Origin of the sequence: Actinocrinis sp. (genome assembly GCF_035653575.1) — a bacterium.
Taxonomy (GTDB): domain Bacteria; phylum Actinomycetota; class Actinomycetes; order Streptomycetales; family Catenulisporaceae; genus Actinocrinis.
On the sequence record NZ_DASRBQ010000186.1, the window covers coordinates 1 to 57671 of the forward strand.

The 57671-nt window shown below is 69.9% G+C and carries 47 protein-coding genes (1 of these 47 running past the window's edge); 20 read left to right on the top strand and 27 right to left on the bottom strand.

Annotated features, from left to right (window positions below):
• From VFA06_RS25260 to VFA06_RS25280, 5 genes are all read right to left on the bottom strand, one after another.
• On the bottom strand, positions 1-2143 hold a 2143-nt coding region (locus VFA06_RS25260), incomplete at its 3' end, for an FtsX-like permease family protein (protein ID WP_324843215.1).
• Positions 2140-2820, bottom strand: coding sequence for an ABC transporter ATP-binding protein (locus tag VFA06_RS25265; RefSeq protein ID WP_349260356.1), 681 nt, complete (start codon positions 2818-2820; stop codon positions 2140-2142). The genes VFA06_RS25265 and VFA06_RS25260, both read right to left, overlap by 4 nt.
• 80 nt (positions 2821-2900) lie before the next feature.
• Positions 2901-3443: a PadR family transcriptional regulator gene (locus VFA06_RS25270; protein WP_324843217.1), complete on the bottom strand. Its 543-nt coding sequence runs from the start codon at positions 3441-3443 to the stop codon at positions 2901-2903.
• 67 nt (positions 3444-3510) lie between these two features.
• A complete protein-coding gene (locus tag VFA06_RS25275) occupies positions 3511-4239 on the bottom strand; it encodes a VC0807 family protein (protein ID WP_324843218.1) in 729 nt (242 codons plus the stop codon).
• A complete protein-coding gene (locus VFA06_RS25280; protein ID WP_324843219.1) occupies positions 4236-4892 on the bottom strand; it encodes a TetR/AcrR family transcriptional regulator in 657 nt (218 codons plus the stop codon). Before VFA06_RS25280 ends, VFA06_RS25275 begins: the two co-directional genes overlap by 4 nt.
• 174 nt (positions 4893-5066) lie before the next feature.
• Between VFA06_RS25280 and VFA06_RS25285 the strand changes: the two genes are divergently transcribed.
• The gene (locus tag VFA06_RS25285; protein WP_324843220.1) at positions 5067-6740 is read left to right on the top strand and encodes a sigma-70 family RNA polymerase sigma factor; all 1674 of its coding nucleotides are present in this window, start codon (positions 5067-5069) and stop codon (positions 6738-6740) included.
• Positions 6741-6824: 84 nt separating this feature from the next.
• Here the strand turns inward: VFA06_RS25285 and VFA06_RS25290 are convergent, their stop codons facing one another.
• Positions 6825-8513, bottom strand: a complete 1689-nt coding sequence (locus VFA06_RS25290) for a beta-1,3-glucanase family protein (RefSeq protein ID WP_324843221.1) — start codon at positions 8511-8513, stop codon at positions 6825-6827.
• 310 nt (positions 8514-8823) lie between these two features.
• Between VFA06_RS25290 and VFA06_RS25295 the strand changes: the two genes are divergently transcribed.
• The 3 genes from VFA06_RS25295 to VFA06_RS25305 all read left to right on the top strand — a co-directional run bounded on the left by VFA06_RS25295 (position 8824) and on the right by VFA06_RS25305 (position 11227).
• Positions 8824-9717 carry an oxidoreductase gene (locus tag VFA06_RS25295; protein WP_324843222.1) on the top strand — a complete coding sequence of 298 codons (894 nt, stop codon included), beginning with the start codon at positions 8824-8826 and terminating at the stop codon, positions 9715-9717.
• Between the two features lie 100 nt (positions 9718-9817).
• Positions 9818-10282, top strand: a complete 465-nt coding sequence (locus VFA06_RS25300; protein ID WP_324843223.1) for a MarR family winged helix-turn-helix transcriptional regulator — start codon at positions 9818-9820, stop codon at positions 10280-10282.
• Positions 10283-10309: 27 nt separating this feature from the next.
• Entirely contained in the window at positions 10310-11227 is a 918-nt protein-coding gene (locus VFA06_RS25305) for an NADP-dependent oxidoreductase (protein ID WP_324843224.1), read from the top strand.
• Positions 11228-11264: 37 nt separating this feature from the next.
• On the opposite strand, the gene VFA06_RS25310 is transcribed toward VFA06_RS25305, so the two are convergent.
• Entirely contained in the window at positions 11265-11945 is a 681-nt protein-coding gene (locus tag VFA06_RS25310) for a TetR/AcrR family transcriptional regulator (RefSeq protein ID WP_324843225.1), read from the bottom strand.
• Between the two features lie 122 nt (positions 11946-12067).
• Here VFA06_RS25310 and VFA06_RS25315 point away from each other — a divergent pair, with 122 nt between their 5' ends.
• Together VFA06_RS25315 and VFA06_RS25320 are read left to right on the top strand one after the other, a co-directional pair.
• Positions 12068-12550, top strand: a complete 483-nt coding sequence (locus VFA06_RS25315; RefSeq protein WP_324843226.1) for a cupin domain-containing protein — start codon at positions 12068-12070, stop codon at positions 12548-12550.
• Positions 12551-12560: 10 nt separating this feature from the next.
• Positions 12561-13352 carry an alpha/beta hydrolase gene (locus VFA06_RS25320; RefSeq protein WP_324843227.1) on the top strand — a complete coding sequence of 264 codons (792 nt, stop codon included), beginning with the start codon at positions 12561-12563 and terminating at the stop codon, positions 13350-13352.
• Between the two features lie 171 nt (positions 13353-13523).
• Here the strand turns inward: VFA06_RS25320 and VFA06_RS25325 are convergent, their stop codons facing one another.
• Positions 13524-14444, bottom strand: a complete 921-nt coding sequence (locus VFA06_RS25325) for a LysR family transcriptional regulator (protein ID WP_349260354.1) — start codon at positions 14442-14444, stop codon at positions 13524-13526.
• Between the two features lie 86 nt (positions 14445-14530).
• On the opposite strand from VFA06_RS25325, the gene VFA06_RS25330 reads away from it, so the two are divergent.
• Positions 14531-15358, top strand: a complete 828-nt coding sequence (locus VFA06_RS25330) for an oxidoreductase (protein WP_324843229.1) — start codon at positions 14531-14533, stop codon at positions 15356-15358.
• Between the two features lie 136 nt (positions 15359-15494).
• Here VFA06_RS25330 and VFA06_RS25335 read toward each other — a convergent pair whose 3' ends face one another.
• The gene (locus tag VFA06_RS25335; protein ID WP_324843230.1) at positions 15495-17951 is read right to left on the bottom strand and encodes a carbohydrate-binding protein; all 2457 of its coding nucleotides are present in this window, start codon (positions 17949-17951) and stop codon (positions 15495-15497) included.
• A 611-nt stretch (positions 17952-18562) separates the two neighbouring features.
• Between VFA06_RS25335 and VFA06_RS25340 the strand changes: the two genes are divergently transcribed.
• The 3 genes from VFA06_RS25340 (at position 18563) to VFA06_RS25350 (ending at position 21095) form a co-directional block, all read left to right on the top strand.
• Positions 18563-19381 carry a polysaccharide lyase family 7 protein gene (locus VFA06_RS25340; protein WP_324843231.1) on the top strand — a complete coding sequence of 273 codons (819 nt, stop codon included), beginning with the start codon at positions 18563-18565 and terminating at the stop codon, positions 19379-19381.
• 160 nt (positions 19382-19541) lie between these two features.
• On the top strand, positions 19542-20363 hold the full coding sequence (locus VFA06_RS25345) for an SAM-dependent methyltransferase (RefSeq protein WP_324843232.1): 822 nt from the start codon (positions 19542-19544) through the stop codon (positions 20361-20363).
• 75 nt (positions 20364-20438) lie between these two features.
• Positions 20439-21095: a hypothetical protein gene (locus VFA06_RS25350; RefSeq protein WP_324843233.1), complete on the top strand. Its 657-nt coding sequence runs from the start codon at positions 20439-20441 to the stop codon at positions 21093-21095.
• 44 nt (positions 21096-21139) lie between these two features.
• Here the strand turns inward: VFA06_RS25350 and VFA06_RS25355 are convergent, their stop codons facing one another.
• From VFA06_RS25355 to VFA06_RS25375, 5 genes are all read right to left on the bottom strand, one after another.
• On the bottom strand, positions 21140-23158 hold the full coding sequence (locus VFA06_RS25355) for a hypothetical protein (RefSeq protein WP_324843234.1): 2019 nt from the start codon (positions 23156-23158) through the stop codon (positions 21140-21142).
• Positions 23159-23347: 189 nt separating this feature from the next.
• Positions 23348-24823, bottom strand: coding sequence for an aminotransferase class V-fold PLP-dependent enzyme (locus VFA06_RS25360; RefSeq protein WP_324843235.1), 1476 nt, complete (start codon positions 24821-24823; stop codon positions 23348-23350).
• Between the two features lie 104 nt (positions 24824-24927).
• On the bottom strand, positions 24928-26691 hold the full coding sequence (locus VFA06_RS25365) for an ABC transporter ATP-binding protein (protein ID WP_324843236.1): 1764 nt from the start codon (positions 26689-26691) through the stop codon (positions 24928-24930).
• Positions 26692-26900: 209 nt separating this feature from the next.
• The gene (locus VFA06_RS25370) at positions 26901-27389 is read right to left on the bottom strand and encodes an NUDIX domain-containing protein (RefSeq protein ID WP_324843237.1); all 489 of its coding nucleotides are present in this window, start codon (positions 27387-27389) and stop codon (positions 26901-26903) included.
• Positions 27390-27394: 5 nt separating this feature from the next.
• Positions 27395-27814, bottom strand: coding sequence for a PPOX class F420-dependent oxidoreductase (locus tag VFA06_RS25375; protein WP_324843238.1), 420 nt, complete (start codon positions 27812-27814; stop codon positions 27395-27397).
• A 348-nt stretch (positions 27815-28162) separates the two neighbouring features.
• Between VFA06_RS25375 and VFA06_RS25380 the strand changes: the two genes are divergently transcribed.
• Positions 28163-28375, top strand: coding sequence for a hypothetical protein (locus VFA06_RS25380; protein ID WP_324843239.1), 213 nt, complete (start codon positions 28163-28165; stop codon positions 28373-28375).
• 118 nt (positions 28376-28493) lie between these two features.
• Here VFA06_RS25380 and VFA06_RS25385 read toward each other — a convergent pair whose 3' ends face one another.
• The 3 genes from VFA06_RS25385 to VFA06_RS25395 form a co-directional block, all read right to left on the bottom strand.
• A complete protein-coding gene (locus tag VFA06_RS25385) occupies positions 28494-29624 on the bottom strand; it encodes a hypothetical protein (RefSeq protein WP_324843240.1) in 1131 nt (376 codons plus the stop codon).
• 106 nt (positions 29625-29730) lie between these two features.
• Positions 29731-30162 (bottom strand): hypothetical protein, encoded by a 432-nt coding sequence (locus VFA06_RS25390; protein ID WP_324843241.1) that lies wholly within the window; start codon positions 30160-30162, stop codon positions 29731-29733.
• Positions 30163-30237: 75 nt separating this feature from the next.
• Entirely contained in the window at positions 30238-32388 is a 2151-nt protein-coding gene (locus tag VFA06_RS25395) for a (Fe-S)-binding protein (protein WP_324843242.1), read from the bottom strand.
• Positions 32389-32692: 304 nt separating this feature from the next.
• Here VFA06_RS25395 and VFA06_RS25400 point away from each other — a divergent pair, with 304 nt between their 5' ends.
• Positions 32693-33028, top strand: coding sequence for an Lsr2 family protein (locus tag VFA06_RS25400; protein WP_324843243.1), 336 nt, complete (start codon positions 32693-32695; stop codon positions 33026-33028).
• A gap of 105 nt (positions 33029-33133) precedes the next feature.
• On the opposite strand, the gene VFA06_RS25405 is transcribed toward VFA06_RS25400, so the two are convergent.
• Both VFA06_RS25405 and VFA06_RS25410 read right to left on the bottom strand, forming a co-directional pair.
• Positions 33134-34888: an ATP-binding SpoIIE family protein phosphatase gene (locus VFA06_RS25405; protein WP_324843244.1), complete on the bottom strand. Its 1755-nt coding sequence runs from the start codon at positions 34886-34888 to the stop codon at positions 33134-33136.
• Positions 34889-34937: 49 nt separating this feature from the next.
• Complete coding sequence (locus tag VFA06_RS25410; RefSeq protein WP_324843245.1) at positions 34938-35633, bottom strand: class I SAM-dependent methyltransferase; 696 nt, start codon at positions 35631-35633, stop codon at positions 34938-34940.
• A 76-nt stretch (positions 35634-35709) separates the two neighbouring features.
• Between VFA06_RS25410 and VFA06_RS25415 the strand changes: the two genes are divergently transcribed.
• Positions 35710-37197 (top strand): FAD-binding protein, encoded by a 1488-nt coding sequence (locus VFA06_RS25415; protein WP_324843246.1) that lies wholly within the window; start codon positions 35710-35712, stop codon positions 37195-37197.
• 11 nt (positions 37198-37208) lie between these two features.
• On the opposite strand, the gene VFA06_RS25420 is transcribed toward VFA06_RS25415, so the two are convergent.
• Positions 37209-40742, bottom strand: a complete 3534-nt coding sequence (locus VFA06_RS25420; RefSeq protein ID WP_324843247.1) for a discoidin domain-containing protein — start codon at positions 40740-40742, stop codon at positions 37209-37211.
• Between the two features lie 483 nt (positions 40743-41225).
• Between VFA06_RS25420 and VFA06_RS25425 the strand changes: the two genes are divergently transcribed.
• Entirely contained in the window at positions 41226-43352 is a 2127-nt protein-coding gene (locus VFA06_RS25425) for a cellulose binding domain-containing protein (RefSeq protein WP_324843248.1), read from the top strand.
• A gap of 279 nt (positions 43353-43631) precedes the next feature.
• Positions 43632-44060, top strand: a complete 429-nt coding sequence (locus tag VFA06_RS25430; protein ID WP_324843249.1) for a hypothetical protein — start codon at positions 43632-43634, stop codon at positions 44058-44060.
• Between the two features lie 66 nt (positions 44061-44126).
• Here the strand turns inward: VFA06_RS25430 and VFA06_RS25435 are convergent, their stop codons facing one another.
• Together VFA06_RS25435 and VFA06_RS25440 are read right to left on the bottom strand one after the other, a co-directional pair.
• On the bottom strand, positions 44127-44873 hold the full coding sequence (locus VFA06_RS25435; protein ID WP_324843250.1) for a response regulator: 747 nt from the start codon (positions 44871-44873) through the stop codon (positions 44127-44129).
• On the bottom strand, positions 44870-46519 hold the full coding sequence (locus VFA06_RS25440; RefSeq protein ID WP_324843251.1) for a sensor histidine kinase: 1650 nt from the start codon (positions 46517-46519) through the stop codon (positions 44870-44872). The genes VFA06_RS25435 and VFA06_RS25440 overlap by 4 nt, the downstream gene beginning before the upstream one ends.
• A gap of 253 nt (positions 46520-46772) precedes the next feature.
• On the opposite strand from VFA06_RS25440, the gene VFA06_RS25445 reads away from it, so the two are divergent.
• The 3 genes from VFA06_RS25445 to VFA06_RS25455 all read left to right on the top strand — a co-directional run bounded on the left by VFA06_RS25445 (position 46773) and on the right by VFA06_RS25455 (position 49741).
• Positions 46773-47633 carry an ABC transporter ATP-binding protein gene (locus VFA06_RS25445; RefSeq protein ID WP_324843252.1) on the top strand — a complete coding sequence of 287 codons (861 nt, stop codon included), beginning with the start codon at positions 46773-46775 and terminating at the stop codon, positions 47631-47633.
• Positions 47630-48529: an ABC transporter permease gene (locus tag VFA06_RS25450; protein WP_324843253.1), complete on the top strand. Its 900-nt coding sequence runs from the start codon at positions 47630-47632 to the stop codon at positions 48527-48529. Before VFA06_RS25445 ends, VFA06_RS25450 begins: the two co-directional genes overlap by 4 nt.
• Before the next feature lie 114 nt (positions 48530-48643).
• Positions 48644-49741 (top strand): ABC transporter substrate-binding protein, encoded by a 1098-nt coding sequence (locus VFA06_RS25455; protein WP_324843254.1) that lies wholly within the window; start codon positions 48644-48646, stop codon positions 49739-49741.
• Between the two features lie 83 nt (positions 49742-49824).
• On the opposite strand, the gene VFA06_RS25460 is transcribed toward VFA06_RS25455, so the two are convergent.
• From VFA06_RS25460 to VFA06_RS25475, 4 genes are all read right to left on the bottom strand, one after another.
• The gene (locus tag VFA06_RS25460; protein WP_324843255.1) at positions 49825-50673 is read right to left on the bottom strand and encodes an ABC transporter permease; all 849 of its coding nucleotides are present in this window, start codon (positions 50671-50673) and stop codon (positions 49825-49827) included.
• Complete coding sequence (locus VFA06_RS25465; RefSeq protein WP_324843256.1) at positions 50670-51719, bottom strand: ABC transporter ATP-binding protein; 1050 nt, start codon at positions 51717-51719, stop codon at positions 50670-50672. Before VFA06_RS25465 ends, VFA06_RS25460 begins: the two co-directional genes overlap by 4 nt.
• A gap of 123 nt (positions 51720-51842) precedes the next feature.
• Positions 51843-52526 carry a response regulator transcription factor gene (locus VFA06_RS25470; RefSeq protein WP_324843312.1) on the bottom strand — a complete coding sequence of 228 codons (684 nt, stop codon included), beginning with the start codon at positions 52524-52526 and terminating at the stop codon, positions 51843-51845.
• A gap of 5 nt (positions 52527-52531) precedes the next feature.
• On the bottom strand, positions 52532-53797 hold the full coding sequence (locus tag VFA06_RS25475) for a sensor histidine kinase (RefSeq protein ID WP_324843257.1): 1266 nt from the start codon (positions 53795-53797) through the stop codon (positions 52532-52534).
• Between the two features lie 119 nt (positions 53798-53916).
• Here VFA06_RS25475 and VFA06_RS25480 point away from each other — a divergent pair, with 119 nt between their 5' ends.
• Together VFA06_RS25480 and VFA06_RS25485 are read left to right on the top strand one after the other, a co-directional pair.
• On the top strand, positions 53917-54318 hold the full coding sequence (locus VFA06_RS25480) for an SRPBCC family protein (RefSeq protein ID WP_324843258.1): 402 nt from the start codon (positions 53917-53919) through the stop codon (positions 54316-54318).
• Between the two features lie 310 nt (positions 54319-54628).
• The gene (locus VFA06_RS25485; protein ID WP_324843259.1) at positions 54629-55963 is read left to right on the top strand and encodes an STAS domain-containing protein; all 1335 of its coding nucleotides are present in this window, start codon (positions 54629-54631) and stop codon (positions 55961-55963) included.
• A 93-nt stretch (positions 55964-56056) separates the two neighbouring features.
• Here the strand turns inward: VFA06_RS25485 and VFA06_RS25490 are convergent, their stop codons facing one another.
• Positions 56057-57671, bottom strand: partial view of a cellulase family glycosylhydrolase gene (locus tag VFA06_RS25490; protein WP_324843260.1) — the 3' portion only. It continues 344 nt past the right edge of the window; the window shows 1615 of its 1959 coding nt (coding positions 345-1959); its start codon lies off the right edge, out of view; it ends in the stop codon at positions 56057-56059.

Below are 57671 nucleotides of genomic sequence, written 5' to 3' on the forward strand. Positions count from 1 at the left end.
TGGCGAGAATCAGGCCGGTGACCGCCGCCAGCAAGGCGGTGGCGACGAGCGGAAGCAGCGACTCGAGCAGCACCGTGAGATACAGGCTGCGCGAGGCGGTGCCGCTGAGCCGCAGCAGGATGAACGGGCGCTTGCGCTCGATCAGCCCGCCGCCCATCGCGACCGCGAGGCTGCACCCGGCCACCAGCAGCGTCAGCCCGATCATCAGGAAGATGATCCGCTGCGCGGCCTCGATCGCCGCCTGCCTGACCTGCGCGACCTCGCCGAAGGTCTGCGGCTGATTGCCCCCAGCCGACACGTTCGCCCCCGCCAGCGGCGGGATGTGCACGGTCAGGTACGTCCGGACCCGCTCCAGTGTCGCGGCGTCGCTAGTACGCACCATGAGGATATTGAGCCGAAGGTCAGCGAGGTTGCCGGAGTACGCGGGATCGCCACCGGTCACGATCGGGAACTGCATCGCGAGCGGATTGTCGGTGAACAGGTCGGCAGGCAGCAGCTCGACGGCTTGCGCACCGCGAGGGCAGGTGCCCAGGACCGGCAGCTCACGCAGCGCCGCACAGCTGATCACGCTGTCCGGCCCGGGAGGCGTGTTCGAGTCCGGGCCCCCTTGGCCCGCCCCGCCACTGCTCCGCACCGCGGTCCGCGCGGAGGCCGGAAGCGCGTAAATCGCGATCACGCTGACGCCACGATAGCTCTGCAGGGCGCTGATGGTCTGCGCGGCGAGCTGCGGTGAAAGGCCGTCGTTCGCGTTGTTGCCGTCGGGCCTGGGACCGTCGCTGATGTTGTAGCCGACGCGCAGCACGTCGTTCAGCTGCGCGTGCGTGCCTCCGGTGGACGCGTGCAGGCCGGTCGACACGATCGTTCCGATCGCCGTGCCGACGAACACCGCGAGCATCAGGCCGCTGACGGTACGGAACGCAGCCCTCGGATTGTCGGCCAGCCGCCGGGCGGCCAGCAGCGAGGGAGCGCCCTTCGCGAGCGCGGCGAGCAGCACCGAGCACTTCATGGTGAGCCACGGCCCGGCGATGACCAGGCCGAACATCACCAGCACGAAGCTGGGGAAGGCGATCGCCGGGCTGGTGTCCGAGCCGCCGGAACCGACCGCGGCGATGAACAGGGCGGCGCCGAGGAGCAGCGGGATCAGCCGCCACGCGCGGGGCGGCGGCGGAGTGGTGCGCCGGCTCACGCCGAGCGGAGAGACCTTCACCCTGCGCAGCGACACGACCGCTGCGGCCGCCGCGATGATCGGGATGAGGACCAGGACCGCGACGTATTCGGCGACGGTCGGCGCGACGGTGTACCCGAACACCTTCGCTCCGGTGATGGAGACCTTTGCGACCTGGGGCCGGATGAGGAGGAAGAGGCCGGTGCCGAGCACCGCCCCGAGGATCGCGCCGATCGCCGCGTCCACCGACGCCATCACGTTGATCTGCCGGAGCTTCGCACCGACAAGCCGCAGCGCGGCGTACCTTTCCTCCCGCCGGGCGGCCGAGAGCCGGGTCGCGGTGCCGACCAGCACCAGCATCGGCAGCACCATCGCGATCGCGCCGAGCCCGAAGCCGAGCCGGTACACGCTGGTCGTGCCCTGAGAGCGCGGGGCGGTGTCGATCTTGTCCACCGCGCCGGTTCCCGGGATCGCTGCCAGCTGCGCCGGGGTGTATCCGACCACGATGACGAGTTCGTCCGGCCCGGTGAGCGCCGCGTCGGTGAGAACGCCGGCCTGCGCTCCCGGGAAGCGGTCGCCGAGCTGGTCGCGCGGCGTGCCGCTCAGCAGCGCCGCCATCGCGGGCGAGACGTAGTAGCGGCCGGGCCCGGGCATCCGCGCGAGGCCGGGAATCGCCGGCGCTTTGTCGCCGAGGGCTGCGACGTCGAGCCGTTCGATCGTCTGACCCTTGAAGTAGTCCTCGCTGTAGTTCCACAGCTCCGCGTCGGCGGGCGGCGCGGCGAGGGAGAGGTTAGACAGATCGGCGGCGTGGGTGCATTCCCAGCACTGCCGCGCGACGCCGGCCTGGAACGCGTGATAGTCGCCGAGGACGGCGAGCAGCACGGTGACGCCCACGGCGACGGCCAGCGCCGTGGCGATGAGCCGGGTGAGCGCTTCGCGGCCGCTGCTGAGCGTGAGCCGCAGTCCGAGGCGGATCATCGGGCGGCCGCCGCCGCGCCGTATCCGGCGGCGACCCGGCCGTCGCGCACCATGACCTCGCGGTCGGCGCAGGCGGCCACCCGCGCGTCGTGGGTGACCACCACGACCGTGGTGCCTTCCTGCCGCGCGGTGCTCACCAGCAGGTCCATCACCTTCTCGCCGGTCAGCGAGTCCAGCGCGCCGGTCGGCTCGTCGGCGAAAAGCACCGCGGGCCGGGTGGCCAGGGCGCGGGCTATCGCGACGCGCTGGGCCTGGCCGCCCGACAGCTCGCCGGTGCGGCGCGCGCCGAGCTCTTCGAGGCCGAGCCGGGCGAGCCAGGACTGCGCGGTCTCGTAGGCGCGCCGCCGCCGGACCTTGCCGAGCAGCAGCGGCAGCGCGATGTTGTCCAGCGCGGTCAGCTCCGGGACCAGCTGGCCGAACTGGAAGACGAAGCCGAAGGCGGTGCGCCGCAGTTCGGTGCGCTGGTTCTCGCTAAGGGTGTCGATGCGCCGGCCGTCGAACCGCACCTCGCCGCGGTCGGGCGTGTAGATCCCGGCCAGGCAGTGCAGCAGCGTGGACTTGCCCGAACCGCTCGGGCCCATCACCGCCAGCACCTCGCCCTGCGCGACGGTGAGGCTCGCGCCCTGCAGCGCGGGGGTGTGGCCGAAGGAGCGGAACAGCTCGCGGGCTTCCAGCATGCTGCCGCGCGCGGCGCCGGGCGGCGCGGGTTCGGCCGAGGGCAGGCCGGATCGGCCCGCGGTCGTTGAGGCCCCGTCGTTCATGATTTCCCCGTTTCCGTGGTGCGGACCAGTTCCGCGAGAGAGCCGAGCCTCGCCTCGGTGGCGTCGATCCACCGCAGGTCGGCTTCGAGATGGAAGAGGCCGTAGTCGGCCAGCAGGACGTCGACGGTCGGGCCGGTGCGCCGCAGCTCGGTCAGCTCGCGCATCCGCCGCAGATGCGCGGCGCGCTGCGCGTCGAGGTAGTCGGCGGCCGGGTGGCCGAGCATCAGCGCGAGGACGACCTTCGCGAACAGCACGGTCTGCAGGTGCGGTTCGGGCTCGGCCGGCTGCGCGAGCCAGGACTCGACCTCGCGGCGACCGGTCTCGGTGATCGCGTAGCGCTTGCGGTCCGGGCCGTCGCCGGGCTCCGCCTCACCCGCCGTCACCTTGCCGTCGCGGGCCAGCCGGCCGAGGGTCGAGTACACCTGCCCGAACGGCAGCGGCTTGCCGCGGCCGAAGAATGCGTCGTAGTCCCGCTTGAGGTCGTAGCCGTGGCTCGGCTCCCGGTCCAGCAGGCCGAGCAGCGTCAGAGGAACGCTCATGCGGCGAGAATACACTGAGTGTATACACGCGAGCAATACTGTTCTGAGCTGCTGGTTCGCTCGCGGATTAGGTTCGAGCCGGTTCGGCCGGTTCCGGGCCGACCGCCGGGGTACCGGCCTCATCGACGCGGTAGTCACCGGTGCGGACCCGGCCGGAAGTGATCCGCCAGAGCCCGGCGATCTCGTAATAGGCGCCGTTGACCACTTGCAGGAAGCCGATCGTGATCGGCCACAGCAGCGCGCCGAGGGCCGGCACCGAATCGACCGGCAGCGTGTAGGCCATGGCGATGCGCGCGGCGCCGTCGGCGAGCATGGTCGCTCCCCAGATCACCGTGGAGACGCGCCAGATCCGGCGGAACCTCGGCTCGTGTTCCCAGAGGACGTCCCACGGCGTGCCGTCCGAGCGGAACCGGCCGTCGAACAGCGGCTGCGCGCTCAGGTATACCAGCGGTCTGCGCGCTCGCGCCGTCGCCGCGAACCAGAGGCCGCCGACCCCGGTGACCCAGCCGTCCCGGGCCAGCAGGAACCGGGGACTGCCGCCGATCGCCGAAACGATCAGGCTCATCAGCATCATGCCGGCGCCGAAGCCGCCGAGCGCGTCGAGATGCCGCTGGCGTATCCACTGCACCGCGGTGCTCAGCGCCGGAAGCATCGCGCCGGCGAGCAGCGCCGAGAACACACTCACCCCAGCCGCGCGCAGACCGTAGTAGAGCGCGGTCGGTGCGCCGATGTCCCACAGGGCGATGAGCAGCGTGGCCCGGCGGCTGCGGCGCACCGCAGGCCTCGGGGCGGTCACTTGTGGTCCCGTTGCGTGTCGTCCTCGCGCTGTGTGGCGAGCCGGGCAAGCGTGGTCAGCTCCCGCACGCATTCCGCCAGGCTCAGGCGCGGCGCAGTGGTCATCCTGGCGATCGCCGCGTCGATGGCCGCTTTGAGGGTCAACGCCATCAGCACCCTGTCGAACTCGCGAAACTCCCCGTTGCGCTGCCCCTCGCGCAGGATCGGCTCGAGCTCGTTGACGTTGGCCTGCGCGGTCGCCTCGACGCCGAAGCGCAGGGTTCCGTCGTCCCCGCGCGCGTTCATGCAGATCTCGTACATCGCGCGCACCGCGGGCAGGTGTCCCGCGATCCATTCCAGCTCCGCCTCGATCCGCGCGTTGAGCTTCCCGGCCGCCGTCGACTCGGCCGCCGTGCGCTCGGCTATCGCCGTCTGCATGCGCACGGCGACATCGACGAGCACGGCGTCCATCAGCTCGTCCTTCGTGCCGAAGTGGTACGAGATCAGGCGCGTGCTGGAGATCCCGGCCTTGCGCGTGATGCGGGCGAAAGTGGTCTGCGCGTACCCGTTCTCCGCCAGCACCTCGATCGCCGCCGCGATGATCTGACCGCGCCGCGCGTCCGAGGCGAGCGAGCGCTGCGGCGCTGCGGCCGCGTCCCCGTATTTTACTTGCATGAGTAAATTCTACGTCAGCTGAGTAAGAGCGCAAGTGGGCCGCCGCGCGCAGGTGTGACGAATCCCTGGGGCGGATTTTGCAAGCCGGGCGTGGAATTTCTGTGACCCGGCCCCTAGCTTGGGGGTCTCCAAGACTGAAGGGGGACGGAAGCGGTCTGAGGCGAGGTTGAGCGAATGGTCGGGCAGACGGACGCGTGGCTGGTGACGGCTGCACGTTCCGGGGATCAGGACTCCCTGGACGAGCTGGTCGCGCAGTACCTGCCGTTGGTGTACAACATCGTGGGCCGCGCGCTGGCCCGGCACGCCGACGTCGACGACGTGGTGCAGGAGACGATGCTGCGCGTGGTGCGCGGCCTCGGCGGGCTGCGCGACCCGGAACGCTTCCGCTCCTGGCTGGTCGCGGTGGCGATGAACCAGGTGCGCGAGCACGCCAGCACACACCGCGACACCGCGCGGCTCGACGAGATCGCCGAACTGGCCGACCCCGGGGCGGACTTCGTCGACCTCACGCTGGTCGAGCTCGGGCTCTCCGGCCAGCGCCGCGAGGTCGCGCTGGCCACCCGCTGGCTGGACCCGGACGACCGGCACCTGCTGTCGCTGTGGTGGCTGGTCAACGCCGGCCATCTGACCCGCGGCGAGCTGGTCTCCGCGCTGGATCTGGACCCGCACCACGTCACGGTGCGGATCGCCCGGATGAAGGCGCAGCTCGACGGCGCCCGGCTGGTCGTGCGCGCGCTCACCACCAGGCCGCGCTGCCCGGGCCTTTCGGAGGCGATGTTCTCCTGGCGCGGCGAGGAGTCCCCGCTGTGGCGCAAGCGGTTCGCCCGGCACATCCGCGAATGCGGCTACTGCGCGAGCGCGGAGGCGGATCTCATACCCGCCGAGCGGCTGTTGGCCGGCCTGAGCCTCGTTCCGCTGCCCGCCGGTTACGCCGCCTACATGCTGGCCTCGACGCATGGGGCGATGCAGGGCGTGACCCACCTGCCGACGAGCTCGGCGCCGTCCGCAAGCCCCGCGCCGAACGGCTCCGGCTCCGGCAACCGAATACCCGGGCAGCGCGCCAAGCACGGAACGTCGTCGCACCGAGTCGCCCCGCACGCCGGGCACCTGGGCCATCTGGCAGTCAAGCCGATCATCGCCGCGGTGGTGATCACCGCAGCCGCCGGCGCCGGCATCGTGACGGTGCGCTCGATGGGCACGGACGCGCCGACCACCAGCCAGTCCTCGCGCGCACTGTCGAGCTCGGCGCCCGGGCTGGTATCCCTCTCCCCCGGCGCGCCACTTTCCTCTGCGGCGGCCGCGACGAGCGCCGCGGCGAGTCCCAAGACCTCGCCGAGCCCCGCGAAGCCGAGCCCGAGCTCAGCTCCGGCGCAGAAGCCGCGGGTCACCAACACGACCACCGCCGTGGCGAACGGCACGAACGAGAGCACTGCGGTGCAGCAGGTGCTCGACCTCATCAATCAGGCGCGGGCCCAGGCCGGACTGCCGGCGTACACGATCACGTCAGGGCTCACCAGCAGCGCCACCACGCACAACCAGACGATGGCCGGCGGCTGCGGCCTCTCCCACCAGTGCCCGGGCGAAGCCCCGCTCGGAGACCGCGAGACCGCCGCCGGGGTCCAGTGGACCAGCGCGGGCGAGAACATCGGCGAGGGCGGCCCGGTGTCGGATACGCAGTCCGCCATCGCGCAGATGGCCGTCGGCCTGACGCAGAGCATGCTCGATGAGAAGCCGCCCAACGACGGTCACCGCCAGAACATCCTGAGCAGTTCCTTCCACCACATCGGCATCGCAGTGTTCCGCGACAGCTCGGGCACGGTGTGGATGACGCAGGACTTCTCGAACTAAGGCTGCTGCAACTAAGGCTGCAACGCCGGTCGCCGCGCACTCGGCGACCGGCGTTCGGGCCCGGGCCACACGGCCCGGCCCCGGCTAGCCGAAGGTGAACCAGTTGACGTTCACGAAGTCGGCCGGCTGGCCGCTCGCGAAGGTCAGGTACACCGTGTGCACTCCGGTCACCCGGCTGATGTTCGCCGGAACAGTGCGCCAGCTCTGCCAGCCGCCGGTGTTGGCGATCGCGAAGCTGCCGATCGGCGCCGCGCCGGGGTTGTCCAGAGCCACCTGGACCAGTCCGCTGACACCGCTGGCGGCGCCGGACGCCACCCGCGCGCTGAACTGGGTCGCGCCGCCGCTGCCGAAGTCCACGTTCGCGTAGCCGAGCCAGTCGCCGTTGGCGATCCAGCCGACATCCTGTCCGCCTCCCGTGTCGGAGCAGGCCTCGGTCTGCGTTCCGGACTGGGAGCTGTAGTTCTCGGCCTGGATCGTGGAGAAGGCGCTGATCGTGCCGCCACCGCCACCGCCACCGCCGGTCGCGGACGCGCTCGGGCTGGGGCTCGGACCGGGGCCCCCGGACGCGTTGCCGCCACCGACCGCGACGGTCAGCAGCACCGGGTTCGGGTCGTTGACCGCGCCGGACTGGTCCGTGCCGCCGTTGGGCGCCACGTCGTCGTAGGGGAAGGCGTAGCCGCGGCCGTCCAGGTTCGCCGCGTGCACGATGCGCGCGTAGTGGTTGGTCACGGCGTTCGTGTAGTAGTTCGCGGGATTCTCGCCGTCCGGCTGGTTCGCGTCGGCCAGCAGCGTGGAGCGGTTGAGCGCGGCACTGATCCGCGCGCTGATGGCATTCTTCTCGGCCGAGCCCGGGGCGAAAGGCCCCGAGTTGCAGCTGAAGATGTCGGCCGAGGACGGCATGCCGTAGCTCGCGACGCCCGCGAAGTTCAGCTGGCCGCCTGAGACCTGACCGGTGACCGTGCCCCACTGTGCCTGCGTGTCCACGGTCAGCGGCGTCGTCGAGTACTTCGACCAGACCTGGTTCAGGTAGCCGTTGAAGTAACCGGAGAACAGCGACGAGTTCATCACGATGCCGTTGGTGGGGCTCAGCGCGCGCAGGTTGCGCCCGCCCGAGGTGACGATGAGCTTGTTCCAGCCGGCGCCGTCGGCGTTGTTCTGCGCGATGAGGCCGTTGCAGACCGTGTCGAGTCCGTTCGCGGGCATGCCGGACACGTGCTGCTGGCCACCCGAGGAGTTGGTGAGCGTCAGCGAGATCGGGATGGAGACGAAGTCGACGTAGCTGATGTTCGCGAACATCTGCGCGCTGTTATAGGTGAACTCGCAGAAGTCCCACATCACGTTGATGCTCGGGTCGCTCGGGTTGGTGACCGAGGGCTCGACCAGCGCGGGACCCGGGTTGAGCAGGAAGGTGATCGGCGCGCCGATGGAGAACCAGATCCGCGCGCCGGCCAGGTGCGGAATGGTGACCGTGACGGTCGAACCGGGCGCGCCCAGCGGAATCGCGCAGTTCGCGCCGAGCGGGGCGCCGGTGGAGCTCGGCGAGGAGGGGTAGTACGGCGTGTGCCCGTCCGCCTGCAGGAGGTAGAGGGCGTTGCCGTTGTCGATCGCCAGTCCGGTGATGTAGGCGTAGACGGTGTTCGACGTCGTCGCGTTCTGCAGCGCGATGTTGAGCGTGGGTGCGGTGGCCGAGGCACGGGTGGACAGGACGCCGGCCGTCGCGGCGCCGCCGACCAGCGCGGAGGACGCCACGATGAACTTCCTGCGGGAGAGCATGAGAGGGCACATCTCCTTCTGTCGGTACGCACGGGCAGGCGCGCAGGCAGCTCTGCTCGTGCGGGCGCGGACCGCGTCGCCGTGGGTGAGGTCGCGTGGCGCCGCACGCGACCGGAAGCGTTTACGGACTGCGGTTGCAGCGAGTATGGAAAGCCCGGGCGGCGGCGTCAACGGTTGCCGGCCATTGGATCTTGACCGGTATATCCCGCTTAAGATCGGCTTACGGAAGTGACCGTCCGTCAGGTTGCGGATACCCGGATCCGGGGACGGACCGGAACCCGGGCGCGGCGGGTCGTGGCAGACTTCGATCATGGATGCGAACACGATGACCGCGGCCGCGGCCGGCACCTGGAAGCTCGGCGACCTGACCGTCAGCCGGCTCGGCTTCGGCGCGATGCGGCTGACCGGCACCGCGGGCTTCGACCTGGGCCGGCCGCGCGATCGGCGAAACTCGATCAGCGTGCTGCGGCGCGCGGTCGAGCTCGGCGTGAACCACATCGACACCGCGGCTTTCTACTTCTCCCCGCTGCGCTCGGCCAACGAGCTGATCAACAGCGCACTGAACCCTTATCCGGAAGACCTGGTCATCGTCACCAAGGTGGGCCCGGGCCGCGATCCGTCCGGCGACTGGTTCGCGGCCACGCCCGAGCAGCTGCGTGGCCAGGTCGAGGAGAACCTGCGCCAGCTCGGCCGCGACCACTTGGACGTGGTCAACCTGCGCCGGATGCGCCAAGAGTCGATCGCGGAGCACTTCGGCGCGCTGGCCGAACTGCGTGAGGCTGGACTGATCCGACATCTGGGCGTCTCGAACGTCAACCTGGCGCAACTCGCCGAAGCCCAGGCGATCGCGCCCGTGGTGTGCGTGCAGAACCGGTTCAACGTGGAGGTGCGGGAACACGACGAGGTGCTGCGTGCGTGCGGCGAACAGGGCATCGCGTTCGTGCCCTACTTCGCCATCTCGGGCGAGCGGCGCGAAGGGGGCGCGGCGACGGACAGCAGTCACGAGAGCGAGGAGGTGCTCCGCGTCGCGGAGGCACACGGCGCGAGCGCGGCGCAGGTCAAGCTCGCCTGGACGCTACATCAGGGTCCGCATGTGCTGGCCATCCCGGGCACCGGCGACCTGGCGCATCTGCAGGAGAACGTCGCCGCCGCGGCGCTGCGCCTCTCCCCCGAGGAGGTTGATCGGATCGGTGCACTGGCCTGAGCGTCCCGACCCGGGCGCGCCGGCAGACGGACCAGAACGATTCCCAGGAATAAGATTCCAAGGAATCTAGTTCCGTGGAATGTAAGGAGGGAGCGCGGCCATGGCGAGCAACGCGTCGGACGGCCTGAGGCAGCTGTTCAGCGACATCGTGCGGCTCGAGATCGAGCTGTGGGACGCCGTTGACCGGCGGCTGCGCGAGACGCCCGGCATCTCCATGGGCGACTTCGACGTGATGCAGGTCGTCGCGCGCACGGCGTCGTGCCGGGTGTACGACATCGCCGAGCAGCTCTCGATCACGGTCGGCGGCACCAGCAAGGCCGTGGACCGGTTGGAGCGGCGCGGCCATGTCGCACGGCGCAGCAACCCCGGCGATCGCCGCTCGTCGATCATCGAGCTGACCCCCGAGGGCGCGGAAGCGCTCGCCGGGGCCGGTGTGGTGGTGGACGACGAGTTGCAGCTGCGGCTCGGTGCGGTGTTGTCGACCGAATCGCTCGGCCAGTTGGGCTCCCTCATCGCACGGATTCGCTCGGGGCTGGCAAAGCCGCCGGAGCCGGACCGCGCGTAGGACACGGGACTGGAACGGAGTACGGCCATGTCAAAGGCAGTGCGATTCGATCGGTACGGCGGCATCGACGTGCTGAACGTGGTGGAAGTACCGCTGCCCGAGCCGGGTGCGGGAGAGGTGCTGGTCGCGGTCAAGGCGGCGGGCATCAACCCGGGCGAGGCGAAGATCCGCACGGGCATGATGCACGAGCGCTGGCCCGCGGACTTCCCGTCGGGTCAGGGCAGCGACCTGGCAGGTGTGGTCGCCAAGCTGGGGCCGGGCGTGACCGGGTTCGCGGTCGGCGACGAGGTGCTCGGCTTCACGAACCGGCGGGCCAGCCACGCTCAGTTCGTCGTCGTGCGGGCGGACGAGCTGGCGCCGAAGCCGCAGAACGTGCCGTGGGAGGTCGCCGGCTCGCTGTTCGTCGCCGGGACGACGGCCTTCGCGGCGGTGCGGGCGGTGGAGCTGAAGCCCGGCGACACGGTCGCGGTCTCGGGCGCGGCCGGCGGCGTGGGTTCGCTGGTGGTGCAGCTGGCCAGGCGCGCCGGGGCCGAGGTGATCGGCATCGCGAGCCGGGCGAACCACGCCTGGCTGGCCGGTCATGGAGTCAAGCCGGTCGAGTACGGCGACGGCCTGGCCGAACGATTGCGCGAGACGGCGGCGCGGATCGACGCGTTCATCGACACGCACGGCGACGGTTACGTGAAGCTGGCGCTGGATCTGGGCGTTGACGCGAAGCGGATCGATACGATCATCGACTTCGCCGCCGCGGCCGAGTACGGCGTGAAGGCGGAAGGCAACGGCGCCGCGGACACGATCGAGGTGGTGTCCGAGCTGGCGAACCTGGTGGCGCACGGCGAACTCGAAGTGCCGATCGCCGCGACGTTCCCGCTGGACGAGGTCCGCGCGGCGTTCGAGCTGGTCGAGCAGGGCCACGCGCACGGCAAGGTAGTACTGCTTCCGTAAGCGTCCTGCGACGCCTCCGGAATGCGGCGCGGCGTGCTCACTCGGGCGATCGAAAGCTGGACTCCACGGCTGCCCGAGTGAGCGCGCGTGCCGCGTGTACGGCGCTGTCGATCGCCTCGTCCGGCGACAGGCCGCACAGGTCGGTCAGGGTGAACAGCGCCTCGGCGGAGACCACGAGCGCGAGGTCTCGCTTGAGCTGGACCAGGGCCAAAGCGCTCTCGGCGGCGCCGCCCGGACCCGTAGCATGTTCCAGGGGCGCGAGCGCGGTGTCAATGAGTCCAAACCTAAGTCCCGGACGGATCGCGCCACCTTGGCCATCGGCTATCGCGGCCGACATCATCGCGCGCACCGCGCCCTCGTAGGACAACACGTGACCGAGCAGGAAGCGGGTCGCGTGCTCGATGCGCTCCACCGGATCGGCGCTGTCGGCCAGCGGAGCCATCGCCTCGGCCGGTTCGGGCAGCAGGCCGGTGAACGACTCGCGCAGCAGCGTGCTGAGATCCGGGAAGTACCGGTACGCGGTCGCCTCCGAGACCAGCGCCGCCTGCGCGACCGCGGGCATGGTCACCTCGCCGCCGCCGCGGATCAGCTCGCGGGTCGCGGCGATGATCGCGTTGCGGGTGCGCAGCTTCTGATTGCTGCGCCGACCGCCGAGTTCGGGATGCGCCGTCTCGGGCGCCGTCTCCTCGGTTTCCGTGCGTTGCCGAGTCTGCGTCACGTGACCATCGTCGCGCGCCGAAGCCGATTCGTCAAAGTCTTCTCTCTTCATGAGAGTTGACTTGCACGAAAGTGCGAACCGGGGTAACTTCGTGAGAGTCAACTCTCACGAAGGAGGCGTCCATGGCCGGGGTGCCAGAGGTATCAGTCGTCGGACCCGACGACGGCGAGGTCATCAAGCTCGGCCCCGCGCAGATCCGGATCCTCGAGGACGGCAGCACGACCGGTCACCGGCTGGGCGCCGCCGAGATCACCCTCGCACCGCATTCGCCGGGGCCGCAGCAGCACCGGCACGCCCGGCACGACGAAGGGTTCTTCGTCGTCTCCGGCACCGCGCAGTTCACGGTCGGGGACGCGGTGCACGACGCGCCGGCCGGCTCGCTGGTCATGGTGCCGCCGGGTGCGCCGCACAGTTTCGCCAATCCGGGCGCGCACCCACTCATCATGATCAACACCTTCACGCCGGACCTGTACGTGCAGTACTTCCGCGATCTGCGCGACATGCTCGCCTCCGGACAGCCGCTCGACGATGAAGTGGTCGCCGACGTGATGAACCGCTACGAAACCGTCCCGGCGACCACGTACGCCGCCGACCCAGAAGCCTGAGGAGCCAACCATGACTCAGTCCACGTACCAGCTGTCCGTGCCCGGAATCGGCGAAGTAGACCTGACGGTCGACGATCGCGGTCAGGGCAGACCGCTGCTGTTGCTGCACGGCGGTGCCGGTCCGCTTTCCGTCGCGAATCTCGCCGAAGCGCTCGCGGCAGAGGGTGGCATACGCGTGCTTACTCCCACGCATCCCGGCTTCGAGGGCACACCACGTGCCGCAAATCTCGACAGCGTGCCCGGCCTCGCCTCGGTCTACGAAGCGCTGCTCGAGCGCCTCGGGCTGATCGACGTCCTGGTCGCGGGCAACTCGCTCGGCGGCTGGGTGGCAGCGCAACTCGCACTCGGCACCAGCGCCCCGCGGCTCGCCGGCATAGTGGTGATCAACGCCGTGGGCATCGAGGTGGAGGGCCACCCGATCGCCGAGACCGCCGATGCCGCCCCGGACCAGCTGCTCGCGCTGGCCTACCACGACCCGGCCCCGTACCGCCTGGACCCAGCGGCACTTCCGGCGGAGCGCCTGGCGGCCATGGCGGCCAACCGCGCGGCGGTGCAGCTTTACGGCGGCGCGTCGATGTTCGACCCGCAGCTGCGTGCGCGCCTTTCGGCGATCACGACTCCCGCGCTGTTCGTCTGGGGCGAGAGTGACCGGATCGCCGACCTCGAATACGGTCGCGCCTTCGCGCAGTCCGTCCCCGGAGCGCTCTTCGAGTCGATACCCGAGGCCGGCCATTTCCCGCACATCGAGCAGCCGGCCGCGACGCTCAAGGCGATAACCCAGTTCGCCGACAGCCTGGCGTGACCTGACGACCGCCACCATCGCCGTCACCAGCAGCCCGGCGTGGCCCGACGACAGTCACCCAGTTCGCCGACCAGCCCGGCGTGACCGGACGACCGCCACCCACCACCCGGCGGACGCGCCACTCATCTCACCGCGTTTCTCCTCCCGGCCATGCTCGGCAATCCGCACGCGCTACAAACTCGGGTCAGCCTGTGTGCGTCCGAGGAAGAGGGCTGCGGCTCGCGCATAGCCTCTCACCAGCGGCCGCGCATCCTCCTTGCGCCAAGCCAGCGCCAGGTGGCACGGAGCGAGGTCGACGACTGGGCGCGTGACGACGTCCCCCCGAGTGAGCAGTGGCACGTTGCCGGACGCGACAAGACACACGCCACGGCCGTCGACAAGCGCTTCGTAGGTCTCGTCGGGATTGTTGACGACGGCACCGATGCGCGCGGCGCCGTCGGGACGTGCGTCGAGCGCAAGCCAGAAGTCTCGCAGCGGTCCCGCAGTCTCGGGCAGAGCAAGAAAGGGTTCGTCGATGAGGTCGGACATTACGACGTCAGGCTTTGCGGCGAGGGGATGACCGTCGGGGAGGGCGACGTGTCGGGGTTCGGCGGCCATGATGATTCGTTCATAGCGGTGTTCATCGGGAATCGGCAGCCAGACGAATGCGACGTCGCTCGAGCCGTCGGCGAGTCCTGCGGTCGGGTCCTCCCAGCCGACCTGCCGCAGTTCGAGCCGTGCGCCGGGGAACGCACTGGTGAAGCGCGACCGGATGGCCGGCAGCATGCCACCGCGTCCGGGACTGGTGCTCATGCCGATGATCAGCGTGGAGTCTGCGACCGCTTTCGCCGCTTCCAGCGCGGCGCTCGCATCGTCCCAGGCTTCGAGGACACGTCGAGCGTGCGGCAGCAGCGCCTCGCCGGCGGGCGTCAGCTGGACTGCTCGCCGATCGCGCGTGAACAGTGCCGTGTCCAGATGCTTCTCCAAGAGACGGATCTGTTTGCTCAGCGCCGGTTGGGACACGAACAACCGCTCCGCCGCTCGAGTGAAGTGCAGTTCCTCGGCGACCGCCACGAAGTACCGCAGATCTCTGCCATGCACGTCCATAACCATCGGTTATAACAAAAGATCTTGGACCGCGTCGGAATCCAGGCCGCAGACTCGTAGCGAAGGCGGAACGGATCGACGAGGAGTCCCAAATGAACAAGGTGTGGCTGATCACCGGCGCGAACAGTGGCTTCGGGCGGGCGTTCACCGAGGCCGCGGTGGCGGTCGGCGACATCGTGGTGGCCACCGCGAGGCGACCGGAAGCGCTTGCCGATCTGGTCGCCGCGCACCCCGATCGCGTCGAGGCGCTACGGCTCGATGTGACCGACCAGGCAGCGGGCCAGGCAGTCATCGACGACGTGATCGCACGGCACGGCCGGATCGACGTTCTGGTCAACAACGCGGGCCGCACGCACGTCGGCGCGGTCGAGGAGACCGCTGACGACGAGCTGCGTGACCTGTTCGACTTGCACTTCTTCGGTCCGGCCGCGCTCATCCGCGCCGCCCTCCCGCACATGCGCGCCCGGCGGTCGGGAGCGATCGTGCAACTGAGCAGCATGGGCGGGCAGCTGTCGTTCGCCGGTTTCGGGGCCTACAGCGCCACGAAGTTCGCGCTGGAGGGGCTTTCCGAGGCGCTGGCCGACGAACTGCGGCCGCTGGGCATCAAGGTGCTCATCGTGGAGCCGGGCGCGTTCCGCACCGGGCTGTTCGGAAACGCGAGCACGAGCGGGCAGATCGACGACTACGACTCCACTTCCGGCGAGACGCGGCGCATGGTCGCGACGGGCGACGGCACGCAGCCGGGCGATCCCGCGAAGGCCGCCGAGGCGGTCATCGCAGCGCTCGAGGCGGAGCACACCCCGCTGCGGCTGCCGCTGGGCGACGACTCCGTGGACGCGCTGCTCGCCCACCTGGAGTCCGTACGCACGGAAATCGCCACGTGGGAAAAGACGGCCCGGGCGACCGCCTTCGACAGCTGAGACAGCGGCGCGTGCTTCGGGCCGGGATCGGCAGTGGCAATCGGGACCGCCACGGCCACTGCTACGGCGGGGGCGCGGCCTTCTACAGGCCGCGCCCCTCAGCTTGCGCATGTTGCGCGTGTTGCGCCTGGGTACCTCAGCTGAAGGTGAACCAGTTGACGTTGACGAAGTTGCCGCCGGTGCTCGTCGTGAAGGTCACATACAGCGTGTGGGTTCCAGTGGGGACCGGCGACGCCGTCACGGGTCCGGCCGTGGTCCAGGTCTGCCAGCCGCCGGTGCCGCCGACCGGGACGGTCGCGAACGGCGTGGCGGTCAGCGAGTCGAGGCGGAACTGGATCGTGCCGATGTTCGTGCCGGACACCGCCGAGGCGATGCGCGCGGTCACGTTGCCGGACAGGCCGGAGCCGAAGTTGACGTTGTTGTACTGGAGCCAGCTCGCCGAGTTGATCCAGCCGACGTCCTGGCCGCCACCGGTGTCTGACGTCGCCTCAGTGCCGGTGGAGTTCTGCGCGGCGTACTGCGACGCGGTGACTGTCACCGGAGTACCTGTGCCGCTTCCGCCGCTGCCCGCGAAGACCTGGAACTCCCACAGCGAGTAGCCCCACTGTGTAGCGCGCGCGGTGCCGTACATGCGGATGTAGCGGCCTGATCCCGACACGGTCAGGTTCTGCGTGCCGCCGGTGCCTGTGGTCGTGGAGTAGATCGTGGTCCAGGTGTTGTTGTCGTTGGAGGTCTGAATCTGGAACGCCGTCGCGTACGCGGTCTCCCAGTTCAGCGAGACGCCGCAGATCGACTGGGTGCTGCCGAGGTCCACCTCGAGCGACTGCGGGTCGGAGAATGCGCTCGACCAGCGGGTGCCGGTGTTGCCGTCGACCGCGTTCTGCGCCGGGAAGCTCGCGTTCTCGGTCGAGGAGGCGGTGGCGGTCTTGTTGAGGGCGATGTTCGTCGTGCCGCAGGTGCCGCCGCCGCTGGCGTTCACCGTCCAGGTGAAGGAGGTCGAGCCGGTGGCGCCGGTGCCGTCCTTGGCGGTCACCGTGACATTCGAGGTGCCGGTCGCGGTCGGGGTGCCGGAGATCAGGCCGGTCGAGGCGTTGATCGACAGGCCCGCGGGCAGGCCGCTCGCGCTGTAGGTCAGCGTCTGGCCGCTGGCCGAGTCGGAGGCGTGGATCTGCACGCTGGCGGCGGCGCCGACCGTCGTGGTCTGGTTGCCCGGGTTGGTGACCGTGACCGTGTTCACGGTGCCGCCGCTGGGCAGCGTCCACTGCTGCTGGGCCGAGTCCGTGCAGGTCTCGATGTCGAGGCGGGAGCCGGTGTTGCCGCCCGGATCGGTGAGACAGAGCCCTGAGTTCGGGTTCACCAGCTCGCCGTTCGCCTGGTGGGTCCAGTTCTGCGCGTTGGTGCCGTTGCATGCGTACCAGTCGACGTTGGTGCCACTGGTCGTTCCGGCCGCGACGACATCAAGACAGCCGCCCTGTACGCGCACCGTGTTGTCGCTGTACGTCGACCAGGTCTGTCCGGAACTGCCGTTGCAGGCGCTCACGCCGATCGGGTTGCCCTCGGTGTTCAGCGAGTTCTGGTTCGCCAGGCACAGACCGTTGATTCCCTTGACCGTGCCGGTCGCGGTCGGCGTGGCCGTCGGGGTCGAGTTGCCGCCCTTCTCGTATACGGCTACGTATGCCGCGCTCATGTACGCGCCGGAGGTGGTGGCAGAGGTCGGGGTGGTCTGGCCGGAGACGCCGTCGGGGTAGTTTCCGCCCATCGCCAGGTCCCAGATGATGAAGAACCCGTGGTCGATCGCGGCCTGCCAGGCGGCCGTGCCGACCGAGGACTCGGTGATCGTGCTCTCGACGACGCCGTCCATCAGGAACTGCATCTGCTCGGCGCTGGTGTTGGTCCGGTCGATGATCACCGAGTAGGTGTGATAGCCGGTCTGGCAGGTCGAGCCGGCGCCGGGGCAGGCGATCAGGGCGTGCCCGGGGCTGTTGGCGGAGTCGTGCAGCGTCTGCGAGGCCTCATTCAGGCCGTTGACGTCCTCCATCATGTCGATCTCGCCGGACTGCGGCCAGCCGCCGCCGGCCCGCATCGGCGAGCCGAGCGCCCAGAAGGCCGGCCAGTAGCCGAGGCCGGAGGCGGGGTTCGGCTGCTGGATCGAGGCGGTCATCTCCAGTTCGCCGCCGGGCGGGGCCTGGAAGTCGTCCCGGGTGCTCTCGATGCGCCCCGAGGTCCAGGTGCCGCCGTTGTTGATCGCCTTGAGCACCAGGTGGCCGTTGCCGTCGAGGTAGACGTTGTTGGTGGAGTTGGTGGTCTGTTCCTTCTCGCCGGTGCCGTAGCCGGTGCCGATGTCGTAGAACCAGTTGGCGGCGGACGGAGCGGAGCCGGCCGCGCCGGAGAAGTCGTCGCTGAAGACCGTGGTCCAGCCGGACGGCGGCGGAGGCGCGGGGTCGGCCACGGCCGCGGGCGCGGCGGCCAGCGTCGCGGCCGCCGCCCCGGTCAGGCCGCCGGCGATCAACGCCATGGTGGTCAGGACCGAGCGCCGCCTGCGCGGGGCCGGTCCGCGTTCGGCGCGCCGGCCGATACGCGTGTTGTCGAGCATGGTGCTTTCCCTCCAGCGCGCAGCGCGCTTGTCGGTGCGGCGCGGGTCCGTGGCGGGTGGCGGCAAGGCGGTGCCGCAACTCGGCCGCGGGTCGCGCCGGTTGTCGTCGTTGACACTTGTGCCGCTGTGGGCACCGTGCTGTGCGTGGGAGAGCGCTCTCCAAACAGGAGATGTGTACGTCTCACTTAGAGAACTGTCAAGCGTTTGCGCGCGAGCGTAAGGATCCGGGCAACGAGCACAGGAGGCTGCAGGGCTTCCGAATCCGGTGCGACGCGCTTCAGGAGTTTGCGGCCGGAACGCTGATATTACGGCGGGGCGCGGGTTTTGAAACTTGCGGCTTGAATTGCGGGATTCAAGTATGTGAATGGCGCGGAAGGCCTCTGATCGGGTATCGATTTTTGGCTGCTGCGCGAGATTGTGCTGGTAGTGGGCTCGGATTGAGTGGTTGAGGGTTCGTGCGCGGCGGCTGACTGCGGGGCTTCACGTTCAGCGGGCTGAATTGGCTAAAAAACTGGTAAACGTTGTTTACTACTAAATTCGGCAAGGCTACCTTCTCGGTCAACGCGCCGCCGGTCGGCGGCCGACTCACTACCACCGGGATGATCACGCCGATGAAAGATCACGACAATCTCAGGGCTCTGTTCAACACCGGGCGCCGCCCCCGGGCGCTCGTCGCGGGCGCGGGCGCGCTCGCGTTGACCGGGGTGCTGTCGGTCACCGCGTTCCTCAGCGGTTCCGCCTCCGCCGCACCCGCGCACACCACGAGCAAGTCCCCCGCCGCCGTATCGCTGAGCGGCTGGAACCTGACGCTGCCCGTCGACTCCTCCGGCTGCCAGTGCGGTTCCGCAACCGAGGTCAGCCCCGCGACGGTCAAGGCGCCGTGGCTGGTGCGCAATGCCGACGGCAGCCTCACGTTCTGGGCCCCGACCAAGGGCGCTCACACGCCGCATTCGCTGCATCCGCGCACCGAACTGGTCAGCACCGCCGACTTCACCGCCGGCACCGGCACGCACACGCTGACCGGCACCTTCATCATGCAAAAGCTGCCGAGCGCGAACGACATCATGATCGGCCAGATCCACGGCGGCGGCGCATCCTCCGCGATCCCGCTGCTGATGCTGCACTACCGCAACAACGGCGAACTGGTCGTGGTGACCCGCAAGAACCCGATTTCCGGTTCGACCTCGGCGACCGTGCTCACCGGTGTGCCGATGAACGCCGCCTTCTCGTACACGATCACGCAGAGCGGCATGAAGATGACCGTCACGGCCACGTACGGCGGCAGGCACGGCAGCGCGGTCGTCCCAGTGCCCAGTTCGTTCCGCGGCATGGACGTCCGCTTCCAGGCCGGCGACTACCAGCAGACCGACGCCAACAACTCGTCCACCGACGGCGGCCGGCTCACCGTGACCGCGCTCTCGCAGAGCTGAGGGACACCGCACGTGAGCGATCGAACCGGCGCGGCGCAGCCGGTTCGCCTTCCGCGCTCATCGAACGCGCCCTGACACCAACCTCTTCGTATGATCGTGCCGCAGGCGGCCGCCACTCGGCGGCGCGTCACGCCGCGAGCGACTGCGGAAAGAGGTTTCCATGCTGGAGCGACCCCTCTGGGCTCCCGATGAGATCGACATCGAGCGCCCCTCCGTGGCGCGCATGTACGACTTCTTCCTCGGCGGCTCGCACAACTTCGCGGCCGACCGGCAGCTGGCCGAGCAGGCCTTGCGGGTGTTCCCCGACGCGCCGTACGTCGTCCGCGCGAACCGCGCCTTCCTGCGCCGCGCCGTCACGCTGCTGTGCGAACTCGGCATCGACCAGTTCCTCGACCTCGGATCCGGCATCCCGACCGTCGGCAACGTGCACGAGGTGGCACACGCCGCCAACCCCGAGGCCCGCGTAGTCTACGTCGACTCCGACCCGGTCGCCGCGGCGCACTCCCAGGCCATCCTGCGCGACGACGAACGCGTGCGCGTACTGCACGCTGACCTGCGCGCCCCGAAGCCCGTTCTGCTCGGGGCCGCCGCCGAGGGGCATATCGACTTCAGCCGCCCGGTCGGCGTGCTGCTGGTCTCGGTGCTTCCGTTCATTCCCGACTCAGATGATCCGGCCGGCCTGGTAGCGGCGTACCGCGAGGCGACCGTACCCGGCTCATATCTCGCGATCAGCCACGGAACCAACGAGTATCAGCCGGAGACCGTCAGCGAGGTAGAGGGCGTATACACGAAGGCTAGCCAGCCGGGCGTCTTCCGCAGCCGCGACGAAATCCTCGCCCTGCTGGCCGGGTACGAGCTGCTGCCGCCGGGCTTGGTCGACGCGATCCGGTGGCGTCCCGACCCGGACGACAATCGCCCGGATCCGCTTGGGGGTGACGTGGCCCGATACAGCCTGCTGGCCGCGGTGGGCCGCCGCGGATAACGCCGGAGCCGGCCCGCCACGACTTCGTGTGCTGCCGCGGCTGCGCGCGAGGGCGTCAACCGGTTCAATGGTCCGATGCGCCTCGATGAGATTCCGATGCCGCCCGCCGTCGCCGCACGACCGCGGGACGCTCGCGGCTTCCCGGTTCTGGCGATCACGCCGTGGTCCAACGGAACGCCGGACTTCGCGGCCACCAGCACCGCGCGGATCCTGGTGTGCGCGGTGGAGCGACGCTGTTCGATCTGCGGCACCCCGCTCGGGAAAGGCCCGGTGTGGCGGGTCGTCGCAGGGGACGAAGCCGCGGCGATCGCACGGGCACTAGGCGACGGGGTTCCGTATTCCAATGCTGCGAAGACTGTCGAGCCGCCGGGCCACCACGCGTGCATGCTTTACGCCGCGATGGTCTGCCCTTACCTGGTGCGGCCTACCGGCAGGCGCGGCACCGACGCGGCCGTACCCGACGCGCGATTCAGCCGCGGCGAGGCGCACGGATCGAGCGAGGGGCTGACCGGCGCCGTCGCGGCGTTCGACGGGTACGAGTTCGAAGTCGCGCAGGTCGTGCTGTTCCGCTTCGGCGCGCTGCGCTCGTTCCTGCCGTATGCGCTGGGAGACGAGCACTTCGCCGCATTGCGTGAGGCGATCGCCGCGCTTCCGGCGGCTGCCGAACCCTGCCCTGCGTATCTCTTGAACGACGACTCCGCCGCAGAAGACCGTGCAGCGCGGTACGCCTGAAGCACGGTCACTGCGACGGAGCCGTCGGATAAGCAGCCCTCAGCTCACAGGTGTAGAAGCGTGCCCGGGTTGAGCACGGAGTCCGATCCCGCAGGTCCCTGGAGAGCGTTCTTCGCAGCGGTGAGCACCGAGTCAGGTACCTGCACGGTGCTGCCGTAAGCGACGAGCGTGTCCACGGAGGCCGCCGAGGCCGAGAGCCAGTTGGTCGCGTCCGCGCTCAGCCCTTGCTGTGGATCGACGAAGACCACCGGCATCTCGGGACCGTTGTTCGCCGCGAGCAGCGCCTCCTGCCAGGAGTCCGTAGCGGCGAGGCCGACCTCGGTCGGGCCGTCCGAGTAGCGCTCGGCGATCAGCAGCGAGTTGAGGTCGGCGTCCGAGCCGCCGAGCGCGGTGACCGGCAGGGCGGCCGGCTTGCCCGGCCAGGAGGAGGCGAGTGCGGCCTGCGCCTGACCGCCCACGGCGACGATGGTCACCCGGCCGGCGCCCGCTGATCCCAGCCGGTTGATGATCGGCTGGTCGGCCGCGGGCATCGCGTCCTTGTCGGTCAGCAGCAGCGAGTCCGCGCGGCCGAGGGCTTCAAGGGAGAGGATCGCGGGCGTATCGGTCACCGAGACCGCGTACACGGTCAGGTCGCCCGGCTCCGGCCGCACACTCGGGCCGTTGAGCGTGACCGCCTCGGCGATCGGGTCCTTGTCCGGCCGGCGTGTCGTCTGGTAGCCGAAGCCCTGGATCTGCGCCTCGATCGCGGCCGAGACGGCGCCGGTGTCACCGATGATCTGCACCTGCGGAACCTCGCCGTAGGGCGGTTTGGCCGGGCCGCGCAGGCGCTTGAGCTCGGCCGCGGTGGCGGAGGGCAGCGAGTCCGGTTGGGTGAACAGCACGGGGCCGGATGGGATGCCCAGGCCGGCGACGGTCAGCGCGTTCGGATCAGCGGTGCTCACCAGCGTGACAACGTACGCGTACGGGATCCCGGTTGGCACATGCGGCAGGCCGGTGGGGGGAGCGGCTTGATAGGAGGCCTTCGACTCGGCGACGGCATCGGTGATCGGATCTCCGGTGTCGAAGCGCAGGACGTTGGTGGGCGTCATCGGTTCGTATGAGGCGACGCCGGGGGTCGGCGACTCGACCGTGGGCGGGTTGACGCCCGAGCCGGAGGCGGCCGCGGACACCGATTCGACGTTCGTGCTAGTACTGAACGCGATGCGCGAGCCGTCGGGCGACCAGACCGGGTGCGTCAGGCCGACGACGCCGACGGTGAGGCGAACCGCGGTCGTGGTGCTGGTGATCGGCAGGGCCTCGATGTAGAGCTGGCCGTCGCCGCCGACGAAGGCGAGCTGCTTGGCGTCGGGCCCAACCGCCGGCTGCGCGCCGTCGCGGGCCTTTTTGCCCTGTGGGCCGCGCTGGTTGCGGTCCAGGATCCAGATCTCCGCCCCGCTCTGCCCTTGGTGCTGGTATGCCAGAGCGCTGACGGGTCCGTCGAACTTCAGCACCGCCGCGTCGTAGACCGCGCTGGCCGCTGTGTCTCCGGCGCCGTCCCCGATGCTGTCGAGCAGTGCCTCGCCGTGGCCGCCGGCGGCCGGGTCGTCCTGGCCGTCCGCGCCGACTCCCATCAGCCGCCAGACTCCGTCGGCGCCGCGTTCCGAGAAGACGATCTCACCGCCGCCGTCCTCGAACGCCGGCTGCGCGCGCTTGATCCCCGGCTTGGACTGAGTCAGCACCCGCACGTCGGTGCCGTCCGGCCGGGCCGTGGCGATGTTGCCGTCACCGTCCACGTAGACGAGCCGGGTGCCGTCCGGTGACCACGCCGCGTCGGTGACGGTGGACGGAAAGGTGACGGCTGTGTGGTCGATCAGCACGCGATTGGTGCCGTCGCTGATGGTCGGCACGGTCGCGTTGTAGACCGGGCGCGGCGCCGCGTGCGTCGGCTGAGCACTGTGTCCGGTTCCGGTCGGTCTCGGTGCGGCGGTGGGGTGGGCGGTGTTGCCCCCGCAGGCAGCCGCCGCGGCGAGCGAGCCTGCGGCGAGCACGATTGCTGATACGCGATGGAAGGCGGATTTCGGCATGGTTCTCCCCCATTGAACCCGATGGTGAGTCTACGAATGCACGCATGTACGCACGTTCATTTTCCTGCGGCGTACCCGTTCCATCGGGTTCGCACTCTCTTGACGCCTGACAAGGTACGGCGGTTGAGGGTGGCTTCGCTTGGTGCCCGAAACGTTATAGAACAGGGGTGTTCCCAGGTCAGACGGCGGTCAGCAGCGTTCCCGCGCCGGCAAGCCCTCCGAGGTGGCCAGCCGGTCGCGGTAGGTGCGCTCGGCGAACGCGATGAAGCCCTCGACGTCGGCCACGTTCGAGACCAGGCCGAGCGAGACGCGGACCGCCCCGCCGCTCGGCAGCCGCAGGTTACGAAGATAGTCGTCGATGCCCCGGGACCTGCGGCTGATGCGGCCGCGCAGGGCGCTGCGGCCGATGCCGAAGGCCAGTTCGCCGGCGCCGGGATTGCAGAAGCAGCCGGTGCGCAGGCTGATCTTCGCCGCGGCGGCCTCGCGTTCGACGAGCCGTTCGTCCACCACGTGGCCTTGCGGGTCGAGAAAGTTGAACGCGACCGTGCCGCCGCGGTCTGTCGTATCGCGCGGTCCGTAGATGCGGGCCATCGGTGCGCCGTTGCTGTGCGTAAGCTCGCCGAGCCGCCGCAGCAGCCAGCCGGTCAGGCAGTGCACCCGTTCGCCGATCAAGTCCAGTCGCAGGTTTCGCAGCCAGCGCAGGCCGAACTCGACGTCCGGTATGGCGAGGAAGTTGACCGTGCCGTCCTCGAACGCCGACTCGTCCGGAGCCGTCACATGCCAGTCGCCCTGGACGCTGACCGCCTGGATCGTGCCGCCGGAGAACCACGGCCTGCGCAGCCGCGCGAGCGCTTCGCGGCGCGCGATCAGGCAGCCGAGGCCGGTCGGATAGCCGAACAGCTTGTACCAGCTGACCGTGACGAACTCCGGTTTCACCTGGGACAGGTCGAGCCGGTTGGTGGGCACGTAGGCCGCGGCGTCGAGCAGCACGTCGAATCCGTGCCGGTGCGCCAGTTCCACCCAGTCGAGCGGATGGCGCACCCCGGAGAAGTTGCTCTGCGCGGGGTAGGCGAACAGGCCGGCCGGGCCGCGCCGCCCGATGACATGACGGCTGAGCGCCGACTCGACCAGTGCGGTGTCCGTGCGCAGGTCCTGGCCGTCACCGGAGACGTAGCTGACCGCGGTGCGCCGGGCCCGGGCGAATTCGCGCAGACCGTTGACCGAGTTGTGGTTGTCGAAGGTGAGGACCAGCCGGTTGTCGTGCTCGAACCGGTACGACTCACCGACCAGCCGGCAGGCCGCGGTGGCGTTCGCGGTGAAGATCGCCGCGTACTCGGCCGGGTCGGCGTTGAAGTGGGCCAGGACCGCGGCGCGGGTCCGCTCGATCCGTTCGGTGGAGGCACGCGACGCCGGATTCTCCGAGTGCGGATTGCCGAAGCACTGGTCGGTGAGGCGCTCGCTGTGCGCCTGGTACTGCGCGGTCGCGGCCAGGCAGGCGCCGGTGTAGTCGAGGTAGACGTGGCCGGTGCGGTCCAGGTGGGCGTACTCCGTGCGGCGCGCCTCGTCGAGCAGGCGGGTGCGCTCGTACTGCGGGTATTCGGTCAGGAATCCGGCGGGCTCGCTGGATCGCAGCAGGCTGCCAGGACTGGGAAGGATCTTCATCATCTCTTCGCCCCGGGGTGGCGGAGGTCGCAATGCGCTGACGGTTCGGGGGACGCGCGGGCCGCGGTGAGGGCGCGCCGCGTCGCACGGCGTCGCGCCCCGGCGGGCTATCGGCTGGTGCGCCGGCGCCGCGGCGTCTTGCGGGAGAGCACCAGGCCGGCCCCGATCAGGAACAGCAGCATGAAGCCGGCCAGCAGCATCCACTCCCTGGGGACCGAGCCGTCGAAGGTGTCCCCGTATGAGGCCAGCAGCGGCGGCCCGAGCGGAGAGCCGCCGTCCCGCCACAGCGCCGGCAGGCCCGCGGTCGTTCCCAGCGCGTCGAACGCCCACCGGTTCGACATCAGGTAGCTCACCGCCCGCCCGGGCAGCGCCATCACCGGCACCGGGAGGAACGCGCCGACGAAGAGCACCTGCGGGAAGCAGAGCATCGGCAGCATCAGCGTGGCCTGGGACGGCGCGGAGACCGAGGCCGAGGCGAGCAGGCCAAGCGCGAGCGCCGCGGCCGAGCACAGCAGCAGGGTGGCGAACATCCGGCCCCAGTCCGCGCCGCCGAGCGCGGGCAGCCGGCCGGTGGCGCTCAGCGTCGCCAGCAGCAGCGCGTCCACGGCGGCCAGCGCCGGCAGCAGCACCGTGAACTTCGAGGCCAGATACGGCAGGATGCGCACGCCGACGATCCGCTCCCGGCGCAGGATCGCGAACTCGTCGCAGATCTGGGAGAGGCCGTAGGTCAGCCCGAAGAAGAAGCCGCCGAAGGCGATCCAGAACAGGATCATCATCGAGGTGTTCGGGCTCGGGTCGGCGAAGTCGAACGCCCCGGGCCGGAACATCATCAGGAACATCAGGAGGATGACGAGCGGGGAGCCGAGCAGGATCGCCAGGGTGAGCCGGCTGCGGGTCAGCAGGTCGAGGCTGCGGCGGGTGAGCAGCCGCCACTGGCCGAGCGCGCCGAGCCGCCGGCCGGGCGCCGGCGCCGGGCCGCCGACCTGCGCCATGCGGGTGCCGCGGATCGGCACGGCGGTGGCGATGCCGGAGGGAAGGCGTTCGGCCCATATCTGTGGGTCGGGCTGCCGCGCCAGCGCCCGGTAGATCTCGTCGAAGCTGTCGACGCCGAAGTGCGCCAGCGCGGTGGCCGGGGAGCCGGCGAAGGCGAGCTGTCCCTGCGCGGCGAGCACGAGCACCAGGTCGCAGCCGGCCAGGTCCTGCGGGTTGTGGCTGGTGAAGACGACGGTGGTGCCGCCCGCCGCGATCCGATCGAGCAGGTCCACCAGGTCGGCGGCCATCGCCGGGTCGAGCCCCGAGGTCGGCTCGTCGAGGAACAGCGCGGTGGGCCGGGAGAGCAGCTCGACCGCGATGCTGGCGCGCTTGCGCTCGCCGCCGCTCAGCAGCCTGACCCGGGTGCCGGCCTGCTCGCTCAGTCCGAGGGCGGCGAGGACCTCGCTGACTTCCTGTTCGATCTGCGCGTCCGTGGTGCGCGCGGGCAGCCGGAGCCGGGCCGCGTATCGCAGGGTCCTGCCGAGCGGCAGCGACTGGTGGATGATGTCGTCCTGCGGCACGTACCCGATCGGCGCGACGGCGAGGTCGTCGCGCGGCCGGCAGGTGGCGCCGTCGTGCATCACCACGCCCTCGGTCGGCAGGGTGACCCCGGCGAGGGCGTCGAGCAGCAGGGTCTTGCCCGCGCCGCTCGGGCCGATGATCGCGACCAGGGAGCCGGGGCGGATGGACAGCGAGACGGGCCGCAGCACCTGTTTGCCGCCGCGCAGGGTGTGCCCCGCCGCGCGCGCGTCGATCCCGAGGCCGGCCGACCGGCGCATCGCCGGACCGCCGCCTCGCTCCGTCGTCACGTGAGCGCCGCGCAGTCCCTGACCGCTCATCCGTCACCATCCGTCTCACAGGTTTCAGCCGACAGTCACTCGGCGACCCACCTTAATAAGGATCCGTATGGGCTGTGAATACCCCGCGGGCGGGCTTGGAAGTGTCTTAACGATCGGTCGCACGGTCCCTGCGCGGTCAGCCGAATGGCCCGGAATCTTGAATGAGAGTCCTGATTCGCAGGTCGGAGCCCGCCCCGCGCCCCGGCCCGCTACTCGTCCGGGACCTGCGACAATCGCACGAGTAGCGCGTCAAGCAAGGGAAGTTGTCCGCGCAGCAGTTTCACGCGGGCCTCCTCGATCGTGAACCAGGCGGCCCTGTCGATCTCAGGGAACTGCCGAAGCCGGCCGCTGCGCGGCGGCCACTCGATCTCGAAGGTGTTGCTGATCACGGTTTCGGGGTCGAGCTCGCCGCGCGCCGCCCAGGCGGTGACGAGCTTGCCGCCGGGCTGGCGGACCGTGCCGAGGTCGATCAGCCGCGCCGCGTCCGCAGGAGCGAGCGGGCGGCCGAGCTCCTCCTCGAACTCGCGCAGCGCGGCGGCGCGGGGATCGGCTCCGGGCTCGTACTCCCCCTTGGGGATCGACCAGGCGCCCTCGTCCTTGCGCGCCCAGAACGGCCCGCCGGGGTGGACCAGCAGCACCCGCGGCCCGTCCGGGTCGAGCCGGAAGAGCAGGATCCCCGCGCTCTGCCGCGCCGCCACGGCCGTCAGGCTCCCGCGTCGCGGAAGTGGCCGCCCCAGGAGTGCCAGGAGTCGATCTCGATCCACGCGCTCACCCGGCGGCGGTCACGCACCGGGTAGCCGCCCTCGTTGCCGTAGTGGCGGGCGATGCGGTCGATGTCGGTCAGCTGCGGATCGTCCTCGATCGAGACGACCCGGCCGGTGAGGCTGATGTGCGAGTACCAGTCGCCGTCCACGAGCACGGTCAGCGCCACCTTCGGCTCGGCGCGCAGGTAGGCCAGCCGCTTGCGGCCCTCGTCCATGTTGACCAGGACCCGGCCGTCCTCCCAGACGTACCAGGTCGGCACGGACACCGGCTGGCCGTCGGGCCGCACGGTGGCGATCACGGCGGGGTTGGGTTGGGCCAGGAACTGGTCGATCTTCGCCGGAACGGGCGGCTTGGCCATCGGTGCTCCTCTGCTCGCGCCCCGGGCGGGGCTTGATCTTGGTGTCGGGACCATCCTCGCAGGACCGGGCGACGATGGCCGCCCGGGGCGCGGCGGCGGCCGCGCGGGCGGGCGAGCGACCGAGCAGAGCGCCGGGTGGCGTCGGACAGCGCCGGGTAGGCGGCGCCGCAGCGGGATGTAACGCAAATGCGGATGCAGGTCCCTGTTTCGCAAGGCAGGCGCGCGTGGACCTTTCGACCCAGACATCTCGCGCCGCGTCTCCCCGCGGGCCTGTGGCGTTGCGCAACCCATCCCCCTGGCGTCACAGGCCCGCTCTCTAGCCGATTCGGGCAGGCGAGAGGACCAGTGGTGAGGAATGCGGAACAGCAGGCGCAGGTGCAGTGCCGTGCTGCGGAAGCCTTCGCGGTGGACGGCGGTTCGACGAACGGCACGGTTACGATCGTGCAGCGGTTCAACCTCGACGATGTGCGCATGGACCGGCAACAGCAGACGGCGGGCCAACCGGTTGCGCTGATCGCTGGTCAGATCAATGCGGTGTCAGATCAATGCGGTGTCAGATGAAGTGCAGTGTCAGATCAATGCAGAGTCAGACGAATACAGCGTCAGATCAATGCAGTGCCGGGTGACTGCGGTGTCGAGCGTGGGGTCGGCCTGCGCCGCGGCCGACCATCCTGCGCGGTCAGTTCTGCCGTAGTGCCGGCATCGGGATCGGAACGCTGAGCGCGGTCGCTCCAGCGCCGACGCCGCCCTGGCAGGTGTTCGGCGGGTCAGTGGTGACGCCCCTGGCGGAAGAGGTGTCCGCCGCCCAGAACATGTAGCCGAGCATCCCGGACGTGCTCCCCGCGCCGGCCGGGGCGACGGTCTGCACGAAGGAGCTGGTCGAGTTCTGCAGCGACGAGGCGAAGTTCGTGCACTCCGGCCGCACCTGCGAGCCCTCGGCGATGTACAGCGAGCCGGTGAACTTGGCCGGGGCCAGCGGCGGGATCGCCGGAGAGTAGTTGGGCTTGCCGTCGACGTGCTCAAGCCAGTTGGACTCGGCCGTCGAGGCCGAGGGCTGCTTCGAGGGCACCATCGCGTTGGCGTAGTCGAGCACCGGGTTGCTCGTGGTCAGCCAGTTAGCCGTGGCGTACTGGTCCAGGCCGATGAGCCAGCGGTCGCCGGCGGCCACGTCGATGGTCAGCCGGGCGGTGGGGTCGGCGCCGGTCGCGTCGTACGGATGCGCGGCGCGGTAGGCGTTGATGAAGGCCTGAAGGCCGGTCAGGTTGGGGCTCGAGCTGTTCTCGTAGTCGATCTCGATGCCGACGCCGAGCTGGGTGGCGAGCGCGGCGGCCTTCTGGCCGAGCAGGGTCGGGTTCTGCGACAGCGCCGTGTCCCAGTCGCTGACGTAGGTGATGCCGCCGATGGAGAGCATGACGCGGATTCCGTGGCCGGTGAAGTAGTTCACGATGTCCTGCGTCATGCCGACCGGCACGCCGTTCGCGTCGCCGGCGTCGTTGGTGCCGTCGAGCAGCCTGAGCGGATTGACGAAGCTGAGCACCACCAGGTTGACCGACGGCCGGCCGTCGCCGCGGTCGATCAGCCAGTGGTTGTTGGCGTCGAAGTCCGCGATCGTGCGGACCGTTCCCCAGGTGCACGCGTCGTTGCTGCAGTGCCAGGCCCCGTAGATCTGGACCGCAGTGGCGGTGGCCGCCCGGGCCGCGGCGGGCGCATGTCCCGACGCGGTGGGAAGCACATTCGTCGTGGGCGCGACGAGAGCGCAGGCGGTGAGCAGCGAGGTGGCCGAGAGCAGGGTGAGTCTGCGCATGGACATGCGCATATACGCCTCCTGGCGTGTGAGCACGGACCCATCCCCGGTCGCTCACACGATCCAGCTGGTTTAGACCAATGTCAAGGGCCGGGCGCTCGGGGCCGCAGGCTCACGGGGCGGCGGGCCGGTCGCCGAGCTGCTCGCTCAGCACCCGGATCTCGCCGCGCAGCCGCTCGGCGTGCTCGATCCTTCCCGCGCGCTGGTAGTCGCGCGCGGCCGCCTCGCGTTCGGCCAGCTCGCCGCGGACGATGCGCTCGATCTGCGCCTCCGTCAGCTCCCGGCGGGCGACCTCCGCGCTGCCGACGCCGATCCGCAGCTGCTCGATGGCCAGCTGCTCGCCGGTCCGCTGCGGCGCCTCCACCGCCTCGGCGTTGTCGATGGCGGCGAGGGTCGAGCGCAGCGCCGCCACGGCTACCTTGTCGCGGTTCTTGATCGCGCCGCTGAGCGCGTCTCGCAGGCGTTGGCGCAGCGGCGAGGAACTACCGGGCTTCCTCAAGCTGCCCGGTCTGGAGGTGGCGGCGGTGATCGAGTCGGTCGGCACGGCGAAGACGATACGTCCGCCGCGCGCGCCCGCGCTCGCAATTAACCGCCGCCACGCTCCTTTCCGGGCGTGGTTTCACTCCGTTGCGCTGATCGTGGAGCTCGCGGACGCGTCGCCACTCTTACGCACCGAACGCAGCAGCACCTCGGAGACGTCCGTCACGCGCACATCCTGCGACGCCTTGCCCTGCTGCTTGCGGCTGGCGAGCCCGTCGGTCAGCATCACGATGCAGTACGGGCACGCCGCGGTGACCAGATCCGGCTCGGTGCTCAGCGCCTCGTCAGTACGCGTCTCGTTGATGCGCGTGCCGATCGTCTCCTCCATCCACATGCGTGCGCCGCCGGCGCCGCAGCAGAAGGAACGCTCGCGGTTGCGCGGCATCTCCGTGAGCCGCACGCCCGGCACCGCGCCCAGGATCTCCCGCGGCGGGCTGAAGACCCGGTTGTGCCGGCCGAGGTAGCAGGGGTCGTGGTAGGTGACCGCCGCGTCCACCTCGTTGGCCGGGACCAGCTTGCCCTCCTCGACCAGCTTGGCCAGCAGCTGCGTGTGGTGTACGACCTCGTAGGTGCCGCCGAGCTGCGGGTACTCGTTGCTGATCGCGTTGAAGCAGTGCGCGCAGGTCACCACGATCTTCTTGGCGCCGACCTCGTTGAGCGTCTCCACGTTCTGCTTCGCCAGCTCCTGGAAGAGCAGCTCCTGGCCCATCCGGCGGGCCGGGTCGCCGGTGCAGCTCTCGCCGCTGCCGAGCACCATGAAGCCGACCCCGGCCTCGTGCAGCAGCTCGGCCACCGAACGCGTGGTCTTCTTGGCGTTGTCGTCCAGCGCGCCCGCGCAGCCGACCCAGAACAGGTACTCGACGTCCTCGGGCAGCTTCTCCTCGCCGCCCTCGCCGAAGACGCGCACCTCGAACGGCAGCCCGGCGGCCCACTCCATGCGGGCCTTCTGGCCGCGGCCCCACGGGTCGCCCTGCCGCTCCAGGTTGCGCAGCATCGTCTGCGCTTCGCGCGGGAACTCGGACTCGATCAGCGTCTGGTAGCGGCGCATGTCGACGATGTGGTCCACGTGCTCGATGTCGACCGGGCACTGCTCGACGCAGGCGCCGCAGGTCACGCAGGACCACAGCACGTCCGGGTCGATCACGCCGTTGACGTCCGACCCGCCGACCAGCGGCCGCTCGGTCTCGGCGATGACCTCCGGCGGCAGCGCGGCGCGCTCCTCGTCAGAGGAGGCCAGCAGGTACGGCGCCTTGGCGAGGGCGTGGTCGCGCAGGCCCATGATCAGCAGCTTGGGGCTCAGCGGCTTGCCGGTGTTCCAGGCAGGGCACTGCGACTGGCAGCGGCCGCACTCGGTGCAGGTAGCGAAGTCCAGCAGGCCCTTCCAGGTGAAGTCCTCGATCGCGCCGCGGCCGATCTTGTCGTCCTCGCCCGGGTCCTCGAAGTTCACCGGCTGCCCGCCGGAGTAGACCGGCAGCAGCGGGCCGAGGGCGCGCGGCCGGCGGGAGAAGGCGACGTTGGGCAGCGCGGTGAAGATGTGCATGTGCTTGGAGTAGACGACCAGCACCAGGAACGCGAGCACGACGCCGAGCGAGCCGAGGATGCCGGCCGTCTCCAGCACGTCGTTCGCGGTGCGGCCGAGCGGGTGCAGCCAGTGCCCGACCTGCTGCGAGGCGAAGGCCCCGTGCCGGTACGGGAAGTAGCCGGTGTTGATCTGGGCGCCGCGGTAGAGCAGCAGCGTCCACATCACGTTGAAGATCATCAGCAGCACGAACCAGGCCGGGCCGAGGTGCGAGCCGAAGAAGCGGGAGCGGCGGCCCTCGCGCTCGGGCGACTGGCGCAGCCGGATGACCGAGAAGGCGGCCAGGCCGCACAGGACCGCGATGATGAAGAAGTCCTCGAGGAAGCCGAGCCAGGTGTCGGTGCCGATCAGCGGGATGTGGAAGTCGCGCTGGAACAGCGCGCCGTAGCCTTCCAGGATCGTGGCGCCGAGGATCACGAAGCCCCAGAACACGAAGAAGTGCGCGGTACCGGCGCCGGTCCACTTGAGCAGCTTGCGCTGCCCGAAGACCTCGGTGAGCACCGCCCACAGCCGGCGCCCGGCGTCCTGCGTGCGCCCGGGCTCGGCCGGCTGCCCGGCCCGGCCCAGCCGCACGAGCATCCAGACGCGGCGTCCGGCGACGGCGAACGCCGCCGCCGTCAGCACCAGGCCGAGAACCATACGCAGTACCACTTAGTCCTCCATGGGGTCGTGCGCGGCGGATCCCAAAACGTATACACCTACGCACTCAAGTGAAGGCAGAGCCCCGGCCTGATCACCGGGCCAAAAAGTTCACCAAGTTGCACACACCCGCCGTCCGGTGCGGCGGCGAGCGCGGCCTGCCGCTGCGCGTGAGTCTATGGGCACGCGGCGTACCGGGAAAAGAGCGGCGGCTGTGGGAGAGCCGATAATCGGCCGGGGTTTCACGCTAAGGCTTTTGGATAGAGTGTTATGATCGCGCCCGGCACCATACTCCACCGAAAGCAGGCGCATTTCCATGGCACAGAAAGTAGAGGTCACCCTGGTCGACGACCTCGACGGGGGCAAGGCCGACGAGACGCTGGTGTTCGGGCTCGACGGCACGCGCTATGTGATCGACCTGAGCGAGAAGAACGCCAAGAAGCTGCGCGACACGCTCGCCAAGTACATCGAGGCGGCGCGCCGGGACCGCGGCGGGCGGGCGGCCGGGCGCGGCGGCTCGGCGCGCAAGCCGGCGCAGGGCGGGCCGAACACCTCCGAGGTGCGCGAATGGGCCAAGGCCCAGGGCTTCGAAGTCTCCGAGCGCGGCCGGGTCTCCAAGGATCTCATCGTGAAATTCCAGGAAGCGCACTGAATCTGCGCCTACCTGAATCGGCTCCGACTGAATCAGCGCGGTAGCCATTCCGGCCCGCCTTCCGCCATACGGGTGGAATAGCACCCGGAAGAGCGGCGGCGGAATTCAACTCGGCGGAGATTGGACGGGCGGGCGCTGGAGCGCGGCGCGTCCTTCTCGCGGCGGCCGGCCGTCCTGCCCGGCCGCCGCGCCGAGGTCCAGTTCGAACCAGACCACCTTGCCGTGCGTCGTGCGGCTGACCCCCCAGCGCCGGGCCAGCCGGCTGACCAGGAACAGGCCGCGGCCGTTCTCGTCCAGGCCGCCGGCCTCGCGCAGGATCGGCAGGTAGTGGTCGTCGTCGCGCACCTCGCACAGCAGGGTGCTGGTGCGCAGCAGCCGCAGCTCGATCGGCCGGGTCGCGTACCTGATCGCGTTGGTGATCAGCTCGGTGGCGAGCAGCTGCGCGACCTCGCCGAGCGCGGACAGGCCCCAGGCGGCCAGGGTCTGCTCGACCAGCCGCCGGGCGCGGGTGACGGTGACCGGCTGGGCGGCCAGCAGCCAGTGGGCGACGTTCTGCGCCGGGATCCCGCCGAGCCGGGCGGCCAGCACCGCGATGTCGTCCTCGTATGTGTCGCGCTCCACGGTCGCGACCACCGCGTCGCACAGCGCGTCGGGGCTCAGCGACGGGGCGTCGAGTGCGCGCAGCCGTTCGCCGAGCGCGCGGATGCGCTCCTCGAGGTCCTGGCCGCGCTCCTCGACCAGGCCGTCGGTGTAGAGCAGCAGGGTGTCGCCGTCGCGGATGGTGATCTCCACGGTGTCGAACGCGACGCCGCCGACGCCGATCGGGGCGCCGGTGGGCACCTCGACCCGCTCGATCCGGCCGTCGCGGCGCACCAGCAGCGGCGGCAGGTGCCCGGCGTTGGCCAGGACGCAGCAGCGCGCGATCGGGTCGTAGACCGCGTAGAGGCAGGTGGCCAGATGGTCGTCGCCCAGGCGCTGGGCCAGGTTGTCGAGCTGGCGCAGGATCTGGTCGGGCGGCAGGTCGAGCGCGGCCAGGGTCTGCACGGCGGTGCGCAGGTGTCCCATCTTCGCCGCGGACCGCGCGCCGTGGCCCATCACGTCGCCGATCACGATGGCCGTTCGGCTGCCGGGCAGCGCGATGGTGTCGTACCAGTCGCCGCCGACCTCGACCGAGGGATTGCCGGGCAGGTAGCGGTGCGCTAACTCGACGCCGGCCACGGTCGGCGGGGTGGCGGGCAGCACGTCGCGCTGGAGTTCGGCGGTGGCAGCCCGCTGCGCCCGGTACAGCCGCGCGTTGTCGATGCCGAGGGCGCCTTGCGCGGCGAGCTGACAGACCGTCAGCACGTCGACGTCGTCGAACGCCGGGCGGTTCGGCCGGCGCGTGAGCGTGACGCAGCCGAGCACCCGCCCGCGCACGAGCAGCGGTACCGCGAGGTACGCGCGGTCCGCGAGCAGCGGCCGCAGGTCGCCGGTGTGGTGGGTGCGGCACATGGCGACCGCGTGGATGTCGTCGACGCGGTCGAGGCCTACCGGCTCGCCGGTCGCCATGGCCTCGTAGCCCGGCCCGGCCGGGTACATCTGGTGCACCGCGCCTTCCGGTACGACGTCGCGCCAGAAGGCCGGCGACTCGTCGTGCGCGACGGCGACGCGGCGCAGCGGGCTGGCCGCGGTGGCGCGGGGCGCGGGCGGCGCGGGGGCCCCGTCGACGAAGAGGGCGTCGAGCAGGTGCACCGAGGCGAAGTCAGCCAGCCGCGGCACCATCGCCCCGGCGAGGCTCTCCGCGATGTCGACCGTGTCCAGGCTCGCGCCGATTTGCGTCGTGGCCTCGTTGAGGAACCACAACTGGTCGCGCAGGTCCATCCGTCCACTTCCCCCAGGTCGCCTGGCCCAAGCCCTGCGGAGGGTAAGACTAGCCCCAGTGCTCCGGATCGGCGGTCTGCCGGCACAGCAGGAACAGCTGGATCTCCGGCTGCGCGGTGGAGGTCTCCGGGGCGTAGGAGACCACCTCCTCGTACGCGATCTCGAAACCCGTTTCGCGCAGCAGGGCCCGTAGATCGTCGCGCAGGAAACCGGTGACCCGGATCCGGCTGCCCAGGAACGGGATCGCCACATCATCGACGTCTGCTTCAACCATGGCGAGGGCGAAGTATCCGCCCGGGATCAGGATGCGTCCGATCAGCTTCATCGCGGTGCGCACCCGGGCGCGCGGCAGGTGCAGCAGCGAGAAGAAAGCGACTACGGCCTCGTATTGCCCGGGCTCGTCGGGCAGGTCGAGCAGGTCGCCGAGGATGAACGTCGCGCCGGGCACGTTGCGCTGCGCCAGTTCCAGCATGCCCGGGGCCAGGTCGAGGCAGGTGACCTCGCAGCCGGCCTCGATGAGCTGACGCGCCGTCGGCAAACCGGTGCCGGCGCCGACGTCCAGCACCCGGGCGCCGGGCCGCAGCCGCTCAAGCAGCTGCTCGGCGCAGGCCAGCTGGCCCTCCTTGTGCGGGAAGGCCTCGTCGTAGCGGGAGCCGATCTCGTCGTAGGCGTTGGCCTGCGCCGTTTCCCGGTCGAGCCACAGGCGATCGCGCTGGGCCGGTGCGGCAAGTCTCTGGACAGCCATCGGGAATCCCCTCGTCGCGTGTCGCCGTCTGGTATTCACTATCAGAAGGCTGCCTGATGGGAAAAGGAGAGCTCGGATGGACGCGGGTGCGGATTTGAGTCGCCGGGGCTTCATGCGAGCGCTTGGCGGCGCGACGGTGGGGGCAGGTGTGCTGGTGACAGGCTTCGACAACGCCACCAGGGCGTGGGCGTCGGACACGGCGGGCGCGCACGGCGACGGTTTCGACCACGTGCCGCGCCTGGACGGCTGGCTGCTGCTCGATTCCGCCGATTTGGCGCCGTTCGAGGACGACTTCGGGCACATCGTGCACCGGGTGCCCGGCGCGGTGCTCGAACCCGGATCGGTGCGCGACATCGCGGCGATGATCGAGTTCTGCGGTCCGCGGCGGATCGCGGTGGCGCCGCGCGGCCAGGGGCACCAGACCTTCGGCCAGGCGCAGGTGTCCGGCGGCCTGGTGATCGACATGAGCCCGCTCAGTTCGATCACAGTAGATCCCGCCGCGCGCACGGCCACGGTCGGCGCGGGTGCGCTGTGGAGCGCGCTGCTGGCGGCGAGCACGGCGCACGGCCTGACCCCGCCGGTGTTCACCGACTACATCGAACTGTCGATCGGCGGCACGCTCTCGGCCGGCGGCCTGGGTGGCACGACGCACCACTTCGGCGCGCAGGTCGACAACGTCATCGAGCTCGAAGTCGTCACCGGGACCGGTGAGGTGGTCCGCTGCTCGGCCTCGCGCCACGCCGATCTGTTCCACGCGGCGCTGGCCGGGCTCGGCCAGGTCGGCGTGATCACGAGCGCGACCCTGCCGCTGATCCCGGCGCCCGCCTCGGCCAGGCAGTACACGCTCACGTTCCCCTCCGTGTCCGCGCTCACGGCGGCGCAGCGCAAGGTCGTGCGCGACGGCAGGTTCGACTGGCTGGAAGGGGCGGCCAACGCGGTGACCGGCGGCGGCTGGCAGTTCGTGCTCGAAGGGACCGCCTATTATGACGGCACGCCGCCGAACGACCAGACGCTGATCGGCGACCTCGGATACGAGGGCACGCCGCAGATCCAGGATTTCAGCTACACAGACTTCGTAGACGACCTGGCGCCCGCCGTCGCCTTCCTCAAGTCCACCGGCGAGTGGTTCGACCCACACCCTTGGCTGAACATCTTCCTGCCCGACGCCGCGACCGACGCGTACGTCACCGGAGTAATGGACAAGCTCACCCTGGCGGACATCGGGGCCAGCGGCGTCGTGCTGCTCTATCCGGTGCCGAGCGGCAAGCTGCACGCGCCGCTGCTGCGCACCCCTGACAGTGAACTGACGTTCCTGTTCGCGGTGCTGCGAACCGCCGCCCCGGACACCGACGCGCTGCCCACGGCGACGATGCTCGAAGGCAACCGTGCGCTGTACCTGGAGGCGCAGGCGCTCGGCGGCACCCAGTACCCGGTCGGGTCGATACCGATGACCAGCCGCGACTGGCGCATCCAGTACGGCGACGCGTGGCGGTTCTTCAGCGCGGCCAAGCATCGGTACGACCCGCACGGCATTCTGGCCCCGGGTCAGGGGATCTTCAGTTAGCCCTGGTCACCTCACCAGCCCTGCAAGCCGGCGCCGTAGGGATACAGGGGGCTTCCATTGGTGGTGGGCACGGTCTGGCCGGCCGCGATGTGCGCCCTGATATCGGTCCGCTGGGCGTCGGTCGCGCCCAGATCGTAGGGCAGGTCCCAGTTCTCCACGGCGTCGGCGAGGATGTCGGTGCCGCCGGGGGTGAGGACCTGGTCCATGCCGGCGGGCAGCTGCCAGGGCAGCTTGCCGGTCGGCGCGTAGTCGCCGAAGAGCAGGCTCGCTGCGGCCGGGCCCATCTCCTCGCCACCGCGGTACGTCACCACGATGGCGTCGGCGAGGCCGTTCCAGTCGGAGATGACATAGGGACGCGGCAGCACGAGCAGCACCACCACCGGGATGCCCTGGCTCTTGAAGTTCTGGATGATCGAGAGCTGGTCCGGCGGCAGGTACGGCTGTTCCTTCACCCAGTTGGTGGCGTGGGTGTAAGATGCCTCACCGACCGCGACGATCGCGAGTTTCGGCGTGGTCGGTGAGGTGTCCTGGTAGACGTTGACTCCGGCCTGCGCGGCCCTGGCCTTGATCGCGTCGAGGAAGTCGAGCGAGCCGTACTCGGAGTGGAAGTAGCTGGTCCACAGGCAGCAGGCCGGGCCGTCCGCGGCGCGGGCGCCGGTCACCACGATGCTGTCCCCGGAATTCAGTTTGACCGGAAGCGCGCCGTCGTTCTTGAGCAGGGTCATCGATTCGCGCGACGCCTGGTTGGCCAGGGCGGCGTACGAGGGCTGATGGAAGCGGAACGGCGCGTTGACCGGGTCGCCGTAGGGATTCTCGAACAGGCCGAGCTTGAACTTCACGGTGAGAATCTGGGTCACCGAGTCGTTGATCCGGCTCAGCGGCACGCTGGATGCGAAGCCGTCGATCGAGAAGCCGGCGGCGCCGGGGTCTGCGCCGCCCATCACGTCGGCCCCGGCCTGGGCGGCGCTGACCCACGCGCCCGACGGCAGCCAATCTGTGGTGATCAGCCCGGTGTAACCCAGATTCTGCCGCAGGTAGTTGATGATCGGCGCGCTGTTGCCCGCGCCGGCGCCGCTCGGGTCGAGGTAGGTCGCGCCGGCGTAACCGGTCATGACGCTGCCGGCGTTGGCGTCGATCGCGGCCTGCCACGGGATCATCGTGTACTTGATCGTGGTCCCGTCGTAGGTGATCCCTGATTCGCCGCCCGCGCCCTCACCGGGCCAGTGCTTGACGGTCACCAGCACCGACTGGTCGTTGAGTTCCGGGCCGCCCTGCAATCCGGCGACCAGCGCGCGCACCTGCGCCGCGGCCACGTCGGCGTTCTCTCCGTTGCCTTCCTGGATGCGGGGGTAGAGCACCTTGGTGCCGAGTTCGGCCAGCGGTCCGAGCACGCCGCGCGCCCCGGCCTGGACCTCCTCCTTGCGCTGCATGTCGCCGAGCTTGTAGTCCAGCGGGTAGTCACGTCCGGCGGCCAGCGCGCTCTGCGCCGGGTACGTAGTCTGATAACCCATGATGGTGTCGCCGGCGGCGATCGGCGGGATGCCGAGCCGGGTGCCGGAGGAGGCCAGCAGGTAGTTGTTCAGGTCGGCGGGCTGCGCCGGGCCGAAGATCCAGCCGGACTGCGGATAGGCCTGGTTGTTGTAGAACATCTGGTAGGCCTTCTCCTGCAACGTCATCCGGCTGAGCAAATCGTTGACGCGCATGGAGACCGGATTGTGCCAGTCCTCGTAGGGTTCGATGGCGCCGTCCTTGTTCAGGTCGCGCATCCCGTTGATCACCGGAACCCCGTCGGCGACGGTGCTGACGGTCGGCAGGTAGACGCTGAATCCGCGGATGTTGGAGGTCGTGGTCGCGCCGGATCCGGAGACCGCGACGACGAACCACTTGTAGGTCCAGCGGTCCGGCAGGTCCCAGGTCGGGGTGTAGCTGGTGCCGGTCGGCTCGGCGACTTTGGTGAAGAAATCGAGCAGGTTGCCGGAGGCCGTCCAGTCGTAGTCGGTGCGGCTGATGTTGATCCAGACCTGATAGTGCGCGGCGCCGGAGACCGCGGCCCACGTGAAGGCCGGCCGGCGCGTGTCGGTGACCATGGCGGCATCGGCGGGGGTGCTGAGGGCGAACTGTCCGGTAGTCGCAGGGGCCTTGGTTGGCGGGGAGAGGATCGTGGGAGTGGAGCCGGAGGTATTGACGGTGCCGTGGGCCTCGAACTCCCAGAGGGAATATCCGTACCCTGTCGCGCGGGCGGTACCGTTGATCCGGACGTAGCGGCCGGCGCCGGACACGTTCAGCGTCTCGATGCCGCCTTTTCCGGTGGTGGTCGAGTAGATGGTGTTCCAGGCCGCGCCGTCATTGGAGACGTCGATGCTGTACGCGGTGGCGTACGCCGTCTCCCAGTTCAGCACAACGCAGGTGACCGTCGCCGGGCCGCCGAGGTCGACTGACAGCCACTGCGGGTCGCTGTACTGGCTTTCCCAGCGCGTGGTGGTGCGGCCGTCGAGCGCTGCGGCAGGCGCGTTGCCGCCGTTGTACGAAGAGGCCTTCACCGGCTGGAAGTTGGAGATCACCGGATCAGAGCACGTGCCGCCGCCGGTCCCTCCTCCCCCGCCGCTGCCCGCGCTGAAGACCTGGAACTCCCAGAGCGAGTAGCCGTAGCCGGTCGCGCGGGTCGTGCCGTACATGCGCACGTACCGGCCGGTGCCGGTGACGTTCAGCGTTTGCGTGCCGCCCGTGCCGGTGGTCGTGGAGTAGATGGAGTTCCACGTCGCGTCGTCCGCGGATACCTGGATCTGGAACGCGGTCGCGTAAGCGGCCTCCCATTGCAGGACCACCTGGCAGATGCTCTGGCTGGAGCCGAGGTCCACCTGGAGCCATTGCGGATCGGCGAACGCGCTCGACCAGCGCGTGCCGCTGTTGCCGTCGACCGCGGCGGATGCGGGAGTGCCCGCGTTCTCGGTGGTGGAGGCGGAGGCCGGCTGGTTGAGTGCGACGTTAGTGGTTCCGCAGGCTCCTGATCCGCCGCCGCCGCCGGACGTGGTTCCGTAGACCTGGAACTCCCAGAGCGAGTAGCCGTAGCCGGTGCTTCGCTGCGTGCCGTACATGCGCACGTAGCGGCCGGGGCCGGTGACGTTCAGGGTTTCGGTGCCGCCGGGACCGGTGGTCGTGGAGTAGATGCTGGTCCAGGTGGCGCCGTCGGCAGAGGTCTGAATCTGGTACGCCTTGGCCGAGGCAGTCTCCCACTGGAGCACCACCTGGCTGATGGTCGCGGTCGTGCCCAGGTCGACCTGCAGCCACTGCGGATCGGACCAGGCGCTCTCCCAGCGGGTGCCGGTGTTCCCGTCGACCGCGAATGCGGCGGAGTTGCCGGCGTTGACGGAGGAGGCGGTCGCCGGTTTGCCCTGGGAGAGCAGCGCGGGCGCCGCGTGCGCGGCCGGACCGCCGGCGACGAGCGCGTACGCCGCCAGGCAGATCGCCGTGACGGCCGTTACCAGGACTCTGAGTGGATGGGGAAGGTGACTTCGATGCGCCGCGGCGCCGTGCGAGGCTGCCATGCCGACTCCTCGGGACGGATGATGGCGGCGGAGCAGTCCGGAGAGGCTGGAGAGCGCTCTCCAAATCGGAGGTAGCATCGCGCGATACGCGGCACTCGTCAAGGGCAATAATGTCGTGATTGCCCTGATTATTCTGCTCAGTTCAGCCCAAGCGCCGAAGCTTTTGAAGCGATTCCAGAGAGCGCTCCCCATTTGGCGGCTCTCGTTCTTTCACGAGCGTCATGACAAGCGACGTATGAACGTCCGCAACCGCCACGACCCTGGAACTGCCTATTCGACGGTATTCGACAGCGCGTTGATGCGGAGCGGTTTCCGGCCGCCACTGGGCTGGTGGACAAGTCGCCGAATTGCTCGTAACCCGTGTGCGTGCGCGCCTTCCGACCGAGGCGCGAATCCCACCGGCCGGCAAGGAGTCGGGCTATGGCAGCACGCAAACCTCGGACACTCCCAGCTCGAAGGACCAGGCACCCATCAGGGAAGGCGGTGTCGTGGATCGGCGCAGCGGTCCTCGGCGCGACCGCGCTGGCCGGTGTCGCCGCTCCCCCGGCTCAGGCGGCGACCGCGGTCTCGGTGACCGTCAACGCCACGGCCGGGCTGGGCACCATCCCGTCCGGGGCGATCGGCCTGAACACCGCCGTGTACGACGGATATATGAACGACGCCCCAATCCCCGGCCTGCTCAAGGCCGCCGGAATCAACGCACTGCGCTACCCCGGCGGTTCGTACTCTGACATCTACAACTGGCAGACGAACGTCGCGCAGGGCGGCTACGACGCGCCGAACACCGCGTTCAGCAACTTCATGAGCACCGCGCAGGCCGCCGGCACCAGCCCGATCATCACGGTGAACTACGGCACCGGGACCCCGGCGCTGGCCGCGGCGTGGGTGCAGAACGCGAACGTGACCAACCACTACAACATCCAGTACTGGGAGGTCGGCAACGAGGTCTACGGCAACGGCACCTACGGCGCGAACTGGGAGGCCGACAGCCACTGCACCACCTCGGCCTCCGGCGGCCCCGTCACCATCGGCAACGAGCCCAACCAGACCTACAACTGCGGACCGAGCACCTACGCCACCGGCGTCCTGAACTACATATCCGCGATGAAGGCCGTCAGCTCGAACATCCACGTGTGCGCGATCCTGACCACGCCCGGCTTCTGGCCGGACAACGTCACGAACCCGACCACCAGCCCGCAGCCCTGGAACCAGACCGTGCTCAAGGCGCTGGGCTCGAAGACCGACTGCGTCATCGTGCACTACTACCCCGGCGGCTCGAACGCGGCCGGGATGCTGACCGATCCGACCGACATCTCCGGCATCGTCTCGACCCTGCACTCGCAGATCCAGCAGTACGCCGGCGTGAACCCGGCGAACGTGCCGATCCTGGTCACCGAGACGAACTCGACGATTGACACCGACACGCAGCCGGCCGCGCTGTTCGGCGCCGACATGTACATGAGCTGGCTGGAGAACGGCGTGGTGAACGTCGACTGGTGGGACGAGCACAACGGCCCGGGGACGAACACTCCGGCCGTGGTCGCCGGCGTGCAGGACTACGGCGACTACGGAATCTTCTCCAACGGGGCCAATAACAGCGGCGTGACCGAGCCGGCCGTCGAGACGCCGTTCGCGCCCTACTACGCGATCGAGCTGCTCACCAAGCTCGGCGCGCCGGGTGACACGATGGTGAACACCACGTCCGGAAACGCGCTGGTGAAGGTGCACGCGGTGCGCCGCGCGGGCGGTAGTCTCAGTGTCCTGATCGAAAATGAGGACCCGTCGAACTCGTACACGGCGAATCTGGCGCTGAACGGCTTCACCCCCTCGGGCAGCCCGACGCTCTACACCTATGCCAACGGCGGCAGTTCGATCAGCAGCACGACGCAGAGCTCTGCCTCATCGGTGACCGTGGCCCCGTACTCGCTGACCGTGATCCAGATTCCCGGCAGTGGCGGAACCGGCGCGACCGCGCCCGGCGCTCCCGGACAGCCGACCGTGTCGAACCTGTCCTCCAGCACCTCCGGCACCAACACCGGCACCGGAACGCTGAGCTGGACCGCCTCGGCGGCGGGCACGTACCCGGTCGCGAACTACCAGGTCTACCAGCTCGGCAGCGGCGGTAGCAGCACCCTGGTCGCCAGCCCGACCGGCACCACGCTCAATCTCAGTGGCCTGACGATCGGCGCGAGCTACACGTACAACGTCGTCGCGGTCGACACTCACGGCAACCCATCGCTGCCCTCTCCCCCGGTCACCTTCACCGTCCCGCCCCCGGCTAACAGCACCTGCGCGGTCCACTACGCGATCAGCAGCAGCTGGCCCGGCGGTTTCGGCGGGAACATCACGCTGACCAACAAGGGAACCAGCGCCATCAACAACTGGACGCTGACCTTCGCCTGGCCGGCCGCCGGCGAGGCGGTGCAGTCCGGCTGGAACGGCACCTGGACCCAGTCCGGCCAGAACGTGACGGTCACCGCCGCGTCCTGGAACAGCACCATCGCGGCGGGCGGCGGCACGGTGAGCGTCGGCTTCAACGGCACGGACACCGGGCTGGATCCGGCGCCCACCGCGTTCTTCATCAACGGCACGGTGTGCGCGAACAACTAAGCGATCTGACTCTCCTGGACCGGTAGCGGCACTCGCACCTCAGTGCCGGACCGGATCGAACCGGTCGGCGGCGCCGCGGGCCAGCCCGAAACCCGCGCGCCGCCGGCCGGTTCCCGGTTTCCGCCGGGCCGGACTCAGGGATCGATCAGGGTCCTACCCGGGCTATCCCTGGCGGCCCCGATGCGGCGAAAGCGCCGAACGCGGCGAGCAATCAGAACGCTGCGGACGCAGTGGCGCAGCCCGCTGCGATCTACCGCGGGCGGCGACAGCGTGCACCTGGTGGACTACACCGACAACGACGGGCCGGACTCGAGCGTGATCCTCACCGGCGCGCTCGCCGATTACGGCAAGGCGGAGAGCGTGAACCCGGACGGCTCGGTCAACCCCGAGCACAACAGCCAGTTGCGGCTGGACCTTGCCCACGGCTCGTTCCGACTCGACATCGCGGCGCTCGACCAGGCCTTCGTCGCGGTGATGCGCACCCAGTTCCCGACGAATACGAGCACGTGCTCGGGCAGCGTGTCCGCATCCCACGCGGTGCCGATCGTGGCGGGCTCGGGCACCGGCGCCTATCAGGGCATCAGCGGCCAGTTCGACCTGACGATCAAGCTGGACGAGGTGGATGCGACGGGTTCGAGCTGCCAGGGCGCGGCTCTGTTGAGCCAAATGCTGATCACGAGCGGTTCCGGGCACGTACGAGTGCACTGACTCGCGGCCCGAGTTCACCGCCCGGGATCACTGCCCGGGATCACTGTCTGAGTTCACTGCGCGGAATCACTGCCCTGCGCCGGCCGCCGTGTAGAGGTGTTCGGGCCGGCCGGTCACGCCGTAGCGCAGCTGGAGCCGCACGAGGCCGTGCTGAGCCAGATAGCTGAGATACCGCTGCGCGGTCGCCCGGCTCACCCCGACCTGCTCGGCGACCTCGGCCGCCGAGACCGGGGCCGGGGCCGAGCGCACCGCGTCACGGATCAGCTCCAGCGTCGGCGCGGAGTGGCCCTTCACCGGGTTCGAAGGCAGCGTGGCGGGGCCGCGCAGCAGGCCGAAGAGCGCGTCCACGTCGGACTGGTCGGCTTGATCTTTCAGCGCCTCCATCCGCAATCGCATGCTGCGATAGGCGCTGAGCTTGTCGTTCAGCGTGTTGAATCCGAACGGTTTCACCAGGTAGTGCACCGCGCCTAGCTGCATCGCGGTGCGTACGGTGTTCACGTCGCGCGCCGCGGTGATGACGACGCAGTCGGGGTGCTCATCGCGTTCCATCAGCTTGCGCACCACGCCGAGGCCGTCGCCGTCGGGGAGGTAGACGTCCATGAGGACCAGGTCCGGGTGCAGCGCGTCCACCGCCGCGAGCGCCTCCCTGGCCGAGTGCGCGAGGCCTACCGTCTCGAAGCCTTCGGTCCTGGCCACGTACGCGGCGTGGATCTTCGCGACCCGGTAGTCGTCGTCGACGATCAACGTGCGGATCGGCGCCGGCCGCATCGGATCGGCGCTCGCGGGATCGAGGCCCACGGAGTCGGTATTCATCCGGTGGCCGCCTTCGCCAGGGCCGGTACGACGTCGCGCGCCTGCTTGGGCAGCCGGACCGTGAACACCGCGCCCGGCCCTTCGGAGACGGTGATCTGCCCGCCGAGCCGCTGGACCAGCCGGTGGACCAGGGCCAGGCCGAGACCGCGGCGGCGGGAGCCGGGTTCCGGCTTGGTGGTGTACCCGTCGACGAAGATCGAGTCCGCCGCGCCCGGCGGGATGCCCGGACCGTCGTCGGCGACCCGTACGGTGATCTCGCTGTCGTCCTCGACGATCGTGACCTCGACCCGGCCGGAACCGCCCGGGGCCCGGCCGCCGCCCGCGGCGCCGGTTCCGCCGAGCGCCTCGAAGGCGTTGTCGATCAGGTTGCCGAGGATCGTGGTGAGCGCCTGCGCCTTCTCCGGGGCCTCGGTCAGCAGGGTGTCCTCGCTGAGCGCGAGCACGACGCCGCGCTCGCTGGCTACCGCGGCCTTGCCGAGGATGAGCCCCACGATGAGCGGGGAGGCGATGCGCGAGCGGACCGACTCGGCGAACTCGGCCTCGGCGCCGCCCAAGTCGGTGAGGTAGTGCAGCGCCTCGGCGGATTCGCCCAGTTCGAGCAGGCCGGCCACGGTGTGCATGTGGTTGGAGAACTCGTGCTGTTGAGCCCGCAGCGCGTCAGTCAGGCCCCTGACGCTGTCGAGCTCGCGCAGCAGCCCGGACAGCTCCGTGCGGTCCCGCAGCGTGACCACCGCGCCGTGCGACCGGCCGGCCAGCGTGACCGGCATCCGGTTGACGGTGAGGCAGTAGTCGTCGGTGAGTACCACCTGGTCCTGGCCGGCGATCTCGCCGGAGAGCACGTCGCGCAGCCGGCCTTCCGGGACCAGGTCCTCAAGGCGGCCGCCGATCCCGGCGGTGCCCAGGCCGAGCAGCCGTCGCGCCTCATCGTTGATCATGGTGACCCGGCCGGCCGGGTCGAACGCGATCACGCCTTCGCGGATGCCGTGCAGCGTGGCCTCGCGCTCCTGGAGCAACGTCGTGATCTCGTCGAGCTCGAGCCCGAACGTACGGCGCTTGAGCCGCGCCGCGAGCAGCCACGAGGCGAACGCGGCGGCGGCCAGCGCGGCGGCGACCCACAGCGCCTCGCCGGGCAGTTCCTGCGCCAGCTCGCTGGTGATCGAGTTCTCGGTGATGCCCGCGGAGACCTCGCCGACCATCACGCCGTCCGGTCCGTACAGCGGGGCCCTGCCGTTGGCCGAGCGGCCCAGCGAGCCCGGGTCCATGCGCACGTGGATCTTGCCGTCCATGGTCGCGATCGGCTCTTCGACCTGCTGCCCGATCAGCGCCGGGTTCGGGTGCGAGTGACGCACCCGGTTCATGTCGATGACGACCACGTACGATGCGCCGGTCTCCTTCTGCACCCGGGTGGCGATCTGCTGGATGCTGTCCCCGCAGGCACCGCCCTCGGTCTCCAGGCAGGAGCCGACCTCGGGGATTCCGGCCACGGTGGCCGCGATGTCCGCGGCCCGCTGCTCGTACTGCTCGTCGAGCTGCCCGCGCTGCTGGTAGGCGAACAGCACGAAACCCACCAGGACCACCGCCACCAGGATCACGATCTGGCTGACGAGGATCTGGGTGGAGAGCCTGCGCATCGTTGCACGCCGCATTTGCCCGATTGTGACGAGATCCGCACGTCGCGACAAGGGCCCCGCACCCACACGCCCAAACGTGATGGTCTTGTTACGGGCTCGCCTCGTTGATCAGCGGTTTCCCGTGAGCAGAACGCGCAGAACCCCGGTTAATGCGACTAACGCGGGATGTGCGCGAAACGGCGACGTAATCCGGCGCGGCCTCTAGCGTCATCGCCAATCCACCCGGCTGTAACAAGCAGTCAGCAGGCACCGCAGAGGGAACGGACAGATGGCTTCACGAAACCAACTCGCGAACAGACCGGTCGCCGGGGCGTTCGAAGCGGACGCCTCCCGGATCGAGGTGACGGGGCTGACCAAGCGGTTCCTCACCCCGAAGGGCGAGGCGTTCACGGCGCTGCGCGACGTGACCTTCACCGTGGAGCCCGGCCAGTTCTGCGCCGTGGTCGGGCCGACCGGCTGCGGCAAGTCCACCACGCTGGGCATGGTCTCCGGCCTCGACCGGCCCAGCGAGGGCTCGGTGAAGGTCGGCGGCCGCGAAGTGACCGGGATCACCCAAGGCATCAGCTTCATGTTCCAGCAGGACGCGCTGCTGCCGTGGAAGACCGTGGTCGGCAACGTGGAGATGGGCCCGATCTTCCGCGGGCTCGGCAAGCGGCAGGCCCGGGACCTGGCCCGCGACTGGCTGCGCCGGGTCGGCCTCGCCGGCTTCGAGGAGCACCACCCGCACCAGCTGTCCGGCGGCATGCGCAAGCGCGTGGCGATGGCCGCCGCGCTGATCAACGAGCCGAAGATCCTGCTGATGGACGAGCCGTTCGGCGCGCTCGACGTGCAGACCAAGGCGATCATGCAGACCGAGCTGCTCGGGCTGTGGGAGCAGCTGCGCCCGTCGGTGCTGTTCATCACGCACGACCTGGACGAGGCGGTCGCGCTGGCCGACCGCGTGGTCGTGATGACCTCGGGTCCGGGCTCGGTCAAGGCGGTCTACGACGTGGACCTGCCGCGGCCGCGCGGAGCGGTGCAGGAAATCCGCTACGAACCGAAGTTCCTCGAGATCCAGCACCGCATCTGGGAGTCGCTCCGCGAGGAGGTGGAGCGCGCCTACGCACGCACCGCAGGAGTGAACGCATGAGCATCGCATCCACCGCGCCCGGCCCGATCAGCCCGAACCCGGCGCGTTCCGACTCGGCCGAGGCGAACCGCTCGGCCACCGAGGCCGGCCGGCGCGCCCGGCGCAAGCGCGTGGCGCTGCTGTGGACCGCCCGGCTCGGCTTCGCGGTCTTCGTGATCGGCGGCTGGCAGCTGTTCACGACCCTGAAGATCGTCGACCCGTTCTTCTACGGCCAGCCCTCCGGGATCTGGAAGCGCACGGTCGACCTGTTCGAGAACGGCACCGAATTCGGCTCGTTCTGGACCGACATCTTCACCACGCTCAAAGAGGCCGTCTTCGGCTTCGGCATCGGCGCCGCCGCGGGCATCGTGCTGGGCCTGGCACTCGGGCAGAACCGCTTCCTCGCCGAGGTGCTCGGCCCCTACATCAAGATCGTGAACGCGATCCCGCGCATCGTGCTCGGCTCGATCTTCATCGTCGCGTTCGGCATCGGCGTGACCCCGAAGGTGCTGCTGTCCGCGGTGCTGGTGTTCTTCGTGGTCTTCTTCAACGCCTTCCAGGGCGTACGCGAGGTGGACCGCAACATCATCGCCAACGTGAAGGTGCTCGGCGCCTCGAACCTGCACGTCATCCGGCACGTGACCCTCCCGTCCGCGCTGACCTGGATCATCGCCAGCCTGCACACCGCGTTCGGCTTCGCCATCGTCGGCGCGCTGGTCGGCGAGGTGCTGGGCGCCGAGCACGGCGTCGGGCTGGTCATCAAGACCGCTCAGGGCAGCCTCGACCCGGACGGCGTGTTCGCCGGCATGCTGGTGATCTCGGTGATCACACTCGTCGCCGAGTTCATCCTCACCTTCGTCGAGCGCCGCCTGCTGTCCTGGCGCCCGCCGTCCCCCTCCGAGGCCGCGGCCATCTAGGCGCGCCGCCGCGGAGGTTCGCGCGACCTTCCCGCGCAGCCCCGGCACCACAACGCTCCACCTCCACCTCCCGCAGCAGGCTCACTCTCTCAATGACGAAAGGACCGGCGAGTCATGTTCAAGCGGACCCTCTCCCTGTCGATCGCGGGGGCGCTCGCCCTCGGCGCGGCCACCGCGTGTGGCAGCAGCAGCAACGGCGGCGGCAGCCAGAGCGCAGGCTCCGGCGGCGGCAGCATGCCGACCGTCACACTCATGGTCGGCGGCATCGACAAGCAGATCTACCTGCCGTATGAGCTGGCCCAGCAGCTGGGCTACTACAAGAAGTACGGCGTCAACATGCAGCTGAGCACCGAGGTCGACGGCGGTGTCGGCGCCGAGGACGCGATGGCCTCCGGGCAGGTGGACATGGCCGGCGCCTGGTATGTCCACACCATCGACTTCCAGGTCAAGGGCAAGTCGGTCGAGGACATCGTGCAGCTGTCCGGAGCCCCGGGCGAGCGGGAGATGTGCGGCAAGAACAGCGGTGTGCACTCGGCCGCGGACTTCGCCGGCAAGACCCTCGGCGTCACCGACCTCGGCTCCGGCACGGACTCGCTGACCAAGTTCCTGGCCGCGCAGAAGGGCCTGAAGGTCTCGCAGATCCACCGGCTGGCGGTCGGCGCGGGCGCGACGGCCATCGCCGCCATCCAGGGCGGATCGGCGCAGTGCGTCATGACCACCCAGCCGACGGTCACGGCTCTCGAGCAGAAGGGCCTGGCCTACTCGGCCATCGACCTGGCCACCACGGCGGGCGCGACCCAGGCCCTCGGCGGCGCCTGGCCGGCCGCGGGCGTGCTGGCCCGCACCGACTGGGTCGACGCGAACAAGGCGACCGTGCAGAAGGTCGTGGACGCGCTGGTCGACACGATGCACTGGATCAACACGCACTCGGCCGCGGACATCGCCGACAAGCTCCCGCAGTCCTACGTGCAGAACAGCCTGGTCACCAAGGCCGACTACGTCGCGGCCCTGACGCAGGACAAGGGCCAGTTCCTGCCGGACGGCATCATGCCGGCCGGCGGCCCGAAGACGGTGCTGGCGATGGAGGAGCTGATCGGCTCGGCCACCTCCTCGGTGAACCTCGGCGCCACCTTCACCAACGACTTCGCGATCGCCGCGAACAAGGCTGAGGGCTACACCGTCACCACGACTCCGGCCGGCTCTGACGGCTAACCGGACGGGTACATCCGCGCAGGGCGCCGGCACCGGTGGTGGTAGGAACCCCGGTGCCGGCGCCCTCCGCTGCCCCCGCTCGATCAGCCGAGCACCGCGTCGCGCCGCTCGGTGAGGATGACCGCGGCGATCAGGCTCGCGACCACATAGAGGCAGAAGACCGCGAAGCCGGTCCACGGCGCGAGAGCCGGAGGGTGCGGATTCGCGGTGAACACTTGACTGCCGCTGTTCGCGGGCATGTATTCGATCACGTAGTGCATGGACGGCGGCAGCAGGTCGGCGAGCGCGGAGGGCAGGAAGATCAGGCCGAACAGCGTGGCCAGGGCCCCTGCGGTGTGGCGGACGGCGGCGCCGATGCCGAAGCCGAGCAGGCCGACGGCGGCGAGGTAGAGCCCTGCGCCGATCGTGGCGCGCAGCGCGCCGGGATGGGAAAGCGATACGCCGGCGTGCTGCGTGGACAGGATCGCCTGACCGAGACCGAACGCCGCGAAGCCGACCAGCTGGCCGAAGACGAGGCTCGCGGCGGTGAAGGTCAGCGCCTTGGCGGCCAGCACGGTACGGCGCTGCGGGACCGCGGTGAGGGTGGCCGAGATCATGCCGCTGCCGTATTCGGCGCTGATGACGAGGACGCCGAGCGTGCCGACCGCGAGCTGGCCGAGGTAGGTGCCGGTCAGACTGGCCGTGATCGGGTCCAGGTCGGAGAGCCGGTCGCGGTGCTGGCTGATCGTGTCGGCCCACTGCGCGCACGACCCGGCGGCGATCCCGATGACCGCGAGCGCGGCGAACACGGCGGTCCAGTAGGTCGAGCGCACCGTGCGCAGCTTGGTCCACTCGGCGAGCATGACGGCGCCGAAGTCGGACAGGGCCGCCCCGGCCGATCGTCGCGCGGCGGCCGGCGCGGGCGTCGGGGCGGTGAACTGAGTCGTCGTCATGCGCGCACTCGCTTCGTCTCATCGGTTGCTGATTCGCTGCCGCCGGTTCCGGTGCCAGTGCCGGCGGCGTCGGCGTTCTCGGCGCGGTAGTCGACCGCGTCCCTGGTGAGCTCCATGTACGCGGCTTCGAGGGACGCGTGCTGCGTAGCCAGCTCGTGCGGCACGATGCCATGGCGCACGGCCAGTTCGCCGATCTCGGCCGCGGTGATGCCGGTCACGGCGATACCGGGCGCAACGAGTCCGCCGCGCGGTGGCGCCGGCTCTCCCACCCCTCCTCCCGCCGTTCTCCCGCCGCTCGTCGGCCCGGCAGGCCGCACCACCGCCCCGGCACGCTCCAACAGCGCCGCGAGCCGCGCCTGATCCGAGGAGCGGACCAGGACACTGCTACGCGAACCGCCCTCGACGAATTCGCGGACGCCGGTGTCGGCGAGCAGCCTGCCGCGGCCGATGACCACGAGGTGGTCCGCGGTGAGCGCCATCTCGCTCATCAGGTGGCTCGATACCAGGACCGTGCGGCCCTCGGCGGCGAGGCCGCGCAGCAGCGTCCGCATCCACAGGATGCCTTCGGGATCGAGCCCATTGATCGGTTCGTCGCAGATCAGCACTGGCGGATCGCCGAGTAGCGCGGCGGCGATCCCGAGGCGCTGGGCCATGCCGAGGGAGAACGCGCCGACGCGCCGTCCCGCGACACCGGAGAGCCCGACGATTTCGAGTACTTGGTCGACCCTGCGGCGCGGAATGCGGTTGGACTGCGCGAGGCACAGCAGGTGGTTGTACGAGCTGCGGCCCCGGTGCGCGGCGTGCGCGTCGAGCAGCGCCCCGGCTTCGTGCAGGGCGCGGCGATGTCCGGTGAAGGGGCGCCCGTTGACCGTCGCGGTTCCGGAGTCCGGCCGCGAGAGGCCGAGCATCATGCGCATCGTGGTGGATTTGCCGGCGCCGTTTGGGCCGAGGAAGCCGGTGACCGCGCCCGGTTTGACGGTGAAGGTCAGCGCGTCGACGGCGGTCTTGCCGCCGTAGCGTTTGCTCAGTTCCCTGACTTCAATCATGCCGCCGACGCTAGGCGCGCGCCGCGCGGACCGCCTCGCCCGCGAGTAGCCGGTTTCCGGCCGCCGACCGCTACTTCCGGGGGAACGGGCCTGCCGCCGAGGTGCCTCGCCACTGACGCTCCGTCAGGCCGGGCGATCGACGGAGGCGCCGGGCGTGACCAGTCCGCTCTCGTAGGCGAGCACGACCGCCTGAACGCGGTCACGAAGGCCCAGCTTCGACAGCAGCGCACCAACGTGGCTCTTCACAGTCTGCTCGGCCAGGCACAGGCGAGCCGCGATCTCCGCGTTAGACAAACCGCGTGCGACGAGCAGCAGCACTTCGCGTTCGCGGCTGGTCAATCGGTCGAGCCGCGCGGGAGCTGTCAGCCTCGGCTGACGCGCGAACTGCGCGATGAGGCGGCGCGTTACCGCCGGGGCGAGCAGGCCGTCGCCCGCGGCGACGACGCGGATCGCCTCGAGGATCTGCTCCGGCGTGGCGTCTTTGAGCAGGAAGCCGCTGGCCCCGGCGCGCAGGGCGTCGAACACGTAATCGTCGAGGTCGAAGGTAGTCAGCGCTATGACAGAGGGCGGTTCGGGAAGCCTCCCCAGCTGCGCGGTCGCCTCGATGCCGCCGAGCACGGGCATGCGGATGTCCATGAGGACGACGTGCGGGCCTTGATTTCGCGCGGCCAGGTCTTCGGCGAGGCGCACCGCCTCGCATCCGTCTCCGGCCGCGCCGACCACCACCATGTCGGGTTGCGAGCCGACCAGGCTGGAGAAGCCGAGCCGGACGACCGCCTGGTCGTCGACGATGAGGACACGCGTCAGGTCGGTCACGCGGTGCGCTCCTCGCCGCTGTTCGCGGCCGGGGTGGGACACGGCAGCTTCGCGATGACTTCGAATCCGCCACCAGGACGCGGTCCCGCGCGCAGGCTGCCGCCGAGCATCGTCACGCGTTCCCGCATCCCGACCAGACCGAATCCCGTTCCATCCCCAGGCGCGCACGGTCGTCCGCATCCGTTATCGCGCACGCGGATCGTCAGCTCGTTGTCGCGGTACCCCGCATCGACTTCCACGGCGCTGCCGGGTGCGTGTCTGACCGTGTTCGTCAGCGCCTCCTGGACGATGCGGTAGCCGCACACTTCTACACCGTCGGACAACGGACGCTCCTGGCCGTCGATACGTAGCACCACTGGTGTGCCCGTGGATTGAACGCGTGCGACCAACCTGGGTAGGTCGGCGAGGCGCGGCTGCGGCGCACCTTCAAGGATCTCGTCACCGCTGCGCAGGACCCCGAGCACGGCTCGCAGATCGACCAGGGCGGCGCGGGCCCCTTCTGCGATCTCGTTCAGTGCGGTACGAATCGGCGGCGGTATGTCGTCGACCTCATAAGGCAACGTCGCCGCGCGTACCGCGATCGTGGATACGTGATGAGCCACCACGTCGTGCAGCTCGCGTGCGATACGCGCACGTTCACGCGCTACCGCATCCTGCTCGGCGAGGGCCTGCAATCGCCGCGCCGTATGCGCGCGCTCGACCTTCACCTCTTTGCGAGCGCGAAGGTTCTCACCGATCCACCAGGCGGCTAGCGCGACGACGCCCTCCGCTATCGTCGCGTCCCAGGGCGTCGCGTTGATCCGGGCCGGGACGAAGACGGCCGCGATCACCGCCGACTCCGCAGCGATCAGCAGGGCCGCCGCCTGCGACTTGCGCAGCAGCAGTGGGCTGAGCGCGAGGGAGACCAGCCAGGCGAAGATCGCCGTGGCCGGCCAGGCCAGTCGGGCACTGACGATGAATACGCTGTTCGCGGCGATCGTCGCGACGAGCGAGAACAGCGGCGCAACGCGAACGGCGGTCAGCGGAAGCGTCGCCGCCAACGCCAGCAACAACGCCACGTTCTCGCTGAGGCCGGCGGTGTGCCTGAGGCTGGAACGCGCCGCGAACACGGCGAGCAGCAACGCTCCGACGATTTGGACGTCCGGGCGCCGCGCCAGACGCGAGACAGCCCTCCGCTTGCGCGCGACGGCCAGGGTGACCAGGGCCGGGAACCGCGACCCGCGCGCGGCCGGCGCCCCGGCCTGCTCTTCAGCGGTCACCACAGCGCCAGCATCGCACGCGCCGAACCAGCCGACCACCTCCGGCGGGGGCAGGCCGACCCCTACTCAGGTATGAGAGTGCAGGCCGCGGAGTTGTCGGCAGGGCCTGTCAGGCTTGATCCATGCGGTTCGAATCGAAGCACCTGAGTGAGCGGATCGACCGGCCTGCCGGCGAGGTCTACGAGTTCGCCGTGGAGCCGGCGAACCTGCCGCGTTGGGCGCCGGGCCTGGGCTCCGCGGTGGAGCAGGCCGACGGGCGCTGGTTCGTGCAGACACCGGCGGGCCGGCTGGGCCTCGCCTTTGCGCCACGCAACGATTTCGGCGTGCTCGACCACGACGTCACGATGCCGTCCGGCGAGGTCGTCTACAACCCGATGCGCGTCATCGCGGACGGCGACGGCTGCGAGATCGTGTTCACGCTGCGGCGCAGGGAGGGCGTGACAGACGAGGAATTCGCCGCGGACGCACAAGCCGTCGCCGCGGATCTCGCCAGGCTCAAGCGTCTGATGGAGGTGGGTGACTGACGGACTCGGTTCGTCGTCGAGCCTTGACCCGACAGGTGCGTTTTCGCGCGGGGGCGGTAAACGTCTCGATGTCATTCGCCAGATTGTTCGGTCTTCAGCACGTGTAGCTCGTTCGAGTCGGGGTATACGCCGCGCCGCTTCCGTGACCGGAGCGTTCATGTTCGGCGGCACGCGAGCAGGTACCTGGCCAGGCGTTGAAACCACAGCGCGACGGTGCTTCAGCACCGGACGGCCGCGCCATGCCGCACACCCAAAGGACAGCGGTGATGACGCGGAGGATTCGGCTCGAACACGTCCACGAGGAGGGCGCATGGACGCACCGACGCAGACCGCGGAGACCGCGATCGCCGAGAAGGCGGAGACGACAGAACCCCCCGGGGCGACGAAAGTAACCAGGACGACGAAGGCGGCCGGGACGACGGGAGCAACCAGGACGGCGGCACAAAAGCCGGTCCGCAAGCCGCGCAAGAAGGCGTCGCCGCCGGTATCGACCGAAGGAGCTTCCAAGGCGTCGGAGGCATCCCAAGCGCCCGAGGCGCCCGAAGCGTCGGAGGCAACCCGAGCGCCCGAGGCGCCCGAGACGCCCGAAGCGTCGGAGGCGTCGGAGACGAAGCCGGTTGCGGACGTCACCTCTGGAGAGGAGTCCGCGGCAGCTGAAGAGCCGTCAGCGCAGGTATCTGAGGCATCCTCGGTATCCGACGTATCTGACGCGGAGCCAGTCGCGACCGCCACGCCTGAAGAGGAGCCTGCGGCAGCCGAAACGGCGTCGGATGCACAGGAGCAGGCCGAGGCGGCCGCACCGGAGGAAGAATCGCACGAACGCACGATCGAGTCTGTCCGCGCTGACGAGACACCGATCTTCGCCGCCATGTTCTCCGGCTGGGACGGCCCGGCGGTCGGCATGATCGGCCGCAACCTGCACCGCGCCGACGACGACACGATGGTCTTCGACCTGCTGATGTGGCGCCCCAGCCCCGACGAGGCGGCCCCGGCGCTGCGCTTCCAGGTCGGCGGCGACCGGCACGCTCCGGTGGTCACCGTCAACGGCGAGCTCAACTCCGGATCGGTGGCGCTGCTGACCACGCCGCTGCGGCACATCCTGCGCCGCAGGCCGCGGCAACTCGTCGTCGATCTCGCCGGGATCACCGCCGCGAGCCCCGCCGCGCTGCGCGCGCTGCTCGACGTGCGCGGGGCGGCCCGTGCCGCGCACGTCGACTTCTGGCTGCGCTCCCCTTCCGAGCCGGTGCGGGAACTGCTGCAGCCCGCGAAGTCACAGGTCGCGGTGCGACCGAAGTCGCCGGCCGCGCGCCGGTCGCCGGGGACGATCAGAAAGCGTGACGAAGCTGACGAGCAGGTCGGTGTTAACGGCGCCGGCGGCGTCAAAGGCGTCGACGGGGAAGAACCGGACGCCGGGCCGTCGTCGTCGCAGAGCACGACTCACCTCAAAGCTCATCCGGTCGCGGCGAGGTTCTCCGTGATACATCGCCGCCCGTCCACGGAGTCGACCGTGCTGGAAGGTGTCGTCGTCCAGGGCCAGGGCCCGGTCACGCGATCGAGGCCATGGTGGTCGTCGCACTCGTTGCGCGAGTCATTGCGCCGCGTCGGCTCGCATCAGCACGCGCACGGTCACGGCTCGCCGACGTAAGAACCGCCGGCGAGCCGTTGGCCGTGCGCCCGGCACGCGGCCCGGACCGAGCCCGTTCCGCCGGACCGGGAGGCGACGCGGTCGCGGGGCGTATCAGGACCCGGACGGGAATCCGGCGCCGGCGGCCCACGCGGCGAGTTCGGCCTGCGCCGCCGCGCGCTGGGCCGCGGTCGCGCTGGACGAGCCGTTGGTGATCAGCGCGAAGTGCAGGGTTCCGGCGGCGGAGCTGTCCGAGAGCAGCAGCCTGTTGACACCGCTGGCGCCCGGCAGCGCCGCGTACGCGATCGGCGTGCTCGTCGTCTGGCCGGTCGCCGTGTACGCGGGCAGACCCGTCACCGTGCCCAGATCGGACACGACCGTCGTGCTCGCGGGCGTGAACGCGGCGGGCAGGTGCAGCTCGGTCGGCGCTGCCGAACCCGTCGAGCGCCAGACCAGCACGCCGTACTGTCCGGAGCCGACCAGCGCGGCCGTGTTCGGCAGGCTGGAGGGGACCGGGTTCCAGGTCAGCGTGGTGGATCCGTCGCGCGCGCGGTCCTCGTAGGTGAAGGCCAGCGTGCGGCCGGACACCGCGAGCGGGTAGAGCCGGTCGAGTACGCGCACGTCTTGGCGCAGCTGGACCGCGCCGGAGGAGTCGGTGTCGATGACCGAGAAGTCCTCGCCGTTCCAGGCGTCGCCGCTGGTCTCCACCTTGCTCGGGTTGCCGTTCATCAGCTCGTCGTGCCGGCCGCTGTAGAGGTCCCACTGCCACTCGGTGCCGCTGAGCACGCCGCCGGACTGCGCCGCCTGGCTCCACCAGTTCGCGCCGGCCACGCCTGAGTCCAGGGCCTGGTACATCGCCTTGAGCACGGTCGGGGTCTTGTCCGAGGTGTAGCCGCTCTCCGGGCTGCCGTACTCGCTGACGAGCGCCGAGGTGCCGAGGCTGGAGCCGCGTTGGCGGACGGTGTCGAAGTTCGAGGTGTACTGGCCGTCCGCGGCCTTGCCGATCATGAAGATGCCCGAGAGCGCCGCCTCGTCGTAGAAGTGCGTGTTGAAGACGTACCTCGTGCCGATCTCGCCGACGTTGGCCAGCCCGCCGGCCTGCTGCTCGAAGGAGAGGTTCGCGTTCCAGAACAGGTTGGGCTCCACGAACGCGGGCTTGGCCGACCAGCCGGCGCCGTCCATCGCGGTGCGGAACTTCTGGAAGAACGGCCACAGCACGTCGCGCTCCCAGGTCTGGCTGGTCTGCCCGGAGTCGTACTTGCCCGCATAGGGCTCGTTGTACGGGTCCACGCCGAGCACGCGGGTGAACTCGTCAGTGCTCAGATGCGCGCGCAGGTAGGTCAGCGCGGCCTGAGCCTGCCCGAGATAAGCGTCCTGCTCCGCGATCTGTCCGGCGGAGGTCGTCAGCACCCTGTTGTGCCAGAAGTCGTAGGTCGCGTCCTGCACGGCGGCGTTCTGCGTGATGTTCTGGCCCCAGTTGAAGCAGATGCCGCAGTTCTCCTGCGGATAGCTGCCGGCGTTGATCACCCACTGCGGCGCGCCGTCGCCGGTGTACCAGCTCCCGCTGTTGAACAGGTAGCGCGAGAACAGGTCCTCGTGGAAGTCGACGAGCACGTCGATGCCGTCGTCGAGGAAGGGCTGCATCTGCGCGGTGACGTTGGCGAGGTACGTGTAGTCGATCTGGTTCGGCTGCGGCTCGATATACGCCCAGGTGAGCAGGAACCTGATC

Coding starts and splice junctions, on each gene's coding strand:
- VFA06_RS25265 (WP_349260356.1), bottom strand. CDS start 2,820: ATGCTGGAAGCCCGCGAGCTGTTCCGCTCCTTCGGCCACACCCCCGCG.
- VFA06_RS25270 (WP_324843217.1), bottom strand. CDS start 3,443: ATGAGCGTTCCTCTGACGCTGCTCGGCCTGCTGGACCGGGAGCCGAGC.
- VFA06_RS25280 (WP_324843219.1), bottom strand. CDS start 4,892: ATGCAAGTAAAATACGGGGACGCGGCCGCAGCGCCGCAGCGCTCGCTC.
- VFA06_RS25285 (WP_324843220.1), top strand. CDS start 5,067: ATGGTCGGGCAGACGGACGCGTGGCTGGTGACGGCTGCACGTTCCGGG.
- VFA06_RS25290 (WP_324843221.1), bottom strand. CDS start 8,513: ATGCTCTCCCGCAGGAAGTTCATCGTGGCGTCCTCCGCGCTGGTCGGC.
- VFA06_RS25295 (WP_324843222.1), top strand. CDS start 8,824: ATGGATGCGAACACGATGACCGCGGCCGCGGCCGGCACCTGGAAGCTC.
- VFA06_RS25300 (WP_324843223.1), top strand. CDS start 9,818: ATGGCGAGCAACGCGTCGGACGGCCTGAGGCAGCTGTTCAGCGACATC.
- VFA06_RS25305 (WP_324843224.1), top strand. CDS start 10,310: ATGTCAAAGGCAGTGCGATTCGATCGGTACGGCGGCATCGACGTGCTG.
- VFA06_RS25315 (WP_324843226.1), top strand. CDS start 12,068: ATGGCCGGGGTGCCAGAGGTATCAGTCGTCGGACCCGACGACGGCGAG.
- VFA06_RS25320 (WP_324843227.1), top strand. CDS start 12,561: ATGACTCAGTCCACGTACCAGCTGTCCGTGCCCGGAATCGGCGAAGTA.
- VFA06_RS25325 (WP_349260354.1), bottom strand. CDS start 14,444: ATGGTTATGGACGTGCATGGCAGAGATCTGCGGTACTTCGTGGCGGTC.
- VFA06_RS25330 (WP_324843229.1), top strand. CDS start 14,531: ATGAACAAGGTGTGGCTGATCACCGGCGCGAACAGTGGCTTCGGGCGG.
- VFA06_RS25335 (WP_324843230.1), bottom strand. CDS start 17,951: ATGCTCGACAACACGCGTATCGGCCGGCGCGCCGAACGCGGACCGGCC.
- VFA06_RS25340 (WP_324843231.1), top strand. CDS start 18,563: ATGAAAGATCACGACAATCTCAGGGCTCTGTTCAACACCGGGCGCCGC.
- VFA06_RS25345 (WP_324843232.1), top strand. CDS start 19,542: ATGCTGGAGCGACCCCTCTGGGCTCCCGATGAGATCGACATCGAGCGC.
- VFA06_RS25350 (WP_324843233.1), top strand. CDS start 20,439: ATGCGCCTCGATGAGATTCCGATGCCGCCCGCCGTCGCCGCACGACCG.
- VFA06_RS25355 (WP_324843234.1), bottom strand. CDS start 23,158: ATGCCGAAATCCGCCTTCCATCGCGTATCAGCAATCGTGCTCGCCGCA.
- VFA06_RS25360 (WP_324843235.1), bottom strand. CDS start 24,823: ATGATGAAGATCCTTCCCAGTCCTGGCAGCCTGCTGCGATCCAGCGAG.
- VFA06_RS25365 (WP_324843236.1), bottom strand. CDS start 26,691: ATGAGCGGTCAGGGACTGCGCGGCGCTCACGTGACGACGGAGCGAGGC.
- VFA06_RS25375 (WP_324843238.1), bottom strand. CDS start 27,814: ATGGCCAAGCCGCCCGTTCCGGCGAAGATCGACCAGTTCCTGGCCCAA.
- VFA06_RS25385 (WP_324843240.1), bottom strand. CDS start 29,624: ATGTCCATGCGCAGACTCACCCTGCTCTCGGCCACCTCGCTGCTCACC.
- VFA06_RS25400 (WP_324843243.1), top strand. CDS start 32,693: ATGGCACAGAAAGTAGAGGTCACCCTGGTCGACGACCTCGACGGGGGC.
- VFA06_RS25405 (WP_324843244.1), bottom strand. CDS start 34,888: ATGGACCTGCGCGACCAGTTGTGGTTCCTCAACGAGGCCACGACGCAA.
- VFA06_RS25410 (WP_324843245.1), bottom strand. CDS start 35,633: ATGGCTGTCCAGAGACTTGCCGCACCGGCCCAGCGCGATCGCCTGTGG.
- VFA06_RS25415 (WP_324843246.1), top strand. CDS start 35,710: ATGGACGCGGGTGCGGATTTGAGTCGCCGGGGCTTCATGCGAGCGCTT.
- VFA06_RS25420 (WP_324843247.1), bottom strand. CDS start 40,742: ATGGCAGCCTCGCACGGCGCCGCGGCGCATCGAAGTCACCTTCCCCAT.
- VFA06_RS25435 (WP_324843250.1), bottom strand. CDS start 44,873: ATGAATACCGACTCCGTGGGCCTCGATCCCGCGAGCGCCGATCCGATG.
- VFA06_RS25440 (WP_324843251.1), bottom strand. CDS start 46,519: ATGCGGCGTGCAACGATGCGCAGGCTCTCCACCCAGATCCTCGTCAGC.
- VFA06_RS25445 (WP_324843252.1), top strand. CDS start 46,773: ATGGCTTCACGAAACCAACTCGCGAACAGACCGGTCGCCGGGGCGTTC.
- VFA06_RS25450 (WP_324843253.1), top strand. CDS start 47,630: ATGAGCATCGCATCCACCGCGCCCGGCCCGATCAGCCCGAACCCGGCG.
- VFA06_RS25455 (WP_324843254.1), top strand. CDS start 48,644: ATGTTCAAGCGGACCCTCTCCCTGTCGATCGCGGGGGCGCTCGCCCTC.
- VFA06_RS25460 (WP_324843255.1), bottom strand. CDS start 50,673: ATGACGACGACTCAGTTCACCGCCCCGACGCCCGCGCCGGCCGCCGCG.
- VFA06_RS25465 (WP_324843256.1), bottom strand. CDS start 51,719: ATGATTGAAGTCAGGGAACTGAGCAAACGCTACGGCGGCAAGACCGCC.
- VFA06_RS25480 (WP_324843258.1), top strand. CDS start 53,917: ATGCGGTTCGAATCGAAGCACCTGAGTGAGCGGATCGACCGGCCTGCC.
- VFA06_RS25485 (WP_324843259.1), top strand. CDS start 54,629: ATGGACGCACCGACGCAGACCGCGGAGACCGCGATCGCCGAGAAGGCG.